This window comes from Streptomyces sp. NRRL F-5755 (genome assembly GCF_001279365.1).
Lineage (GTDB): Bacteria > Actinomycetota > Actinomycetes > Streptomycetales > Streptomycetaceae > Streptomyces > Streptomyces rimosus.
This window is the reverse complement of the sequence record NZ_LGCW01000287.1, coordinates 1-49943: the sequence shown is the minus strand read 5'-3', so window position 1 is coordinate 49943 and position 49943 is coordinate 1. Positions and strand designations below refer to the sequence as shown.

The 49943-nt window shown below is 72.4% G+C and carries 39 protein-coding genes, 1 tRNA gene and 1 pseudogene; 14 read left to right on the top strand and 27 right to left on the bottom strand.

Translation table 11 applies throughout. The features are described 5' to 3' along the window. Positions 1-221 precede the first annotated feature (221 nt). From ADK86_RS29735 to ADK86_RS29715, 5 genes are all read right to left on the bottom strand, one after another. The gene (locus ADK86_RS29735; RefSeq protein WP_003986444.1) at positions 222-608 is read right to left on the bottom strand and encodes a hypothetical protein; all 387 of its coding nucleotides are present in this window, start codon (positions 606-608) and stop codon (positions 222-224) included. Positions 609-1005: 397 nt separating this feature from the next. Then, the gene (locus ADK86_RS29730; RefSeq protein WP_053699396.1) at positions 1006-2364 is read right to left on the bottom strand and encodes an AAA domain-containing protein; all 1359 of its coding nucleotides are present in this window, start codon (positions 2362-2364) and stop codon (positions 1006-1008) included. A 26-nt stretch (positions 2365-2390) separates the two neighbouring features. Further along, positions 2391-3938 (bottom strand): hypothetical protein, encoded by a 1548-nt coding sequence (locus tag ADK86_RS29725; RefSeq protein ID WP_053699393.1) that lies wholly within the window; start codon positions 3936-3938, stop codon positions 2391-2393. Then, on the bottom strand, positions 3929-5398 hold the full coding sequence (locus ADK86_RS29720) for a hypothetical protein (RefSeq protein ID WP_053699392.1): 1470 nt from the start codon (positions 5396-5398) through the stop codon (positions 3929-3931). The genes ADK86_RS29725 and ADK86_RS29720 overlap by 10 nt, the downstream gene beginning before the upstream one ends. Beyond that, on the bottom strand, positions 5295-6350 hold the full coding sequence (locus tag ADK86_RS29715) for a phosphatase PAP2 family protein (RefSeq protein ID WP_053699391.1): 1056 nt from the start codon (positions 6348-6350) through the stop codon (positions 5295-5297). Before ADK86_RS29715 ends, ADK86_RS29720 begins: the two co-directional genes overlap by 104 nt. A 341-nt stretch (positions 6351-6691) precedes the next feature. Between ADK86_RS29715 and ADK86_RS29710 the strand changes: the two genes are divergently transcribed. Next, positions 6692-7285, top strand: coding sequence for a histidine phosphatase family protein (locus tag ADK86_RS29710; RefSeq protein ID WP_030596199.1), 594 nt, complete (start codon positions 6692-6694; stop codon positions 7283-7285). A gap of 228 nt (positions 7286-7513) precedes the next feature. On the opposite strand, the gene ADK86_RS29705 is transcribed toward ADK86_RS29710, so the two are convergent. Next, positions 7514-9061: a tetratricopeptide repeat protein gene (locus ADK86_RS29705; protein ID WP_234346085.1), complete on the bottom strand. Its 1548-nt coding sequence runs from the start codon at positions 9059-9061 to the stop codon at positions 7514-7516. 233 nt (positions 9062-9294) lie between these two features. Here ADK86_RS29705 and ADK86_RS41535 point away from each other — a divergent pair, with 233 nt between their 5' ends. Beyond that, on the top strand, positions 9295-9855 hold the full coding sequence (locus ADK86_RS41535; RefSeq protein WP_078952349.1) for a hypothetical protein: 561 nt from the start codon (positions 9295-9297) through the stop codon (positions 9853-9855). Between the two features lie 56 nt (positions 9856-9911). After that, the gene (locus ADK86_RS29695; protein WP_030646342.1) at positions 9912-10778 is read left to right on the top strand and encodes a spermidine synthase; all 867 of its coding nucleotides are present in this window, start codon (positions 9912-9914) and stop codon (positions 10776-10778) included. Positions 10779-10818: 40 nt separating this feature from the next. Here the strand turns inward: ADK86_RS29695 and ADK86_RS29690 are convergent, their stop codons facing one another. Next, entirely contained in the window at positions 10819-11400 is a 582-nt protein-coding gene (locus ADK86_RS29690) for a hypothetical protein (RefSeq protein WP_053699390.1), read from the bottom strand. A gap of 198 nt (positions 11401-11598) precedes the next feature. Here ADK86_RS29690 and ADK86_RS29685 point away from each other — a divergent pair, with 198 nt between their 5' ends. The 3 genes and pseudogenes from ADK86_RS29685 to ADK86_RS29675 all read left to right on the top strand — a co-directional run. Beyond that, positions 11599-12291, top strand: a complete 693-nt coding sequence (locus tag ADK86_RS29685; RefSeq protein ID WP_053699389.1) for a response regulator transcription factor — start codon at positions 11599-11601, stop codon at positions 12289-12291. A gap of 94 nt (positions 12292-12385) precedes the next feature. Further along, on the top strand, positions 12386-13828 hold the full coding sequence (locus ADK86_RS29680; RefSeq protein ID WP_053699388.1) for a sensor histidine kinase: 1443 nt from the start codon (positions 12386-12388) through the stop codon (positions 13826-13828). 345 nt (positions 13829-14173) lie between these two features. Then, positions 14174-15070 (top strand): annotated as a pseudogene (locus ADK86_RS29675) (chitinase); the annotation flags it as partial. Positions 15071-15182: 112 nt separating this feature from the next. Here ADK86_RS29675 and ADK86_RS29670 read toward each other — a convergent pair. The 4 genes from ADK86_RS29670 to ADK86_RS29655 all read right to left on the bottom strand — a co-directional run bounded on the left by ADK86_RS29670 (position 15183) and on the right by ADK86_RS29655 (position 20067). Beyond that, the gene (locus ADK86_RS29670; RefSeq protein ID WP_053699394.1) at positions 15183-16637 is read right to left on the bottom strand and encodes a GH1 family beta-glucosidase; all 1455 of its coding nucleotides are present in this window, start codon (positions 16635-16637) and stop codon (positions 15183-15185) included. Between the two features lie 187 nt (positions 16638-16824). After that, positions 16825-17667, bottom strand: a complete 843-nt coding sequence (locus ADK86_RS29665) for a carbohydrate ABC transporter permease (RefSeq protein WP_030596211.1) — start codon at positions 17665-17667, stop codon at positions 16825-16827. A gap of 9 nt (positions 17668-17676) precedes the next feature. Then, positions 17677-18732, bottom strand: a complete 1056-nt coding sequence (locus ADK86_RS29660) for a carbohydrate ABC transporter permease (RefSeq protein WP_053699386.1) — start codon at positions 18730-18732, stop codon at positions 17677-17679. 3 nt (positions 18733-18735) lie between these two features. Beyond that, positions 18736-20067 (bottom strand): extracellular solute-binding protein, encoded by a 1332-nt coding sequence (locus ADK86_RS29655; protein ID WP_053699385.1) that lies wholly within the window; start codon positions 20065-20067, stop codon positions 18736-18738. Positions 20068-20257: 190 nt separating this feature from the next. Here ADK86_RS29655 and ADK86_RS29650 point away from each other — a divergent pair, with 190 nt between their 5' ends. Further along, positions 20258-21364, top strand: coding sequence for a LacI family DNA-binding transcriptional regulator (locus tag ADK86_RS29650; RefSeq protein ID WP_053699384.1), 1107 nt, complete (start codon positions 20258-20260; stop codon positions 21362-21364). Positions 21365-21428: 64 nt separating this feature from the next. On the opposite strand, the gene ADK86_RS29645 is transcribed toward ADK86_RS29650, so the two are convergent. From ADK86_RS29645 to ADK86_RS29635, 3 genes are all read right to left on the bottom strand, one after another. After that, positions 21429-22841: a glycoside hydrolase family 6 protein gene (locus ADK86_RS29645; protein WP_078952348.1), complete on the bottom strand. Its 1413-nt coding sequence runs from the start codon at positions 22839-22841 to the stop codon at positions 21429-21431. 85 nt (positions 22842-22926) lie between these two features. After that, positions 22927-24081, bottom strand: a complete 1155-nt coding sequence (locus ADK86_RS29640) for a glycoside hydrolase family 5 protein (protein WP_053699383.1) — start codon at positions 24079-24081, stop codon at positions 22927-22929. A 258-nt stretch (positions 24082-24339) separates the two neighbouring features. Beyond that, positions 24340-25305: an AraC family transcriptional regulator gene (locus ADK86_RS29635; RefSeq protein WP_053699382.1), complete on the bottom strand. Its 966-nt coding sequence runs from the start codon at positions 25303-25305 to the stop codon at positions 24340-24342. A gap of 123 nt (positions 25306-25428) precedes the next feature. Here ADK86_RS29635 and ADK86_RS29630 point away from each other — a divergent pair, with 123 nt between their 5' ends. Further along, on the top strand, positions 25429-26079 hold the full coding sequence (locus tag ADK86_RS29630) for an NAD(P)-dependent oxidoreductase (RefSeq protein WP_053699381.1): 651 nt from the start codon (positions 25429-25431) through the stop codon (positions 26077-26079). A gap of 138 nt (positions 26080-26217) precedes the next feature. Here the strand turns inward: ADK86_RS29630 and ADK86_RS29625 are convergent. From ADK86_RS29625 to ADK86_RS29610, 4 genes are all read right to left on the bottom strand, one after another. After that, positions 26218-26293 (bottom strand) — tRNA-His (locus ADK86_RS29625). A gap of 108 nt (positions 26294-26401) precedes the next feature. Then, a complete protein-coding gene (orn, locus tag ADK86_RS29620; RefSeq protein ID WP_030596228.1) occupies positions 26402-27010 on the bottom strand; it encodes an oligoribonuclease in 609 nt (202 codons plus the stop codon). Positions 27011-27015: 5 nt separating this feature from the next. Next, a complete protein-coding gene (locus ADK86_RS29615; protein WP_053699380.1) occupies positions 27016-28500 on the bottom strand; it encodes a GlxA family transcriptional regulator in 1485 nt (494 codons plus the stop codon). A gap of 348 nt (positions 28501-28848) precedes the next feature. Beyond that, positions 28849-29154 carry a hypothetical protein gene (locus tag ADK86_RS29610; protein WP_003983274.1) on the bottom strand — a complete coding sequence of 102 codons (306 nt, stop codon included), beginning with the start codon at positions 29152-29154 and terminating at the stop codon, positions 28849-28851. 389 nt (positions 29155-29543) lie between these two features. Between ADK86_RS29610 and ADK86_RS29605 the strand changes: the two genes are divergently transcribed. Further along, positions 29544-30065, top strand: a complete 522-nt coding sequence (locus ADK86_RS29605; RefSeq protein ID WP_003983275.1) for a universal stress protein — start codon at positions 29544-29546, stop codon at positions 30063-30065. 613 nt (positions 30066-30678) lie between these two features. On the opposite strand, the gene glmS is transcribed toward ADK86_RS29605, so the two are convergent. Further along, complete coding sequence (glmS, locus tag ADK86_RS29600) at positions 30679-32508, bottom strand: glutamine--fructose-6-phosphate transaminase (isomerizing) (protein ID WP_053699379.1); 1830 nt, start codon at positions 32506-32508, stop codon at positions 30679-30681. A gap of 71 nt (positions 32509-32579) precedes the next feature. After that, a complete protein-coding gene (locus ADK86_RS29595; RefSeq protein ID WP_003983277.1) occupies positions 32580-32855 on the bottom strand; it encodes a hypothetical protein in 276 nt (91 codons plus the stop codon). 200 nt (positions 32856-33055) lie between these two features. Here ADK86_RS29595 and ADK86_RS29590 point away from each other — a divergent pair, with 200 nt between their 5' ends. Beyond that, positions 33056-34669 (top strand): beta-N-acetylhexosaminidase, encoded by a 1614-nt coding sequence (locus ADK86_RS29590; protein WP_053699378.1) that lies wholly within the window; start codon positions 33056-33058, stop codon positions 34667-34669. 111 nt (positions 34670-34780) lie between these two features. Here ADK86_RS29590 and ADK86_RS29585 read toward each other — a convergent pair whose 3' ends face one another. The 4 genes from ADK86_RS29585 to ADK86_RS29570 are packed head-to-tail and all read right to left on the bottom strand — an operon-like array spanning position 34781 to position 40512. Further along, positions 34781-35935, bottom strand: coding sequence for an acyl-CoA dehydrogenase family protein (locus ADK86_RS29585; protein WP_003983279.1), 1155 nt, complete (start codon positions 35933-35935; stop codon positions 34781-34783). A gap of 3 nt (positions 35936-35938) precedes the next feature. Beyond that, positions 35939-36877 carry a hydroxymethylglutaryl-CoA lyase gene (locus ADK86_RS29580; RefSeq protein ID WP_053699377.1) on the bottom strand — a complete coding sequence of 313 codons (939 nt, stop codon included), beginning with the start codon at positions 36875-36877 and terminating at the stop codon, positions 35939-35941. Further along, positions 36874-38856 (bottom strand): biotin carboxylase N-terminal domain-containing protein, encoded by a 1983-nt coding sequence (locus ADK86_RS29575; RefSeq protein WP_107088594.1) that lies wholly within the window; start codon positions 38854-38856, stop codon positions 36874-36876. Before ADK86_RS29575 ends, ADK86_RS29580 begins: the two co-directional genes overlap by 4 nt. Before the next feature lie 30 nt (positions 38857-38886). Continuing rightward, entirely contained in the window at positions 38887-40512 is a 1626-nt protein-coding gene (locus ADK86_RS29570; protein WP_030596245.1) for a carboxyl transferase domain-containing protein, read from the bottom strand. A 171-nt stretch (positions 40513-40683) separates the two neighbouring features. Between ADK86_RS29570 and ADK86_RS29565 the strand changes: the two genes are divergently transcribed. The 3 genes from ADK86_RS29565 to ADK86_RS29555 all read left to right on the top strand — a co-directional run bounded on the left by ADK86_RS29565 (position 40684) and on the right by ADK86_RS29555 (position 43581). After that, positions 40684-41376, top strand: coding sequence for a TetR/AcrR family transcriptional regulator (locus tag ADK86_RS29565; RefSeq protein ID WP_053699375.1), 693 nt, complete (start codon positions 40684-40686; stop codon positions 41374-41376). 80 nt (positions 41377-41456) lie between these two features. Continuing rightward, the gene (locus ADK86_RS29560) at positions 41457-42614 is read left to right on the top strand and encodes an acyl-CoA dehydrogenase family protein (protein WP_053699374.1); all 1158 of its coding nucleotides are present in this window, start codon (positions 41457-41459) and stop codon (positions 42612-42614) included. An 82-nt stretch (positions 42615-42696) separates the two neighbouring features. Then, the gene (locus ADK86_RS29555) at positions 42697-43581 is read left to right on the top strand and encodes an acyl-CoA thioesterase (protein ID WP_053699373.1); all 885 of its coding nucleotides are present in this window, start codon (positions 42697-42699) and stop codon (positions 43579-43581) included. A 65-nt stretch (positions 43582-43646) separates the two neighbouring features. Here the strand turns inward: ADK86_RS29555 and ADK86_RS29550 are convergent, their stop codons facing one another. Continuing rightward, positions 43647-44441, bottom strand: coding sequence for a phosphatase (locus ADK86_RS29550; protein ID WP_053699372.1), 795 nt, complete (start codon positions 44439-44441; stop codon positions 43647-43649). A 112-nt stretch (positions 44442-44553) separates the two neighbouring features. Between ADK86_RS29550 and speB the strand changes: the two genes are divergently transcribed. Beyond that, the gene (gene speB / locus ADK86_RS29545; protein ID WP_053699371.1) at positions 44554-45540 is read left to right on the top strand and encodes an agmatinase; all 987 of its coding nucleotides are present in this window, start codon (positions 44554-44556) and stop codon (positions 45538-45540) included. A 118-nt stretch (positions 45541-45658) separates the two neighbouring features. Here the strand turns inward: speB and ADK86_RS29540 are convergent, their stop codons facing one another. Next, positions 45659-48013, bottom strand: a complete 2355-nt coding sequence (locus ADK86_RS29540; RefSeq protein WP_053699370.1) for an SUKH-4 family immunity protein — start codon at positions 48011-48013, stop codon at positions 45659-45661. A 42-nt stretch (positions 48014-48055) separates the two neighbouring features. Further along, positions 48056-49943: toxin glutamine deamidase domain-containing protein (locus ADK86_RS29535; RefSeq protein WP_053699369.1), on the bottom strand; the 1888-nt coding region annotated here is incomplete at its 5' end.

Here is a 49943-nt window from a genome sequence, read left to right as displayed (position 1 = left end):
TCTTTGTGCCGGTCGAGTCCCGGTTCCAAGTCCCGCGCGAGTGCGGGTCCCGGGTCCCGGTTCCAGGCCTGTACCACTCCCCGGCCCTGGCCCCAGGTCCCGGTCGAGTGCTGGTCCCCGGCCCCGGCTCCAGGTCCTGGTCGGATACCGGTCCCCGACCCCGGCCCCAGGTCCCGGTCGGACACCGGCCCCCAGCCCCGCCGACCCGCCGCCCCCGGCCCTCAGTCCCTGGGCTCCAGGCGGTTGTCGCCGCTGCTGCGCAGCAGGCCGCGGCCGAACTCGACCATCTTCGCGGCGTAGTCCTCGGTCCAGTCGGCGCGCTCCGCGATCACGGCGAGCGGCAGCCGGTCGAAGCGCTTGGGGTCGGCGAGCTGGGCCGCCGCCATCGCCTGGAACTCCGTGGCCCGGTCCGCCGCCGCGCGGAAGGCGAGCGTCAGCTCCGTAGCGCGGGCGAGCAGCTCCTTGGGGTCCTCGATGGACTCCAGGTCGAAGAAGTGCTCGGGGTCGGACGTGGCCTCCGGAGGCTCGAAGAGCAGCGGAGCCGGTTTCAGGCGCCGGGGCGCCGGGGCCGTCCCGCGCGGGTCGGGAGCCGGTTGCGGCTCGGACATGTACGTACCTCCTGGATCGTGTGCCGCGTTCCATTGTCCCGCGCCGCGCAAGTGCGCCTGGGGGTGCGCCCGTCCGGCCGGGCAGGGCGCGTCACTCGGCGCGCGCCCGACGATGCGCCTCGCCCTGCCACCGTACGACCGTACGCCGCGCCCGAGGGCGAAAGTGCGCCGCGCCGAGGGGCGAGCGCCCCCGGGGACACGGCCGCCACGCAGAGGCTGGAGCGAAGTCAGGTGCGCCACGCCACCCGGTGCTCGTTCAGGTGCGCGAGCACCGCGTGGTTCGCCTCCCAGCCGTCCGGGGCTGTGGCCATCGGCCGTCTCCGGTGGCGTGCCGGGCTCCGTCCGGTGCGTGGGCGGGGCGACGCTGTTCGCGGGTCGGACGGGTTCAGAGGGGCGGTCAGGGTCGCCAGACCACCCGATGCTCGTTCAGGTGCGCCAGCACCGCATGGTTCGCCTCCCAGCCGTCCGGGAATTTGACCGTGACGCCCAGTTGGACCGGTTCCGCCGACGGGTGTTCGTCCAGCAGGTCCGCGACGCCCGCGCGGCAGACGACGATGCAGGCGTGCCGGTGGCGGGAGGCGAGGACGCACAGGCGGCCGGTCTCCAGGTGGAAGGCGGTCGCGTCGGGGCGGCCGGAGAGCGGGTGGAGGAAGACCGTGACGTCGAACTCCCGGCCCTGGAGGCGGTTGGCGGTGTCCACCGCCACGCCGCTGACGCCGAGTCCGGCCAGCGCGGTCCGTACCGCCGCGGCCTGGTCGCGGTGCGCCGTGCCGACCGCGATCCGGTCGGCGGTCAGCGGTGCGGGGTCGGGGGAGCGCTCGCTGGTCGCCGCGCCGCCCCGGTCCAGCAGCCGCCGTACCACCTGCGCGATGGCGTGTACCGCCTCCGGGTCGGTGCGCGGGGTGTGCCGGGCGGGCAGTTCGAGCAGGCCCCAGCCGGACTCGGCGGCCTCGTCCAGGACGCGGTCCACGCCCGAACCGTCCGAGGGCACCCCGAAGGCGAGCCGGCGGTCACCGTGGTCCGTGCCGCTGCGGAACGGCGTGTACGGGTAGAACGCGTCGGAGACCAGCCGCGCGGCGGAGGCGGGCAGCCGCCACGACACCGGCAGCCGGTGCTGCGGCAGGCCGGGGTTGTGCGCCAGCAGGGTGGTCACGGCGCTGGCCGACGGGTCGTAGGCCAGCCCGGCCCACTGGTCGGCGCCCACCACGCTGAACGGGTCCAGCTGCCCCGGGTCGCCCACGAACAGCGCCCGTTCGAACAGCCCGCCGACGGCGAGCAGCGCGTCCGAGCGCATCTGGTACGCCTCGTCCACGATGGCGTGCTGCCACGGCTCGTCGACCTTCGTGTACGCCCATTTGGCGGCCGTCGAGACGACGATGTCCAGCCCGGCCAGGTCGGCGATCTTGGCGGACGTACGGACGGCGGGCAGCTCCGCGAGCGCCGGGTCGAAGGCGCCTGGCTCGCTGCTGTGCAGCCGCCCCACCGGCAGTTCCGGGTCCTTCTCGGCGATGCGCAGGACGAGGTCGTCCACCTGCGCGTTGGTCTGCGCGACGATCATCAACGGGCGTCCGGCAGCGGCCAGTTCGCGGGCCGCCCGTACCACCAGCGTGGACTTGCCCGCGCCGGGCGGCGAGTCCACGACGACGCCGCGGTGCGTGCCGTGCAGCGTGCTGTGCACGATCGCTTCGGTGGCCTCGGCCGCCGCCGCGCCGGGATCGAAGGGCGCCGCGCCGTCCGCCCGCCGGGCGGCGGGCACCTCGGGGGAGGCGGAAGGGGCCTCGGTCACAGGAAGTCCTCCGCGGTGACGGGATCGGGCAGGTCGACGGGCAGGTCGTCGGCGGCGGGCGGGCCGCCGTGCGTCCACGGCGTGTCCTCGGGGTCGGGCAGCTCCGGACCGCCCCGCGGCTGGTGTTCGAACAAGGTCCAGCACACCCGGTCGCCGGGCTCGGGCACCGACCCGGGCTCCGGGGTCTTGCCGCGCCCCATCCCGCCGGTCAGCCGCACGACCAGACCGGACGGGCCGTCCGTGGTGTACGCGACGAACTCGGCGGGCTGGCTCTTCCCGTCCGGCAGCGGGCGGTACAGCTTGCCGCCCTCGGCCAGCTGCGGCCGGTCGTCCGTCCACAGGGTCACCAGCGGGCGCGGCATCGGCCGCTTGCCCTGCGAATACGCCATCTCGACCCCGGTCACCTCGCCCACCAGGGCCTCTCCCGCGAGCCGCCGCGCCGCCATGACCAGCGGGTCGTCCAGCGCCTCCTGCGCGTCCAGCTGCGCCTGGGCGGTCTCCCGGGAGGACAGTTTCTGCGCGGCCGTGATCGCGTCGTCCCGCTTGGGCTGCGGCGGTTCACCGGCCCGTACCCGGTCGCGGTGGGAGGTGTACGACCAGCGGTCGCGCTTCCAGCGGTCGGCCACCCGGGCGCCCTCCGGCAGGGCCCGCAGCAGGTCGATGCCCCGCCACACGGCGTCCCAGGCGGGGCGCAACTGGCTCTCCACCAGGTCGCGGATCTCGTCCTCGGCACCGGGCAGCCCGGCGTCGTAACGGGCCATCGCAGGGGCGAGGCGCTTGTTGTCGAAGGCCGGGTCCGTGGCGGGGCCGGCCGGCGGGCACAGCAGCTGGCCGGCCGCGTCCCGCGCGGTCTCGGCGCGCTCGGCGGCCGCCGCGCCGTGCTCGCCCTCCGGCGGGTCTATCCAGGCCAGCAGCGCGCCGAGGTGCTGGTCCTCCAGGTTGCTCTGGCCGGTCGCCCAGTGCCGGGCGAGCAGCCCGGTCATCGGCAGCAGCAGGCTCGCGCCCGGCACCCGGGCCCGCTCGCCGAAGTGCGTGAACCAGCGGCCGAGCAGCGGCACATGGGGCGGCGCCGGATGCGGGGTGTCCGGCTCCTGCTCGGCGGTCCGCCGGAAGCGCATGGACCGGCCCAGCAGGCGTACGTACTCCACGCCCGCCGCACTCGGCACGATCACCTGCGGCGCGTCCGCGCACAGCTCGACCTCGACCGGAACCTTCTTGCCGGTCTCCGGGTCGGTCTCCTTGCGCTCCTCCATCTCGACGGTGTCCGCGTACCCGTCCACATACGGCAGGACGGTCTCTGCCAGTTCGGCGAGGAAGGCGAACCGCAGGTCACGGTCGCGCGGCTGGGGCACGGCGAGCAGCAGCGGCTTCTCGCGGTCCGTACCGACCAGCGCGCCCAGCGGCGCGCCCGCCTCACCGGCGGTGGTCAACGGGACGAAGACCAGCGGCCGTTCGGAGAGGTGGCGGTGGCGGACCGTGGCCAGCGGCTGCGCGCGGCCCGCCGCCACGGCCTCCATCCTGGCGAGCACTTCGATCAACGACATGGGGCCTCCTCCGGCTGTGCAGACGCCTGCGCACGGCGCGCCGCGGCCAGGGCTTCGGCGCGGAGGGTGGCCGCGCGGCGCAGGGCCTCGGCGGCGGGGGCGTCGGGGGAGAGGTCCGTATCCGGGTGGCCGTCCGCGCCTGCCCGGCCGTACGGGCCCGTCGGGGCGTCCGTACGCGCCCGGCCGTCCGCGGCTGCCCCGCAGTCCGTACGCGCCCGGCCGTCCGCGGCTGCCCCGCAGTCCGTACGCGCCCGGCTGCCCGCGCCCGTAAGGCCATCACCCGTACGGCCATCGCCCGTACGGCCGTCCTCCGTACCGTCCTCCGCGCGCTCCGTACGCGCCGCCTCCAACACCTCCGCGACCGTACGCAACCCGCCCAGCTCACCGCGCACCCCGCGGCCCAGTGTCTCCACGGCGCCCGCGGCGCGGGACCGGCCACGGCAGTGGAAGGCCAGCTCGCAGGCAGACAGGCACTCCGGCGCGTACGCCGCGTCGACCGCCTCCACCGCCTCGGCCAGCTCCTCGGCGGACCGCGTCACCGTCTTGCCGTCGTCCGCGAGCCGCAGGTCGAAGGTGGTGCCGGGCGGGAGCTGCCCGGCGATCTCCTCGACCTTCGTGAGGCGCTGCAACTGGCGCCTGGTCGTCGCCAGTTGTTTGCGGACGTCGACGGCCTCGGCGGCGGGCAGGTTCGCGAAGTCCTTCGGGCAGACCAGCAGCACCCGGTCGCGCACCGGCACCGTACGGCCGGTGGCGGCGGCCACCTGGGCGGCCACCCGCTCCAGCGCGAGGACGTACACCGCGGCCTGCCGGGCGGCGGCGCCCACCTTGGCCGGGTCGGCGGCGCCGTCGATCATCGGGAAGGACTTGATCTCCACGACCGTCCAGCCGCCGTCCGGATGCACCACGACCGCGTCCGGCTCCAGATAGGCGGGCGACCCGGCCACCTCCAGGGTGAGCATCGGGTGGTCCAGGAGGGTCCAGCCACCGGCGGTGGTGGCCTCGCGCAGCGCCAGGGCCGTACGGGCGGCACGCCCCTCGGGGCCGGCGGCGGACAGGTCGGGGACAGCGACCGCGCCGGGCTCGGGCGGCGCCGCGCCGGCGTCCATCCGCTCGTGCAGCAGGCGCATCAGATCGGCGCCGTCGTCCGCCTTCACGCGGGCCTCGAACGAATTGCCCCGGGCCAGGGCGAACTGCGACTGCCCGAAGGGCGCGGGGGAACCGAGGGCGCCCGCGAGCGCCGCCTTGTCGACCCCGGCGCCGTCCAGCAGGGAGCGGCGGCGGCAGCCCGGGTTGGCGGCCAGCGCGGCGAGCGCCCGGGCGTCCAGCGGCCGCGGCCGCACGCCGGGGCCGCGCAGCTCACTGAGCCGCTGTCGCAGCCCCGTCGTCGGCTGCGGCAGCGGAGGCGGCTGCCGCGGCGGTCGGTCGGCCGCGGCGGGTCGGCTGTCGCGGAATACGTTCACCCGCGGAAGTCTCGCATCCGCCACTGACATTCGCGGGCGTGCCCGCCGCCCCGGCCGCCACGGAGCCGCCCACGGCATCCGCCGCCCCGGCAGCCACGAGGCCGGTCACGCCACCCGCACCGGAACTCATGCCAGGTCCCGTCGCGCCGGTCACCGTGACGGAACCCACGCCCGGCCGCGCCGAGCCCGTCGCCGCCCCGCGCACCCGTTCCGCGAGCCGCAGCGCCGGGCGTGTCAGCAGCAGGCCCAGTCCCATCACGGCCGTACCGGCGAGCGCGTCGAGCAGGTAGTGGTTGGCCGTACCCATCACCACCAGCACGATGACCAGCGGATACGCCACCGCGAGAGCCCGCGTCGCCCGCGACCGGCCGTGCTTCCACAGGACCACTGCGCACCACAGCGCCCATCCCACGTGGAGGCTGGGCATCGCCGCGAACTGGTTCGTCATGCCGCCGAGCCCGCGCGGCGCGCTCGCGTCGCCGCCCCACCAGCCGTACGAGGAGAACCGCGCCATGGTGTCCGCGAACCCGCTGCCCGTGTCCAGCAGGCGCGGCGGCGCGGTCGGCAGCAGCGTGAAACCGATCAGCCCGATGAGCGTGGCCAGCATGAGCCACGTCCGCAGCGTCCGGTAGTGCGTGGGACGCCGGTGCCACAGCCATATCAGGACGGCGGGCGTGACCAGGTAGTGCAGCGAGGCGTACGCGAAGTCGGCGGGTATGCCGAGGGCGGGTGTGGCGGTGAAGAGACGGTTCAGCGCGCGCTCCGGATCGATCCGCAGCAGCTCCTCCCACCGCAGAATCGTCTCTCCGTGCCCGGCGGCGGCGTGCGCGTCACCCCGGGCCACGAGCCGGCCCGCGGAGTAGGCCGCGTACACGAGGGCGAGCAGTGGCAGTTCCGTCCACCACCGCGGCCGGCTGCCGGCTGCCGCGGTGCGGCGCGCTACGGCGTCCATCCTGGTCGTTCTCCAACGTGCGTGGCCCGTGGCGGAGCGGTCACCGGGCCTGGTGCGAGGGGTGCGCGGTGCGCTGCGGCACCCGCCGGCGCGAAAGCGCCGACCCTCCACCGTACGCTGTATAGCTCGGTGCCGCGGAACGGGAGGGGCCGAGTCCGGCACCGCGGGCCGGTGCGCGATGATGGAACGGACGGACAGCGTCGGAAAACGACAGGAGCCGGGCTCAGCGCGGCAGAAGTCGGTCACAAGCGCGACGAGAGTCGGGCGACAGTCGAGCAAAACCGAGCTCCGATGGGGCTCCGAGCATGGAAGAGCCGAGCGATCGGCCAGAGGTATTCCCCATGGCACCGCGCATTCTGCTGGCCCGGCACGGGCAGACGGAGTGGTCCCTGTCCGGCAAGCACACCGGCCGTACGGACATTCCGCTCCTGGAGGAGGGCCGCCGCGGCGCCAAGCTCCTGGGCGAGCGGCTGCACCGCGCCCCGTGGAACGGCCTGCCGGACGTCGAGGTCCGCACCAGCCCCCTGGTGCGCGCCAAGGAGACCTGCGAGCTGGCCGGCTTCGGCGACCGGGCGCAGGACTGGGACGCGCTGATGGAGGTCGACTACGGCGCGTACGAGGGCCTGACGCCCGCCGAGATCAAGGCGGGCCGCCCGGACTGGTTCATCTGGCGCGACGGCGTCCCCGAGGGCGAGACGCTGGCCGAGGTCGCGGCGCGGGCCGACGAGGTCGTGGCGTGGGCGCGCTCGGCCGACCGCGACGTGCTGGTCTTCGCGCACGGCCACATCCTGCGCTCCCTGGGCGCCCGCTGGCTCGGCCTGGACGTCTCCTTCGCCGCCCGCATCCGCCTGGAGCCGACGTCCCTGTCGGTGCTGGGCTGGGCATACGGGGAACCGGCGATCGAGCGCTGGAACGACACCGGTCACCTGGGCTGACCTGGGCACCTGGGCCGGCCTGGTTGTTCGGGCCGGTCTGGTTGTCCGGGGCCTGGCCACTTGGGTCAGCTTGGCCGTCCGGGCCGGTCTGGTCGGCCGGGGCCTGGCCACTCGGGCCGATCCGCCGGGGCGGGGCCGACAGCCAGGGCAAGGCCGACGGCAGAGGTGGCGCTTGCGCCGGAGCGCGGCCGACGCCGCGGCGCGGTTGCTACGCCGTACGCCCCGCCCTCAAGCCGTGTACGCCCCGGCCGCACCATCCCCCCGCTGCTCCGGCAGCGCGCCGTCCGCCCGCCGCGCCCCCTGCCGGCCCGGCTTCCGGGAAGCCTGCGGCCGGGCGGCCGCGTGCTGGTCCAGGAAGGCCGCCACCTGGTCGGCCGCGCTTCCCGTACCGCCGCGGTACGGCCGCAGCGCCCGCGCCGTTGCGTCCAGCATCGTCCGGATACGGGCCGATCGGACGTCCTCCAGGAGCACCAGGACCCGCGTCCCGGCCGCCGCGGCCTCCTCGGGCGCCCGGCTGAGCGCCAGGTCCCCCGCCAGCTCCGCGGTGAACAAGGCGATGTTGCGCGTGAAGTGCGCGTCCTGGAGAGCCACGGCCCGGCGCGCGAGCGGCGCCGCGCGCTCCTGCTCGCCCAGCGCCGACCAGCACTGCGCCTCCAGGCCCGCCAGCTCCGCCTCCCCGTAGAACGACATCCACTCGGGATCGTCGTCGGACGGCCCCTCGGCGAAGAGCCGCTGAGCCCGCAGCAGTGCCTGCTCACAGCTGCGGCGGTCGCCCAGGCCCGCCCAGCCGCCCGCCTCGCGCAGCGCCAGGAGCGACCGCAGGCGCGGCGATCCGAGGCCCCGGGCGGCCAGTTGCCCGGCCTGCGCCGCGCGGACGGCCTCCCGGGGGCGGTGCGCGTCGCGCGCCAGGAAGGAGGTGTTGCAGAAGGCGTGCGCCTCCAGGGCCGCGTCACCGGCGACCCGGGCGGTGGCCAGCGCTTCGGCGTAGTGCGACCGGGCGTCGCCGAACCGGCCCGAGTCGTGCGCCAGCCAGCCGACGGAGATGGCCAGCTCGCCCGCGCCCGCGTGCAGACGGTCGCTCACGGACCGGCGGAACACCTCGGCGTCCAGCAGTTCGTACGCGGTGCGCAGCGGCTGCGCCGCGCGCCGGTACAGGCCCTCGCCGCCGTGCCGGTCGTCCAGCAGCCGGATGCGGCGCACCGCCTCCTCGACCGACGCGGCCTCGGCCTCACCGGCCCGCCCGGGTCCGTCCGCCGGGCGGGCGGACGATACGCGGCGGGGGACGGCGGCGGCCTCCGGGGCGAACGGGGGCAGCGCGGTGAGCCCCAGGGCGGCGGCCGGGCCGCCGGTGATGAACGTGCGACGCTGCACGTCGCTCTCCTTGCCGGTATCGGTGCACATATCAGAGGCGACGGGTCCGGGCCCGGCACCCGAAGGGCCGCCGGTCGCCGGTACGCCGCCGTCCGCGGCCGTACGGGCCCGCCGCCCGCGCACCGTCTCCCGCGGCGCGAACCCCAGGTCCGCGAGCGTGAGCCCGGGGAACATGTGGCGGAACACCCGCTCGTAGGCGTAGTTCGGGCAGCGGATCTCCCCGGCCTCGACGCGGCCCACGTAGCGGGCGTCGCACGCGACCTGTTCCCCGATCTCGCGGGCGGCGCGGCGCACCGACGCCGCGAACTCGCCCGGTGAGAGCCGTCCGCGCAACTGCCGGAAGGCGTGGTTCGGCTGTGCGGGGACGTGCGGGGACGACGCTGGTCCCGCTGGCTGCGGCGCCATGGCAGACCCTCCGTGCCATCTCCGTGGCGGGTGCCGCGGCCTGGCGGTGCGGCGGAACGAACCGTACTAGCTGTGACCTCGCCGACACGCAGAGTTTGGCTACAAACCAGATATCTCACGCACGATCCGCCATGAAGTGCCATTCATTGCGGTGTCCTGCCGCCGTAGCCGTTGACGTGTCCGGACGTTGAACAGGACGTAAAGGGAGCGGCGTGTGCGGAGGAGGGGTTGGCGTGCGGGAGACCGGCGTGGCCAAGGTCAGGACTGCCGTCGGCGGCGAGCCGGGAGCCGCCGGTGCGGCGCACGGCGGCAGCGCGCGCTCCGGCCGCGCGGCGCACCCGAACGGCCGTGCGCCGGGGCACGGTTCACCCGCCGCGGACCGGCGCTGGCCCTCCGCGGAGCTCGGTCTGCTCCCCGAGGCGCCGCGGACCTGCGATCTGGTGACCGTGCCCGCGCGCCAGGGCCTGGAGGCGGTCGACATCCTGCGGCTGCGCGCCGGCGTCGGCCCGGTCCTGCACGACGGCGCGTGCGACACCCTCGGTTTCCTGGTGCCGCCGGGCACGGCCGACGGCTGGGACCTGCCGGGCAGCGCGTGTACGCAGACGTACGGGCGCGAGGTGCCCGCGGACGGCGCGCGGACCGCCGACGGCGCCCCCGTCGAGCCGCCCGTCGCGGGCACCGACTGGCTGGTGTCCCCGGAAGGCGCGTGCGGCACGGCCACCGACCCCGTCGTCCTGCGCGAGGCCCTCGGCGAGGCGGCCCGCACCATCGAGGCCGTCGACCGCTGCTGCTGAGCCCGCCTTCTCCAGCGGGCCCGTTCTGACCTGCGGATACGCGGCATACTGGAAGCATGGCGAAGAGCAGGCGCGGCCGGTCCCGTACGGGTCCCGAGCCCGTGGTGGAAACCGTGGACGGCGGCGTTGCCGAGCTGCGCCCCGACCGCGACCGGCCGCGCGGCTGGACGCTGCTCCTCGACGGCGCCCCGCAGTCGCACGTGGACCTGGACGACCCGACGTACCTGGACTTCGCGTACCAGCGCCGGCTCGGCCACATCGTCGACCTCGCCGCGCCGCCCGGCCGCCCCCTCCAGGTCGTGCACCTGGGCGGCGGCGCGCTGACCATGGCGCGCTACGTCGCGGCCACCCGCCCCCGCTCGACCCAGCAGGCCGTCGAGATCGACGCGCCGCTGGTCCAACTCGTCCGCCGCGAGCTGCCGCTGGACAGCGCGTGGCGGATCAGGGTGCGCGGCGCGGACGCCCGCGCGGGGCTCGCGAAGATCCCGGACGGCTGGGCGGACCTCGTGATCGCTGACGTGTTCCGCGGCGCCCGCACCCCGGCGCATCTGACCAGCGCCGAGTTCGCGGCAGAGGTCGCGCGGGCGCTGCGGCCAGGCGGCTGGTACGCGGCCAACCTCGCGGACGGCCCGCCGCTGGCTTTCGTACGGGCGCAGATCGCCACCGTCCGTACGGTCTTCCCCGAGCTGTGCCTGACCGCCGACCCGGCCGTCCTGAGAGGCAAGCGTTTCGGCAACGCCGTTCTGCTCGCCGCCACCGGGGAACTCCCCGTCGCCGAGCTGACCCGGCGCGCCGCGACCGACCCGCAGCAGGGCCGCGTCGAACACGGGCGCGCGCTGCTGGACTTCACCGGGGGAGCGCAGCCGGTGACGGACGCGACCGCGGTGGACTCGCCGTCCCCGCCGCCCGCCGTCTTCAAGTAAGTAAGCCTGCTGTACGAGGGCGGCCAACCTGCGGCGCGGTTCAGGCGTGGGTGTCCGTCTGGACCAGCGGCGGGTGGCCGTTCCAGGTGCAGAAGACCGAGGTACGCCCCGTACCGCCCGTGAAGTCGACCCGGATCCACTCGTTCTGCTGCCACACCTGCATCTGCCAGCCCGAGTCCGGGGTGGCCGACACCAGCTCGGCCGAGCTGGTGCCCATGTCGAGGACCACCCGGCCGCCGGCGGTGTCGAAGCTCTTGACCGTGCCGCTCGTGGTGGCCGGGATGTTGCCGCCGGGCGGGTGCGGACCGCTTCCCGTACCTTTTCCGCCGCTTCCGGAACCGCTGCCGCCGGACTCCTTGGAGGGGGCGGTCGGTTTCCCGGACGATCCGGGGCGGGCGGAGGGCGAACCGGAGGGCTTGGGACGGTGCGTGGAGGAGGCGCGGGGTGAGACTCCGCCGTCGGTTTCGGGGTGTGCGGACGGCGCGTGGTCGGAGAGCGGGAGCGCGCGCGGCGGGTCGTACGCCGTACCGGCCAGCACGGTGTGCACGCCGAACCACGACAGCGTGACGGCGGCGCCCGTCGCCATCGTCCAGGCCGCCGTGTGAACCAGTCCTCTGTGCATCCGGCTCATATTGCACCACGCGCCGGGGCTCGTCGGAGTCAACGGCCCCCGTGCGAGCGGGACATAGCCGGTGCGGGCGGGACGATCCGGGACGGTTCGGGGACAGCGGTCGAGACCCGTCGAAAGAGGGCCGGAGCGGCCGCCTTCCGCGTCAACCTCGCGTAAGGAAATGCCCGCTCATGGCGTACGGTGCCGCCCATGGCAAGTGTGCTCGTGGTCGAGGACGACCAGTTCGTGCGCTCGGCCCTCATCCGCCATCTGACCGAGGCGTCCCACACGGTACGCAGCGTCGGTACGGCCCTTGAGGCGCTGCGCGAGGTGGCCCACGTCGGCTTCGACGTCGTCATCCTGGATCTCGGCCTGCCCGACCTGGACGGGGCCGAGGCCCTGAAGATGCTGCGCGGAATCACCGACGTACCCGTGATCATCGCGACGGCGCGGGACGACGAGGCCGAGATCGTCCGGCTCCTGAACGACGGCGCCGACGACTACCTGACCAAGCCGTTCTCGGTGGAACACCTCTCCGCCCGGATGGCCGCCGTGCTGCGCCGCTCCCGGGGTGCCGCCGTGGGCGGCGAACCGCCGTCCCGGGTACTCCAGGTGGGCGGCCTCAGCATCGACCCGCTGCGCCGGCAGGCCGAACTCGACGGGACGGCACTCGACCTGACGCGCCGCGAGTTCGACCTGCTCGCCTTCCTCGCGGGCCGCCCGGGCGTCGTCGTGCCCCGCAGGGAACTGCTCGCCGAGGTCTGGCAGCAGTCGTACGGCGACGACCAGACCATCGACGTCCACCTCTCCTGGCTGCGCCGCAAACTGGGCGAAACGGCCGCACAGCCCCGGTATCTGCACACCCTGCGCGGAGTGGGCGTGAAACTGGAGCCCCCGCTGTGACGCGCGCCCGGAGCGAGCGCGGCCGGACGGCGCACGCGCCGGAGCCGCCCGCGCGGACCGGGGACTTCCCGGAGTGTTTCCCGGAGCCCGTCGCGTGAGATGGGCCCTGGTCAAGGTGTGTCTGGCGGTCACCGTGATGGTCGTGGTGGCATTCGCCGTACCGCTCGGACTCGTCGTCAAGGAGATGGCCAAGGACCGCGCCTTCTCCAACGCCGAACGGCAGGCGGCCACCATCGGCCCCGTCCTGGCCATCACCACCGACCACACACAGCTGGAACGCGCCGTCGCCAGCGCGGAGAGCGGGCCCGGCGGGTACATCGGCGTACACGTACCGCCGGCCGAGAAGGGCGGCCGGCCTGCCGAGATCGGCTCCCGGCGGGCCCGGCCCGCGGACGTCGAGGCCGCCGTCGGCCTCGGCCGCGCCTCCATCGCGCCCGCGCCCGGCGGCTCCGTGCTGCTCCAGCCCACCGCCGTGGCCTCCGGCATCGCGGTGGTCGAGGTGTACGTGCCGGACGCCGCGCTCACCAACGGCGTCGGCACCTCCTGGGCGCTGCTCGCGGGCGTCGGCCTGGCGCTGATCGTCGGCTCGGTCGCCGTCGCCGACCGCCTGGGCACCCGTATGGTGCGGCCCGCCGAACGCCTCGCCGGTGCCGCCCACGACCTCGGCAAGGGCAAACTGGGCGTCCGCGTACGGGAGGACGGCCCCAGGGAACTGCGCTCGGCCGCCGCCGCGTTCAACGCGATGGCGGACCAGGTCGTCCAGCTCCTGGCCAACGAACGCGAGCTGGCCGCCGACCTCTCGCACCGCCTGCGGACGCCGCTGACCGTGCTGCGCCTGAACGCCGCCTCGCTCGGCGAGGGCCCGGCGGCCGAGCAGACCCGCGAGGCGGTCGCCCAGCTGGAGCGCGAGGTCGACCAGATCATCCGGACCGCGCGCCAGCAGCGGGCCCACGCCCAGCAGGCCGCCGCCGCGGCGGGCTGCGACGCGGCCGAGGTGATCCGGGAGCGCATGGACTTCTGGTCGGCGCTCGCGGAGGACGAGGGGCGCACGGTGCGGGTGGCGGGCGCGGACCGTCCGGTACGCGTCCCCGTCGCGCGCCCCGATCTGGCCGCCGCGCTGGACGCGATGCTCGGCAACGTCTTCCGCCACACCCCCGAGGGCACCGCCTTCGCGGTGGACGTGCACAACGCCGAGGACGCGGTGATCGTGCTGGTCTCGGACGCCGGGCCGGGCATCGCCGACCCGGACGCGGCCCTGCGGCGCGGCCACGGGGACGGCGGGGACGGGTCCACCGGGCTGGGCCTGGACATCGTGCGGCGGCTGGCGGAGTCGACCGGCGGGGACGTACGCCTCGGCCGGTCCGTACTGGGAGGCACGGAGGTACGGGTGTGGCTGGCGCTGGACGGCGCCCGGAGGGCGCGCGCGGGACGCCGGCGGCACACGGGGCACCGGCTGCGCCGTCGGCTGGGGCGGCGCCTGGGCCGTTCGCGGGGCCGCCGGGCGGCGGGGCGTGCGGGCGGTTCCGGCACGGAGTGAGGTGCCGGGGCCGAACTGTTCCGCGACCGATCGGCCTTCGCGCTTAACCGTTCCCTTTCGGTCCCTTAAGAGCGTCATAAGCCTTTCATCTGCCGCGCCGTAACCGGCATTTGTCCGTTTCCTGATCGCTAGCGTGCGGGACGCACCACAGCACCACAGCACCTCCGTCCCCCCCCACGAACAGGCAGGCACGACATGAGTTCCTCGGCACACCGCCGCCGCAAGAGCCGCAAGGCCAAGCTGATCGGTACGGTCGCGGCGGCCGCGCTGGCGGCGGGCGGCGGCTTCGCGGTCGCCGGTTCGGCGCTGGCCACCAAGGCCCCGGAAGCCGGCGCCGCTGCCAAGGCGGGCGCCGCCTTCTCGCCGTACATCGACACGTCCCTGTACCCGCCCTACGACATGGCCGACACCGTGAAGAAGACCGGGGTGAAGACCTTCAACCTGGCCTTCGTCACATCCGGCGGCGGCTGTACCCCGAAGTGGGGCGGTTTCGGCGGGCTGGGCGACGACGCCGTGGCGAAGCAGATCCCCGCGCTGCGCAAGGCCGGCGGCGACGTGCGGGTCTCCTTCGGCGGCGCCAACGGCTCCGAGCTGGGACTGGCCTGCAAGTCGGCGAACGAGCTGGCCGCCGCGTACGGCAAGGTCATCGACCAGTTCGCGCTGAAGAAGGTCGACTTCGACATCGAGGGCGGCGCGCTGCCGGACGCCGCCGCCAACACCCGACGGGCGCAGGCCATCGCGCAGCTCCAGAAGAAGCACCCGGGCCTGGACGTCTCCTTCACGCTGCCGGTCATGCCCGAGGGCCTGACGCAGGACGGCGTGAACCTCGTCGCCGACGCCAAGAAGAACGGCGTGAAGATCTCCGCGGTCAACATCATGGCGATGGACTACGGCGCCTCCTACGACGGCGACATGGGCAAGTACGCCATCCAGGCCGCCACCGCCACCCAGCGCCAGCTCAAGAAGACGCTCGGTCTCGGGGACGCGGCCGCCTGGAAGGCCGTCGCCGTGACCCCGATGATCGGTGTCAACGACGTGCAGAAAGAGATCTTCAAGGTCGAGGACGCCAAGGAACTGGTCACGTTCGCTCAGTCCAAGCACCTCGCCTGGCTGTCCATGTGGTCCTCGACGCGGGACAAGGCGTGCCCGGGCGGCCCGCAGAACTCCGCGCAGCCGACGTGCAGCTCCATCGCGCAGGGCCCGCTCGACTTCACCAAGGCGTTCGGCGCGTACCGGGGCTGACCGGCACACGGCTGACCGGCGCACAACCGATCCGCCTCCCCCGGGCGGGACACAGCGGCCACCCCCCACCGCTGTGTCCCGCCGCTCCTGTGGGACGGCCGGACCCGCCGCCTTACGGAGCGGCCACTCCAGGGCTCAGGGCGGGCAGTTCATTGGTGCGCGCCACGTTCGCGTACCAATGGGCACTCGCCTTGGGCGTACGGGCCTGCGTCGTGAAGTCCACGTGTACGGCGCCGAAGCGCTTGCTGTAGCCGTACGCCCACTCGAAGTTGTCCATCAACGACCACAGGAAGTACCCGCGCAGGTCGGCGCCCTCGGTCAGGGCACGGTGCGCGGCGGCGAGATGGGCATGCAGGTAGGCGATGCGCTCCGGGTCGTGCACCGCGCCCTCGGCGTCCGGCCGGTCCTCGTACGCCGCGCCGTTCTCGGTGATGTACAGGGGCAGGCCGGGGGCCTCCCGGTGCATCCGCATGAGCAGGTCGTACAGGCCGGTCGGATCGACGGACCAGCCCATCGCCGTGCGGTCGCCCGGCGGCTGGTGGAACGCCACCCGGTCGGCGCCCGGCCAGGGCGAATGCGTACTGGCACCGTGCCCGTCGTGTCGCGGCGGCGGGGCGTTGTCAGTGCCGGCTGATACCACTGTGGGTGTGTAGTAGTTGATGCCCAGCGCGTCGAGGGGGTGCTTGATGACGGTGAGGTCACCATCGCGGACGAAGCTCCAGTCGGTGAGGTGCGCGGTGTCCACGAGGAGATCGGCGGGATACGCGCCGCGCAGCAGGGGCCCGGTGAAGATACGCGTCGCCAGCGCGTCGATCCGCCGCTGAGCCTCCAGGTCCTCGGGCGCATCGGAACGGGCCCGTACGGCGGCCGGGTTGAGGCTGATCATCACCTGGCCGCGGGCGGGCAGCGCGGCGCGCAGCGCCTGGGCGGCGAGCCCGTGCGCGAGGTTGAGGTGATGCGCGGCGCGCAGCGCGGCCACCGGGTCGCTGCGGCCCGGCGCGTGCACCCCTGATCCGTAACCGAGGAACGCGCTGCACCACGGCTCGTTGAGAGTGGTCCACCACTCGACGCGGTCGCCGAGCGCCTCCGCCACGATCGCCGCGTAGTCGGCGAAGCGCTGTGCGGTGTCCCGGTGCGGCCAGCCGCCTCCCGAGGCGGAGCCGCCGTGGATGTCGGCCTCCAGCTCCTGCGGCAGGTCCCAGTGGTAGAGCGTGAGCACCGGCCGGATGCCGCGGGCGAGCAGGCCGTCGACGAGCCGGCGGTAGAAGTCGAGCCCGCGCTGTACGGCGGGCCCGCGGCCGGTCGGCTGCACCCGTGACCAGGAGACGGAGAAGCGGTAGGCACCGAGCCCGAGGGCCGCCATCAGCTCCACGTCCTCGTGGCGCCGGTGGAAGTGGTCGACGGCGACATCACCGGTGTCGCCGCCGTCGACCTTGCCGGGGGTGTGGCTGAAGGTGTCCCAGATCGACGGGGTGCGGCCGCCCTCCCGGGCGGCGCCCTCGACCTGGTAGGCGGAGGTGGCCGCACCCCAGAGGAAGCCGGGCGGGAAACGAAGGGGGCAGGACATGGCGGTACTCCCGTTCACGAAGGCGCGGTGCACGGCACGGGCCGTGCGGAGCGCGTGGCGCGAGTGGTGCGTCTGGCACAAGTGGTCCGAGCGGTTCACGGGGGCGGCCCGGCCCGTACGGCGATGCGTACGCAGATCCGTACGGCGTCCCGTACGAGCCGTAGGGCATGCGGAAGCGGCTCACCGGTCAGCCCTTGACCGCTCCCTGCATGATCCCCCCGACGATCTGCTTGCCGAACAGGACGAACGCGACGAGCAGCGGCAGCGTGCCGAGCAGCGCGCCCGCCATGATCACGGACTGGTCGGGGATGAAGCCGCGGCCCAGGCCGGTGAGCGCGACCTGCACGGTCGGGCTGCCGTTCTGGGTGAGCGCGATGATCGGCCAGAAGAAGTCGTTCCACGCCTGGACGAAGGTGAGCAGCCCGAGGACGGCCATCGCCGGGCGGGCGGCCGGGAAGACGACGTGCCACACGACCCGCCAGCTGTTCGCGCCGTCCGTGCGCGCCGCCTCGATCAGCTCGGTGGGCAGCGCCCGGAGCAGATACTGCCGCATGAAGAAGACGCCGAAGGCGCTGACCAGCGTGGGCAGGATGACGGCCTGGAGATGGTCGGTCCACTCCAGCTCGGCGATGGTCATGAACAGCGGCACGACCCCGAGCTGCGGCGGCACCATCATCGTGCCGATGACGAGCAACAGCAGCAGCCGCTTCGCCCGGAAGCGCAGCTTGGCGAACGCGAACCCGGCCACCGTCGAGAAGACCACCGTGCCCGCCGCGACCGTCGTGGCGACCACCGTGGTGTTCAGCAGCGCGGTGCCCATGTTGGCGTCGGTCCAGGCCGTACCGAGATTCTTCAGGAGGTTCCCGCCGAACCAGAACGGCGGCGGTGTCTGGGCGAGCCGGGTGTTGTTGCGGGAGGCGGCGACGGCGGTCCACAGCAGCGGGAAGAGCGAGCCCGCGGTGAAAAGGATCAGCACCGCGTAGGTCACCTTGCCGCCGTGCAACTGCCGGCCGGCGCGTCGGGCTGTCATGGCTCCTCCTCAGTCGCCCCGCCGCAGCCGGCGGGCGATCAGCGCATTGACCGCGGCGACGACCAGCAGGATCAGGAACATCGTCCAGGCGATGGCCGAGGCCCGGCCGAGATGGAGGTTCACCCACCCCTGCTCGTACAGATACAGCCCCAGCGTCTGGTACTGGTGATCCGCGCCGCCCGTGGCTCCGGCGCTGCCACTGAACAGCAGCGGTTCGCCGAACAGCTGCATGGCACCGATCGTCGAGACGACGCAGGTGAACAGGATCGTCGGCCGCAGCGACGGCACGGTCACATACCGGAACTGCTGCCACCGCGAGGCCCCGTCGAGCGCCGCGGACTCGTACAGATCGTGCGGAATCGCCTGCATGGCGGCGAGGTAGATCAGCGCGTTGTAGCCCGTCCACCGCCAGATGACGATCGTGGAGACCGCCAGCTTGGCGCTCCCGGAGCCGTTCTCCCAGTCCACGCCGTCCACGCCGACCGTGCTCAGCAGCCAGTTGACCAGCCCGTAGTCCCGCCCGAAGAGCAGCACGAACACGAGCGTCGCGGCGGCCACCGAGGTGGCGTAGGGGGTGAGCAGCGCCACGCGGAAGAACGTGGAGCCGCGCAGCCGGTAGTTGAGCAGGTGCGCGATGCCCAGCGCCATCAGCAGCTGCGGGACGGTGGAGATCACCCCGATGACGAAGGTGTTGCCCAGCGCGTTCCAGAAGAAGTCGTCGCCGAGCAGCCGGGTGAAGTTGCGCAGCCCGGCCCACTCCATGTCGGTGGGCGCGGTCAGCTCCACGCGGTGCAGCGCGGCCCACCCCGTGTAGAGCAGGGGGAAGAGCCCGAAGGCGGCGAAGAAGAGGAAGAAGGGGGCGATGAAGGCGTACGGACTCCAGCGCAGGTCCCGGCGGTAGCGGCGGCTGCGCCGCGCGCGGGCGCGGTCGGCGGCGAGGCTGTCCGTGCCGCCCGTACGCCCGGGACCGGAGGCGGCCCCGGCCCGGCCGGGCGAGCCGTTGGCCGCCGGGCCGGGGGCCGATGCCGCGGCCGAGGGCGCGGGGCGAGGGGTTCGGCCGGCCACGGCTCACTGGTCCAGCGCGTTGTCGATCGACTCGACCGCGGCCCGCCAGCCCTGCTCGGGCGTCTTGCCCTGCTGGTCGACCTGGAGCACCCCGACATCGGTGATGTTCTGGTTGACGGTGAGGTCCTTCGGGCCGAGCACCTGGTTCGGGATGCCCTCGGCCGCCGCGGCGAAGATCTTGCCGATCGGCGCGTCACCGAAGTACGGGTGCTTGGCGCCCGCCACCGCCGGCAGACTGTACGCCGCCCGCGCGCTCGGGAAGCTGGCCTGCTTGGTGAAGAGCTTCGCCTGCTGCTCGGGCGCGGTCAGCCAGGCCGCCAGCTTGACCGACTCGCTCTTGTGCCGCCCCGCTTCCGGTACGGCCAGGAAGGAGCCGCCCCAGTTCCCCGGCTTGGGCGCGGCGGCCACGTCCCAGACGTCGCGGCCCTGGTCCCCGGACTTCTCCTTGATGTAGCCGAGCATCCACGGCGGGCAGGAGACGGTCGCGAAGCGGCCGTTGGCGAACGCCTGGTCCCAGGACTTCTGGAACTGCTGGAGCCGGGCGGTCAGTTTGCCCGTCGCCGCCCGCATCGCCGCGTCCCATGCCTGCCGCACCGACGGGCTGTCCTTGTAGACCAGCTTGCCGTCGCGGTCGTAATAGCGCTCCGCGCTGCTGGAGATCACCGCGTTGTAGACGCCGGAGGCGGAGTCCACGAAGGCCGTGCCCGCCGGGGCCTTGGCCTTGTAGCGCTCGCCCACGTCCAGGTACTTCCCCCAGTCGCCCGCCCAGAGCGCGGCCACCGCGTTGCGGTCGGTGGGCAGTCCGGCCTTGGCGAAGAGGTCCTTGCGGTAGCAGACAGCCATCGGCCCGATGTCCGTCCCCAGGCCCACGGTCTTGCCGCCCTTGTCCGTGGCCTGCGCCCACTTCCAAGGAATGAAGTCGGCCTTCCGCACACCCGGCGCCTTCGAGAGATCGACGAGCTTGCCCGCCTGCGTCGCGGTGACCTCGGCGATGTTGTTGACCTCGACCGCCTGGATGTCGGCCAGCCCGCTGCCCGTGCTCAGATGGGTGAGCAGCTGCGGGTAGTAGTTCTCGTTCCGCTCGATCGAGGTCTCTTTGATCCGGATGTCCGGGTGCAGCTTCATGTACGCGTCGTAGAGCCCGGCCTGCTTGTATCCGAAGACGCCGAAGACACCGACCGTCAGGGTGGTCTTCCCGGCGTCCGCGCCCGGCGACCCGGCCGCGCCGGGCCGGTCGCTGTCCTCGGCGCAGCCGCCGAGCAGTCCGGCCCCGAGTACCGCGGCGGCCAGCAGGGCCACCGCTCGGTGCCGGGTACCGCGAATCGTCGTGCGCATGGCGTCTCCTCCTGGTGCCCTGCCGACCGTGCGTGCGGGATGTGGCGTGTCCAGTACTGTGGGAGCGCTCCCAGACGTGATGAGGTGAAGGGTCGCCGTTCCGCGGCGGGCGTGTCAAGGCATAGCGCACCAACACCGGTGGCACGCCCCGTTGTTGAATGTACGGTCAGGGCGGCAGGGGGAGGCGGTCATGACACCAGGCGGACGGCGCGGGGGCGGCCGGCCCACGCTCGAAGAGGTCGCCGCGCGCGCGGGCGTCGGCCGCGGCACGGTCTCCCGCGTGATCAACGGATCGCCGCGGGTCAGCGAACGCACCCGCACCCTGGTGCAGCAGGCCGTCGCCGACCTCGGCTACGTACCCGACCGCGCCGCCCGCGCCCTGGCGGGCCACCGCGCCGACACGGTCGCCCTGGTCATTCCGGAGGCCGAGACCCGGCTCTTCGCCGAACCGTACTTCTCCGGCATCATCCGCGGCGTCAGCGCCGGACTCGCCGACCACGACATGCAGTTGCTGCTGACCCTCATCCGTACGTCCAAGGAGCGGCGCCGCTTCGCCGGCTACCTCGCCGCGCACCGCGTGGACGGCGTGCTCCTGGTCTCGGTGCACGGCGACGATCCGCTGCCCGACCTGCTGGAACGGATGGCGATCCCGACCGTCCTCAACGGCCGTCGCACAGCCGGGGAAACGGTCCCGTTCGTGGACTCCGACAACACCGGCGGCGCCCAGAGCGCGCTGGAGCACCTCATCGGCCGCGGCAGGCGCCAGGTCGCCACCATCGCCGGACCGCCCGACATGTACGTGGCCCACTGCCGCCTCGACGGCTACCGGCAGGCCGTACGCGCCGCCGGCCACCCCGCGGACCCCGGACTCGTCGCGCACGGCGACTTCACCGAGGAGGGCGGCCGCCGCGCCATGCGCGAACTCCTCGCCCGCCGCCCCACGCTGGACGCCGTCTTCTGCGCCTCGGACGTGATGGCCGCGGGCGCCCGGCAGGAGTTGCGCGCGGCGGGCCGCCGCATTCCGGACGACGTGGCCCTGGTCGGCTTCGACGACTCGGCCATCGCCCGCCACATGGACCCCGCGCTGACCAGCGTGCGCCAGCCGATCGAGGAGATGGGGCGGGCGATGGCACGGCTGCTGATGGAGCAGATCACCGGGGGCGCGGGCACCGAGGCCATCGAAGGCACAGGCCACAGGAGCGGGAGCAGCGGCCTACCGGGCCCGCGCGCCCCGGAGCCCCCGTCCGGCGCCCACCTCGTACTCCCGACGGAGCTGGTGCGGCGGGCGTCGTCGTGACTGCGGCGCAGGGCGGGGCGCCCGCGTACGGTTCCGTACGTACCCGCCCTACGCCGCCCGGCCCCTACAGCGCCGGATGCGCGTTCTTCAGCAGCTCACGGAACTGGGCCGGGAACCAGTGCCCGGACAGCGGCGCATCGGGCAGCGCCCCCGAGCGGTGGTAGTTGTTGCGCGGATTGCCCTCATACGTCGGGTCGCACATCCGGTCGAAGCCCTTGCCCTCGTTGTTCGGGATCGCCGTGCTCGACCCGTCCGACTCGCCCGGCGGCTTCATCCACACATACGCGTCGATCCCCGCCGCGGGTGCCGCCTTCGGACGCTCGCCCAGCCCGGCGCCCGCCTGGTTGCACCAGTTGCCGACGTGCAGACGGCGGTCGTACCGGCCCCCTTCCACGTACGTGTCCACGTTCGTGCGCGGCCCGGGACCGGCGGGCCGGGCGCTGCCGCCCCAGCCGTTGCGCGAGGTGTCGATCAGCATGCCCACGTCCGGGCGGAACCCGGCCCGCACCGCCTCCTCCCGGAACGCCTGGGCGAACGACAGCTCGTCGGTGTAGCGGTTCCAGTCCACCCACTTCGACTCCCGCACCGGCCGGCCCGCCACGGAGTCCCCGATCGCGAAGTTCTCCTCCTTGAGCGCGCTGTAGTTGGCGGTGTTGGTGATGAACCCGTGCACCTTGTCGACCGTGCTGCCCTCGGCCGTCGCCGCCTGGTGCAGCAGCCGCGCGGAGGCGCCGAAGTTGTCGTCCCAGCCGATCCAGCCGTGGTGCCCGGCGTCCACGTAGTTGTAGACGTTGGGGACCGCGCCCAGTTTGTTGAGCGCGTACCCGACGCCCTTGATGTAGTTGCCGTTGGCGAGCATGGTGTCGCACTGCGGGGTGGCGGTGGGCCGGCCGCCGGTGTTGGTGACGAGGTTGGGCAGCGAGTCGATCTCGACGGTCGTCACGATCCGCAGCGACGCGTACTTCGGGTCGGCGAGGACGGCCGCGATCGGGTCGATGTAGCGGGTCTTGTACGCGTCGATCTCCGTCGGGCCCAGTTCGCCGTTGGAGGCGAGCGCCGAGCAGTCCCGGCCCGGCAGGTTGTAGATCACCAGCTGGACGACGAACGGCTTGCCCGCCGCCTGCCGCAGGGCGGCCTCCAGGTGGTCGCGCAGCCCCATCGTGCCCCCGGTCCCGTTGATCGACGCGATCCGTTCGAGCCAGACGCCGGTCGGCTGCCCGGCGACCTTGCCGCCGCCCGGCTCGGCCGCCGCCTTCGCCGACCACTCCGGGTTCACATAGACCCCGGCACCCGCGTACGGGTTGTCGACGCGGGCGGTGGGCGCCGCTTGGGCGGTGCCGGGCGAGGTGCCGGCGGCCGCGGCGGCGACCAGCGCCGCACAGGCCGCGAGCGCGGCGGCACGGCCGCGGTGGCGTGCGGTCCGGGAGCGGTCGCGCCCGTGCTGTCGTGCGGAAAGCTGTTCAGCGGTGCGTCTCATGTGCAGGTCGTCCTTTCTCGGTGGGGAGGCGTGCCTCGGTGGCGAGGCGACGTGCCTCGGTGGGGAGGTGATGTGCCGTGCCGGTTCAGGAAGCCGCGTGTCGGCTGAGCGCCCGCAAGTGATCCCGCAGCCCCACCCCGTACGCCGTCGGCGTCCCCCCGTAGTCCCGGATCAGCGCGGGCCCCGCGGCGCAGTCCCACGTGTTCCAGGTCCAGCCCAGGTACGACGCGCCGCGGCCGTCCAGCCACCGCATGACGCGGTCGGAGAAGGCGTGGGCGCAGGTGTTCTCGCCGATCTCGCCCGCGACCAGCGGTACGCGGTCGGCGACCGGCCCCAGCGTGCGCGACCAGCAGCCCTCGTCGGCGCAGGCGTTGAAGTTGTACGCGTGCCAGGCGGCGGCGAGGTTGCCCGCCGGGTCCTTCGGGGCGTACGCGGTCCACCGGCTGAGATCGTTGGCGTACGCCAGGCCGCCCGCCAGGACGGGGTTGCGGGCGCCGGTGGCCCGTACGGCGTCCACCAGGGTCTGCATGCCGGCGACCTCGTAGCCGATGCCGGGGCAGGTGCCGCCGTCCCGCCAGCAGGCCCAGGCCCGCTCGGTGTCCGGCGTCGCCCGGTCCGGGTACGGCTCGTTGAACAAGTCGAAGATCACCTCGGGCGTGTTCTTGAAGGTGGCGGCGACCGAGGACCAGAAGGCGGGGGAGTAGCGCCGGTCGGGCATGGGCTTCTGGCAGCTCGCGTGCTCGTCGGCGCAGCCGGCCGAGGGGCCGGTGTAGCGGCCGTTGCTCCAGTGCAGTTCGAGGACCGGCGTCAGGCCGTGGGCGGTCAGCCGCCGGACGTAGTCGCGGATCGCGGAGGTGTAGGCGGCGCCCCCGTACCGCGGGTCGATGTTGGGCGTGCCCAGCCAGCACTCCTCGTTCAGCGGGACGCGGACGGCGTTGGCCCGCCAGGACGCGATGGCCGCGACGGAGGCATCGTCCGCCGGGCCGTCGAAGATGCCGTGGCCCTGTACGCACGCGAACTCGGCGCCGGAACGGTTCACCCCGAGCAGGCGGTGCGCCGCGCCGTCACGGTCGACGAGGCGGTTGCCCGCGACGTGCAGCTGTGGCGCCGCCGCCACGGGAGCGGCGGCCGGGGCGGCGGCGGGCGGCGACGCGCCCGGAAGGGCGAGCACCGCGGCCACCGCCAGGGCGTAAAGGCGTAAGCGCCGGCGTGCGAAGCCCGGCTCGTACGGTCTGCGCATGAGCGACTCCTCGGATGCGTACGCGGAGACCGCCCACGCGGCCCGCGACGAATGGAATCGCTCCCACTGGTTTTTCGGAGGCTAGTGTCAACTGCCCATGATTCACAACGTAGTTGCGAAATCTCCTCCCTCAACTGCCGCGTCGGCCGCCTGGATGCCGCCTCTTGACGGCGGGCCCGTCCGCCCCAATCCTTGGGAGCGCTCCCACTGGTCCCCCTGACACGCCCCCTTTGGCCCGGCGTATCCGTTCCCCCCCGGTCACGCCGGGCCGCGTGCCTCCGTACGGAAGGAGATCGGCGTACTGCCCGTGCGGTGCTGGAAGAACTTGGCGAAGTTCGCGGCGTCGGCGAAGCCGAGGCGTACGGCGATGCGCGCGGCGGTCTGGTCGCCGTGCGCCAGCAGCCGCTTGGCCTCCAGCACCACGCGGCGGTCGATGAACTCCTTCGCGCCCACCCCAGTGGCGGCGGCCGTCGCGCGCGAGAGGGTGCGGGGCGAGTAGCCGAGCTGCCGCGCGTAGTCCTCGACGCGGCGGCTGCGGGTGAAGCCGCGCTCCACCGCGTCACGGAAGCGCAGGAACGTCTCGCTCGCCTCGCAGACGCCGTCCCCGTCCGCCGCCCGTCCGCCGCCTCCACCCCGTACGGCCCCGGCGCCGCCCCACGCCTCGTGGCCCCCGGCGGGCGCGGACAGCCGGGAGGCCCGCAGGACCAGCACGGCCAGCAGGTGCCGCAGCACCTCGATGTGCATCTCCAGAGGCAGCCCCCGCAGTGCCCCGAATTCCTCGTGGAGGTGACGCAGCGCACAGTCCACCGCGCGCGCCTGCTCGCCCTCCGGGTGGTGGACCGCCGGGCCGAACCAGTCCTCCAGGCGGGCCGCGGCCGCCGTCGCCGGATCGAGGAAACCGGATTCGAACAGCACCAGCCGGCCCTCTACCCCGGACAGGTTGCCGAAGTGATGCACCTGCCCTGGACGCACCCACATCCAGTCATTCACCGACAGCTCATACTTTCGGAAGTCCACCGTGTGCCGGAGCCGCCCCTCGTCCACCACGAGGAGGTGGTGGAAGTCCGGACGGTGCGGTACGGCGAGGGCGCAGGCGTCGGCGCGCCCGCGCAGCTCGGCGAGCGTCAGCACCTCCACGCCGGCGGGCCGCCCGGCCGGCGCCGTGAACGCGACCGCCGGGATGCTTTCCCCGGAGTCCTGTGCAGTGTGTCGTTTTTTCACCATCGGCGGTCCCGTGCCTACCCCGGTATGTCCTGTTGCTGCCCCTAGCGTAGAAGACGTCAGCGCGGCTGATGACGGAAAAAGAAAAGCCACAGCAGGCCCCGCAGGGGCACAGGGAGTACCGCTATGTCCAAGATCGCCATTTTCGGAGCCAACGGCACCATCGGCAGCCGCGTCCTCGACGAGGCGCTGCGCCGCGGCCACCAGGTCACCGCCGTCGTCCGGGACCCCGCGAAGATCACCAAGGCCGACCCGAACCTGGCCGTGACCACCGGCGACATCCTCGACCCCGGCTCCGTCGCGGCCGCGGCCCAGGGTCAGGACGTGCTGGTCAGCGCGGTGGGCGGGGGCGACGGCCCCGGCCACATCGCCACGATCAAGCCCGCCGCCGAGTCCCTGGTGGCCGGGCTGCGCACCCTCGGCGAGGCCGCGCCCCGGCTGATCGCGGTGGGCGGCGCCGGCTCGCTGCGCACGCCCGACGGCAAGCAGGTCTGGGACGCGGAGGGCCTGCCGGAGTTCCTGCTCCAGATCATGCACGCGCACGGCGACGCGCTGGACTTCTACCGCACCGTCACGGACGTGCGCTGGACCAACCTGAGCCCGGCCGGGCTGATCGAGCCCGGCGAGCGCACGGGCACGTACCGCACCGCCCTGGACGACCTGGTCACGGACGCGGACGGCACCAGCCGGATCTCCGCGGAGGACTACGCCGTCGCCCTCCTGGACGAGGTCGAGAAGCCGCAGCACATCGGGGAGCGCTTCACGGTCGGCTACTGAGCCGCCGGGGCCGCAGGGCCCTGCGGGGCGGCGCGCACCGGCACCGTGTGCCCGCCGCCCGGCCGGTAGGGCCACTGAGGACCACCGCACCAACGACTAGGGCCCCCGGACGCTTTCACGTCCGGGGGCCCTACTCGTTGGGGTGAGTAACGGGACTTGAACCCGCGACATCCTGGACCACAACCAGGTGCTCTACCAGCTGAGCTATACCCACCATGACCGGTGCTGTGTGGTGTCTTGTTCCCCACCGGCTGAGAAAAAGTGTACAGGGTCCGGAGGGGTGCTCGCTCCCGGCTTCCGGTGAGGCCGGGAGCGAGCTGCGTCACTCCGGGTCCGCGGGCAGGACGTGCCTGGCCGCGATCGCCTTCGCGGTCTCCGAGTCCGGGCCGGGCTGCGGCACGAAGACCGCCTCCCGGTAGTAGCGGAGTTCCGCGATGGATTCACGGATGTCCGCCAGCGCCCGGTGGTTCCCGTTCTTCTCCGGACTGTTGAAGTACGCCCTCGGATACCAGCGCCGGGCCAGCTCCTTCACGGACGACACATCCACGATCCGGTAGTGCAGGTGGCTCTCCAGCTCCGGCATGTCGCGGAGCAGGAAGCCCCGGTCGGTGCCGACGGAGTTGCCGCACAGGGGTGCCCGGCCGGGTTCCGGTACGTGCTGCTTGAGGTACTGGAGCACCTGTTCCTGTGCGTCCTCCAGGGTGGTGCCGCTGTCCAGCTCGGCCAGCAGCCCGGAGGAGGTGTGCATCTGGCGCACGACCTCGGGCATGGTGGTCAGGGCCTCGGCCGGGGGGCGGATCACGATGTCCACCCCGTCGCCCAGGACATTCAGCTCCGAGTCGGTGACCAGGGCGGCCACCTCGATGAGCGCGTCGTTCGCCAGCGAGAGCCCGGTCATCTCGCAGTCGATCCACACCATGCGATCGTTCATACGTCTCACCCTACGGGGCGCTCCCGCTGGCTGGGCAGCACCGGTCGGCCACCGGGCCGTCCGGCGGGCTGTTCCGGAAGCCTCGGCGAGTAGGCGTCGGATTCCGGTTTGCCCTGCTCCGTGGGCGCGAGCGCGGTGGCCTGGCTGTGCACCGGCTGGGTGTGGCCCGCCGTACTGTGCCCCGGCTGGCCGCCCGACCCGTGCCCGCCCGGACCGCCGTGCCCGCCCGGCGTGTGACCGCCTTGCGGGTGACCGCCCGGACCGTGCCCGCCCTGGGGGTGGCCCTGCGTGTGACCGCCGGGACCGAGACCCCCTTGCACGTGCGACGCCTGGCTGTGGTGCAGCTGGCCGTGGCTCCCCTGCAGATGGCCCGCCGCCGCGGCGGCGAACCGGTCCGCACCGGCACCCGGCCGCTCACCGCGCTCCGGCCGGTCCGCCCGCCCGGCCTGCTCGGGCACCCCGTTCTGCGGCCGGCGCGCGCGGTAGGCCGCGCGGTAGGCCGCGGGCGAGGCACCCAACTGCCTCCGGAAGTGGCCGCGCAAGGCGACCGGCGACCGGAAGCCGCAGCGTCCGGCGACCTCGTCCACGGAGTAGTCCGAGGTCTCCAGCAGCCGTTGCGCCTGCAGGACGCGCTGGGTGATCAGCCACTGCAGCGGCGCGCTCCCGGTCAGGGACCGGAACCGGCGGTCGAAGGTACGGCGGCTCATGTACGCGCGGGCCGCCAGCGTCTCCACGTCGAACTGCTCGTGGAGGTGCTCCAGCGCCCAGGCCACGACCTCGGCGAGCGGGTCCGCGCCGATCTCCTCCGGTAATGACCTGTCCAGGTACCTCTGGTGCCCCAGGTCCGACGCGGTGCGCCGGGGCGGGACCACCAGCCGCCGGGCGAGCGCGTTGGCCGCGTCCGCCCCGTGGTCGGTACGGACGATGTGCAGGCACAGGTCGATGCCGGCGGCGGTCCCCGCGCTGGTCAGCACGTCGCCGTCGTCGACGAAGAGCTCGCGGGGATCGACATGGACGGACGGATAACGCTTGGCGAGCGTCGGCGCGTACATCCAGTGGGTGGTCGCGGGCCTGCCGTCGAGGAGCCCTGCGGCGGCGAGCACGAAGGCCCCCGTGCAGAGCCCGACGATGCGGGCCCCTTCTTCGTGCGCCCGGCGCAGCGCGTCCAGCGCGGCCGGTGGTGGTGCCTGTGTGATGGACCGCCAGGCCGGTACGACGACCGTGCCCGCGCGGGCGATCGCCTCCAGCCCGTAGGGGGCCGACAGTTCGAGCCCCCCGGTGGTGCGCAAAGGCGCGTCTTCGCCCGCGCACACAAGTAGTCGGTACCGCGGAACACCCGCGTCCTGGCGGTCGATGCCGAAGACCGAGAGCGGAATGGAGCTCTCGAAAATCGGGCCGCCACTGAAGAGGAGCACCGCGACTATTTCGCGGCGTCGTCGGGCGGCGAGCTTGCGTGCGGCATCTGGTACGGCAGCGGAGTCCTGGCTCATGGCACTTAAGCCCCCCTCGGTCGTCTCGCCCTCTCGGTCCTGCACTGTTCCCCCGCCGTGATTGCCAAGATCGAATCTACTGCGTCCCGTGAGGATGGAGTGCCAAGTTCACCACCCGCTCGTATGTCGACATGGCAACTTGGCGCGAAGCATTCGATCACGAAGCGTTCCACTCGTCGGGCCTGCTGGGAAGTACGCCTCCCGCCTCTGCCCGTGAGCCGTAGGGCACAACCATGCCCGGCGGTCCTTTCCTCCCAGCTCAGGCCCAGGTTGCGGGTCACTTTCGCCAAGGGATGCACTTCAACCCGAAGTTGGCCGAAAACGACCCTGGGCAGGCTTGCGAGCGCGTCATTCCTCCGGCGTACGCCCGTCGGAGCGCCTCCCGCCCCGGTGGGCTCCGGTGCCGGTACGGCTGTGCCGGCCGCGGTGCGGGGCGATCTCGTCGGAGGACGGCCGGGCCGCGGTGCGCTCGGACTGGCGCAGCAGCGCCCGGCACGCGCAGGTCACCGTCGCCAGCCCCACGGCGGCACCGGCGGCGCCGGCGGCGGACGCGCCGCACAGGACGAGGACGAGCGGCACCAGGGCGCAGCTGAACGCCGCCCAGCGGACGAGATCGCTCACCGGATCGGCTGAAGTGTTCGACGGACCGGGCACGGTGTACTCCCTCCAGGCAGGCAGGTACTACAACGGCCGCGGGGCCCGTGAGTCACCGCGAGGGGTACGTACGGGGGCAGGCCGGGGCATTGCCATCCGGCCCACGCTCCGGCATGCTCCGGGGAACGTTCGAGGGGCACCCCGCCCCGTGTGGTCGCGGGGGGCCACCCCCGTCACCGGGGTCCGCCGTCCGCGTCGGGCCCTGTGCAGCGGGGAACCGGCGCCGTACTCTTGGGGTAAGGCATTGGGAAGATGATTCCCGGTCGTGTTGTTCCCCTTTGAACTATGGGGCCGACCTCTCGATCAAGCCAGCTCAGTCAACTGCCGGATCAAGTCAATCGCCGCTCCCCGTCCGCCCCTCCGCAAGGACCTCCTTCGCCGAGACAGCCATGGCCGGTCACGAAATCCCCGAACCCGCGGACCGCAAGCAGGTCGCCGATCCGATGGCGGACCTCCGAGCGGCGGAAGAGACACGCCATTCCTGCGATCCCGCCTTCCGGCACGGTGTCGTGGTCGGCTTCGACGGCTCGATGTCGAGCGAGCGGGCGTTGGCGTATGCAATCGGTATGGCGCGGCGCTCGGCGTCGGGCCTGATCATCGTCCATGTGGCCAACCGGCTGCCCACGACGGTCTGGGCGGGCTGTGAGCCCCCGGTCTTCGTGGACGTGCCGGACCACCGCACGGAAGTGCTGGGCCTGGAGCTGGCCTGCGCCGACCATCTGGCGGAGATCCCCTGGATCCTCGTGGAGCGCGGTGGCGACATCTGCCACGAGCTGGAAGAGGTCGGGCAGGAGTACGAAGCCGACGCGATCGTGGTCGGCTCGTCGCACGGCCTCGTGGGCCGCATCTTCGGCTCGGTGGCGGGCCGGCTGGCCCGGCGGGCGCAGCGGCCCGTGGTCGTCATCCCCTGATCCGGGCGCCCGGCGCGTACCCCCCCCCGCACGGCCTGCGCGGGCCGTCCCGCCGGGCCGGTGCGCTCCGTGTCCGTACGGCTTGCGCGTCGCACCCGCCCCCGTACGCGCACACCCTCATGGGGCGCGAGGTGAGGGAGCGTCACCAGCCGCGCCATCTGGGGCAGTCGGCATATCTACTGGCCCGTAGAGGTGGATTGCCGGGTTGTGGAGGGTAGAAATCCGATCAAGTGGGACGCGAACGGAGCGTGAACGGCCGGCCGGTCGCCGCGTCACCGGCCGCCCGCCGAGAACGCCCGTCAAGAACGTGCTGCCGCCCGGGAGGTGACGGTTCCCGGGAGGGCGGCCACCGCCGGCGTAAGGGCGACGCCGGCAACAGGGGAGGCGGGGCCTCGCGCGTATGGTGGCACGCGCGGGGCACCCGCCTCCCGCCCCCTCGTGGGGGCGCGTCGTCCGAACGGGCGGCCCCCCGTAGGCCGCCCGTTCCCCCGGACGAACGCCCGTGACCGCGGAGGTGGACAGGACCTCCGCGGTCCGTCGGGCGACTGCTCGCCCGAGCGAGCTCCCGCCCCGGGCGACCACCGCCCATGAGCGACCGCTCGCCGTCGATCGCCTACTCGACCGTGACCGACTTCGCCAGGTTGCGCGGCTTGTCGATGTCCCGGCCCATGGCCAGGGCCACGTGGTAGGCCAGCAGCTGGAGCGGGATGCCCATCAGGATCGGGTCCAGCTCGTTCTCGTTCTTCGGCACGACGATGGTGTGGTCGGCCTTGTCCTGCTTCTGGTGCGCGACGGCCAGGATGCGGCCGCTGCGGGCCTTGATCTCCTCCATCGCGGCGCGGTTCTTCTCCAGCAGGTCGTCGTCCGGGACGATCGCCACGGTCGGCATGGCCGGCTCGATCAGCGCCAGCGGACCGTGCTTGAGCTCGGACGCCGGGTACGCCTCGGCGTGGATGTAGGAGATCTCCTTGAGCTTGAGGGAGGCTTCGCGGGCCACCGGGTAGCCGCGCACCCGGCCGATGAACATCATCGACCTGGCGTCCGCGTACTCCGCCGCCAGCTTCTTGACCTCGTCCTCCAGCTCCAGGATCTCCTGGATCTGGCCGGGCAGCTTGCGCAGGCCCTCGATGATCCGCTTGCCGTCCGCGACGGACAGGTCGCGGATGCGGCCCAGGTGCAGCGCGAGCAGGCCGAAGGCGACCACGGTGTTGGTGAAGCACTTGGTGGAGACCACGCAGACCTCGGGGCCGGCGTGCACGTACACACCGCCGTGGGTCTCCCGGGCGATCGCCGAGCCGACCACGTTCACCACGCCCAGGACGCGCGCGCCCTTGCGCTTGAGCTCCTGCACGGCGGCCAGCACGTCGTAGGTCTCACCGGACTGGGAGACCGCGATGTAGAGGGTGTCGGGGTCCACGACCGGGTTGCGGTAGCGGAACTCGGAGGCCGGCTCGGCGTCCGAGGGGATACGGGCCAGCTCTTCGATCATCTGCGCGCCGATCTGGCCCGCGTGGTACGAGGTGCCGCAGCCCAGGATCTTCACCCGGCGGATGGCGCGCGCCTCGCGCGGGTCCAGGTTCAGGCCGCCCAGGTGCACGGTGGAGAAGCGGTCGTCGATCCGCCCGCGCAGCACGCGGTCGACGGCGTCGGCCTGCTCGCAGATCTCCTTGTGCATGTACGTGTCGTGGCCGCCCATGTCGTACGACTCGGCCTCCCACTCCACCGTGGTGGGCTGCGCGGAGGTGTGCGAGCCCTCGGTGGTGTAGGTGCGGTAGTCGTCGGCCTTGATGGTGGCCATCTCGCCGTCGTCGAGGGTGACGACCTGGCGGGTGTGCGAGACCAGCGCGGCGACGTCGGAGGAGACGAACATCTCCTTCTCGCCGATGCCGAGGACGACCGGCGAGCCGTTGCGGGCGACGACGATGCGCTCGGGGAAGTCGGCGTGCAGCACGGCGATGCCGTACGTGCCCTCGATGACCCGCAGGGCCTCGCGGACCTGCTCCTCCAGGGTCGGCGCCTGGGAGCGGCCGATCAGGTGGGCCAGCACCTCGGTGTCGGTCTCGGAGGCGAACTCCACGCCGTCCGCGGTGAGCTTGGCGCGCAGCTCGTCGGCGTTGTCGATGATGCCGTTGTGGACGACGGCGACCTTGCCCTCGGTGTCCACGTGCGGGTGGGCGTTCTCGTCGGTCGGCGCGCCGTGGGTGGCCCAGCGGGTGTGCGCGATGCCGGCGGTGCCCGCGAAGCGCTTGGGCAGGCGGGACTCCAGCTCGCGGACGCGGCCCTTGGCCTTGGCGGTCTTCAGGCCGCCGGCGGCCTTGCCGGTGCCCTTGGCGTGGATGGCGATACCGGCGGAGTCGTACCCGCGGTACTCCAGGCGCTGCAGTCCTTCCAGGAGCAGCGGAGCCACGTCCCGCTTACCGATGTAGCCGACGATCCCGCACATGTGGTGACCCCTTCGGTCAGGCAGTTGGACAGATGGCACGTGATGCGGCACGTGCCGGGTGCTCGGCCGGGTCAGCCGTAGACGAGGCGGCGCAGCTGGCGCGCCGAGAGGGTGGGCGGGCACACCGCGCGGTGCGGCAGCTCCTGCCCGATCCGTTCGAAGATCGCGTCGTTGCGCAGTCCCTGCGACTGCAGCTCCCGGTGGCGTCTGCGGACGTAGTCCTCGGTCGTCTCGTCGAAGTACGCGAGGACGTCGAGGACCACCCGGGCAGCCTCGCCGCGCTGTAGCGGCGTGCTGCGCACCAGGTGGTCGATGAGGTCCTCATGGGGCGAACGGCGATCGAGCACCCGATGAATACTGATGGGTCGCCCCGGCCAATGCAAGAAATCTGCCCGATATCGGGCAAGCGACACGCCGGATGACGCCAGACGTGGTCCGCACCTTGACCATCACCGGGGTCAGCGGTACTCAATGTTGACGTTCGGTTGCTCCATGCCACGTACGACCACGCACAGCCCTGCACGACGAGCCCACCGAAGGGAACCTCGTGAGACGACGCAGACTGTTCTGCTCGCTGCTGCTGGTCGCGGCGGCCGGCCTGTCCACGGCCGGAGCGCGGCCCGCGGACGGCCCTGACGACCAGGCCGCCCGCCACGCCAAACCCATAGCCCTCGACCAGGTCATCCCGGCGCCCGCCTCCGTCCGGCCCGGCAAGGACCCCTACACGCTCGGCGACCGGACGCAGATCCGGGTGCCCGGCGCGTCGGGCGAGGTCCGGCGGGTGGCCGGCTACCTGGCGGACGTGCTGCGGCCGTCCACCGGCTACCCCCTGCCCGTCACCGGCAAGGACGGCCGGGACGGCATCGTGCTGCGGCTCGGCGGCAAGGACACCAAGAAGCTGGGCGCCGAGGGCTACCGCCTCACCTCCACCCGGCACGCCGTGACGATCACCGCGGCCCGGCCCGCCGGGCTCTTCCACGGCGTACAGACGCTGCGCCAGCTGCTGCCGCCGTCCGTCGAGAAGCGCGGCGTGCAGCACAGCCCCTGGAAGGTCGCGGGCGGCACCATCACCGACACCCCGCGCTACGGCTACCGCGGCGGGATGATCGATGTCGGCCGGCACTTCTTCACGGTCGAGCAGCTGAAGCGTTACATCGATCAGCTCGCGCTGTACAAGTACAACAAGCTGCATCTGCACCTCACCGACGACCAGGGCTGGCGCCTGCAGATCAACTCCTGGCCGCGGCTGGCCACCTACGGCGGCAGCACCCAGGTCGGCGGCGGTCCCGGCGGCTACTACACCAAGGCCCAGTACCGCGAGATCCTGCGCTACGCCGCCAGCCGCTACATGGAGGTCATCCCCGAGATCGACACCCCGGGGCACACCCAGGCCGCACTCGCCTCGTACGCCAAGCTCAACTGCAACAACGTCGCGCCTCCGATCTACACGGGCGTCGAGGTCGGCTTCAGCTCGCTGTGCGTGCCCAAGAAGATCACGTACGAGTTCCTGGACGACGTCTTCCGCGAGACCGCGGCGCTGACCCCGGGCCCGTATCTGCACATCGGCGGCGACGAGGCGTACTCCACCAGCCACGCCGACTACGTGACCTTCATGAACAAGGTCCAGCCGCTGGTGACCAAGTACAAGAAGAAGGTCATAGGGTGGCACCAGATGACCGCCGTGACCCCGGCCAAGGGCGCCGCGGTGCAGTACTGGGGCTACGACAAGACCCCCGCCAAGGAGCGGGAGCAGGTCGCGGCGGCGGCCCGCAAGGGCACCGGGCTGATCCTGTCGCCGGCCGACCGCTCCTACCTCGACATGAAGTACACCAAGGACACCAAGCTGGGTAAGGCGTGGGCCGGGTACGTCGAGGTCCAGCGGTCCTACGACTGGGACCCCGCGACGTACCTCAAGGGCGCGCCGCAGAAGTCGATCATGGGTGTCGAGGCGCCGATCTGGACGGAGACCCTCTCCACCAACCAGCACCTGGACTACATGACCTTCCCGCGGATGCCCGGCATCGCCGAGCTGGGCTGGTCACCGCGGTCCACCCACGACTGGGACACCTACAAGTACCGGCTGGCCGCCCAGGCGCCCCGCTGGGAGGCCATGGGCTTCGACTACTACAGGTCCCCGCAGGTGCCGTGGGGAAAGAAGTGAGCTGACGGCGCCGTGACAGCAGGGCGGGTCCGGATTCCCGGGCCCGCCCTGTGCCGTAGTGAACGCCGTACGCGTACGGGGAAGCCGTACGCGACCGCCGGACGCGGACGCCTACACCCCCAGCTCCCGCGCGATCAGCAGCCGCTGCACCTCGCTCGTCCCCTCGCCGATCTCCAGGATCTTGGAGTCGCGCCACATACGGGCGACCGGGTACTCGTTCATGAAGCCGTAGCCGCCGTGGATCTGGGTGGCCTCGCGGGCGTTGTCCACCGCGATCTCGGAGGAGTAGAGCTTCGCGAGCGCCGCCTCCTTCTTGAACGGCTCGCCGTGCACCAGGCGGGAGGCTGCGTCGCGCCAGGCCAGCCGCGAGGTGTGCGCCCGCATCTCCATGTCGGCCAGCTTGAACTGGATCGCCTGGTTGTGGCCGATCGGCCGCCCGAAGGCGTGCCGCTCCTTGGCGTAGCGGACGGACTCGTCCACACAGCCCTGCGCGAGGCCGGTGGCCAGCGCCGCGATGGCGATCCGGCCCTCGTCCAGGATGCGCAGGAACTGGGCGTAGCCGCGGCCTTCCGTGCCGACCAGGTTGGCCACCGGCACCCGTACGTCGGAGAAGGACAGCTCACGGGTGTCCGAGGCGTTCCAGCCGACCTTGGAGTACGGGGCGGCGACGGTGAAGCCCGGGGTGCCGGACGGCACGATGATCGAGGAGATCAGCGGGCTGCCGTCGTCCTTGCGGCCGGTGACGGCGGTGACCGTGACCAGGCCGGTGATGTCGGTGCCGGAGTTGGTGATGAAGCACTTGCTGCCGTTGATCACCCACTCGTCGCCGTCCCGTACGGCCGTGGTGCGGGTGGCGCCCGCGTCCGAGCCGCCGTCCGGCTCGGTCAGGCCGAAGGCGCCCAGCACCTCGCCCGTACACATCCGGGGCAGCCACTCGCGCTTCTGCTCCTCGGTGCCGAAGTGGTAGATCGGCATGGCGCCGAGCGAGACGGCCGCCTCCAGGGTGATCGCCACGGACGAGTCGACCCGGGCCAGCTCCTCCAGGGCGATGCCGAGGGCGAGGTAGTCGCCGCCCATGCCGCCGTACTCCTCGGGGAACGGCAGGCCGAACAGCCCCATCCGGCCCATCTCCCGCACGATCTCGTACGGGAACTCGTGCTGCTCGTAGAACTCGCCGATCTTGGGCGCGACGACGTCGTGGGCGAACGCCTCGACCGTGCGCCGCAGCTCTTCGAGTTCGGGGGACAGGCGGTGGTCCAGGGACATCGTTCACTCCTTGTGGGAGAGGGCACGGACGGTGCGGGACGGGCTCGGTCGGCCCAGCTGTTCGGCCATCCACACGCTTGTGGCGGTGAGCCGGCCCAGGTCGACCCCGGTCTCGATGCCGAGGCCGTGCAGCATCCACACCAGGTCTTCGGTGGCGAGGTTGCCGGTGGCGCTCTTGGCGTACGGGCAGCCGCCGAGGCCGCCCGCCGACGCGTCGACGGTGGTGACGCCGTGCTGGAGCGCGGCGAGGGTGTTGGCCAGCGCCTGGCCGTAGGTGTCGTGGAAGTGCACACCGAGGCGGTCGGTGGGCACGCCCGCCTCGTTCAGCGCGGCGAGCAGCGCCTGTACGTGGCCGGGGGTGGCGACGCCGATGGTGTCGCCGAGGCTCAGCTCGTCGCAGCCCATGTCGAGCAGCGCGCGGCAGACCCGTACGACCTGCGCGACGGGCACCGGGCCCTCCCACGGGTCGCCGAAGCACATGGAGAGATAGCCGCGGACGTGCGCCTTCTCCTCCTTCGCACGGGCGACCACCGGCGTGAACATGGCGAGCGATTCCTCGACCGTGCGGTTCAGGTTGGCCTTGGCGAACGACTCGGTGGCGCTGCCGAAGACCGCGATGCGGCGGGCGCCGAGGGCCAGCGCGCGATCCAGGCCGCGGTCGTTGGGCACGAGGACCGGCAGATGCGCGTCGAGGTCCGCCAGCATCGGGTAGAGCCGTTCGGCGTCGGCGAGCTGCGGCACCCACTTGGGGTGCACGAAGCTGGTCGCCTCGATGGTGCCCAGCCCGGCGTCGGCGAGGCGGCGGACGAACTCGGCCTTGACCTCGGTGGGCACCACGGCCGACTCGTTCTGGAGGCCGTCGCGGGCGCCGACCTCATGAATACGGACGCGGGCCGGCAGGTTGGGCGCCGGAACGGTCATGGGCAGTCCGGATACGGTCATGCCGTTGCCTCCTCGGTCGGTGCGGCCGCCTGCGGGCCGGAGGCGTGCGGATCGACGACGGCGAGCACCTGGTCCATGGCGACCGTGCTGCCGGGGGACACGCCGAGCTCGCTGACCGTGCCGGCGTGCGGCGCGGAGATGACGTGTTCCATCTTCATGGCCTCGACGACCAGCAGCCCCTGCCCGGCGGCCACTTCGTCGCCGACGGCCACCTTCACGACGGTGACGGTGCCGGGCATCGGCGCGGTCAGCGCGTCCATCCCGTGCGCCCCGGCGGCGCCGCGCAGGGTGTCCGCGACCGGGTCGTGGTCGGTGACATGCCAGGCGTCGCCGTCCCGGCCGAGCCAGTCGCCGGCCCGGCGGAAGGTGTGCACGACGCCGTCCACGGTGACGCGGACCGAGTCGGCCGTGACGTGCCCGGTGCCGGTGACCCGCACCGGCTCGTGCCCCGCGACCTTGACCCAGTGCGCCGCGGGCACCGTACGGCCGCCGATCCGCCAGCCGTCCGGTACGGAGAACGGGTCCACCCAGCCGCCGTCGGCCACCGGCTCCAGCGCCGCGTTCCGTACGGCCGCGGCAGCCGCGTACACCTCGGCGGGGACCTCGGCAGGCACCAGCGCGTCCATCTCGCGCTCGACCAGCCCGGTGTCCAGCTCGCCCGCCGCGACGGCCGGGTGGGCCAGCAGCCGCCGCAGGAAGCCGGTGTTGGTCGGGACGCCGAGGACGACCGTTTCGGCGAGCGCGGCGCGCAGCTTGCGCAGCGCGGTCGCGCGGTCCGGGCCGTACGCGATCACCTTCGAGAGCATCGGGTCGTACAGGCTGCCGACCTCGGTGCCCTCGGACAGGCCGGAGTCCGTGCGCACCCCGTCACCCTGCGGCTCGGCGAGCGCCAGGACCGTACCGCCGGACGGCAGGAAGCCGCGCGCGCCCTCCCGGACCGACACCGTCTCGGCGCAGATACGGGCCTCGACGGCGTGCCCGGTCAGCCGGACGCCGTCCTGCCCGAACGCCAGCGGCTCCCCGGCCGCGATCCGCAGCTGCCACTCGACCAGGTCGAGGCCGGTGACGTACTCGGTGACCGGGTGCTCGACCTGGAGGCGGGTGTTCATCTCCATGAAGTAGTACGAGGCGGGGTCGTCGCCCGGCACGATGAACTCGACCGTGCCCGCGCCCCGGTAGCCGCACGAGCGCGCGGCCTGCACGGCGGCCTCGCCCATCGCGGCCCGCGTCGCCTCGTCCAGCAGGACGGACGGCGCCTCCTCGATGACCTTCTGGTGGCGGCGCTGGAGCGAGCACTCGCGCTCGCCGAGGTGGACGACGTTGCCGTGCGCGTCCGCGAGGACCTGGATCTCGATGTGCCGGGGGCGGTCCACCCAGCGCTCGACCAGCAGCGTGTCGTCGCCGAAGGAGCCGCGCGCCTCACGCCGCGCGGCGGCGATCTCGTCGGCGAGCAGCGCTTCGTCCCGCACCAGGCGCATGCCCTTGCCGCCGCCGCCCGCGGACGGCTTCAGCAGCACCGGCATGCCGATCTCGCGCGCCGCTTCGGCCAGTTGGGCGTCGGTCAGGCCGCTGCCGGACGAGCCCGGGACGACCGGCACCCCGGCCGCCCGGACCGTCTCCTTGGCGCGGATCTTGTCGCCCATCAGCTCGATGGCCTCGGCCGACGGCCCGATGAAGACCAGCCCGGCATCCGCGCAGGCCGCCGCGAACGCGGTGTTCTCGGCGAGGAAGCCGTAGCCCGGGTGCACGGCCTGCGCACCGCTGCGCCGCGCGGCCTCGATCAGGCGGCCGGCGTCCAGGTAGCTCTCGGCGGCGGGCGGCGGGCCGATCCGTACGGCCGTGTCGGCCTCCCGGACATGCCGGGCGTCGGCGTCCGCGTCACTGAAGACGGCGACCGAGCGGACGCCGAGCGCACGCAGCGTCCGGATGACACGGACCGCGATCTCGCCGCGGTTGGCGACCAGCACGGTGTCGAACATGGTCATCTGTTCCTTCACTTCCCGCACCCCTCACATCCGGAAGACGCCGTAGCCCGGCTCGCCCAGCGGCGCGTTGCCGCAGGCGGTCAGCGCCAGGCCCAGCACCCGGCGGGTGTCCAGCGGGTCGATGACCCCGTCGTCCCACAGGCGCGCGGTCGCGTAGTAGGCGTTGCCCTGCGTCTCGTACTGCTCGCGCACCGGCGCCTTGAAGGCGGCCTCCTCCTCGGCGCTCCACTCCTCGCCGCGCGCCTCCAGCTGGTCGCGCTTGACGGTCGCGAGGACGGATGCGGCCTGCTCGCCGCCCATCACCGAGATCTTGGCGTTCGGCCACATCCACAGGAAGCGCGGCGAATACGCCCGGCCGCACATCGAGTAGTTGCCCGCGCCGTACGAGCCGCCGATGACGACGGTCAGCTTGGGCACGCGGGTGCACGCCACCGCCGTGACCATCTTCGCGCCGTGCTTGGCGATGCCGCCGGCCTCGTAGTCGCGGCCGACCATGAAGCCCGAGATGTTCTGGAGGAACACCAGCGGGATGCCGCGCTGGTCGCACAGCTCGATGAAATGGGCGCCCTTCTGGGCGGACTCGGAGAACAGGATGCCGTTGTTGGCGACGATGCCGACCGGGTGGCCGTGGATGTGCGCGAAGCCGGTGACCAGCGTCGTGCCGTACTCGGCCTTGAACTCGGCGAAGCGGGAGCCGTCCACGACACGCGCGATGACTTCCCGTACGTCATAGGGCGTACGGGAGTCGACGGGTACCACGCCGTACAGCCCGGACGGATCGAGCTTGGGCTCCTCGGCGGGCCGCGCCGTCCAGGGCAGCGGGCCGCGGTCGCCGAGCGTGGAAACGATCGTGCGCACGATGCGCAGCGCGTGCGCGTCGTCCTCGGCGAGGTGGTCGGTGACACCGGACGTACGGGAGTGCACCTCGCCGCCGCCCAGCTCCTCGGCCGTGACCACCTCGCCGGTGGCGGCCTTCACCAGCGGCGGCCCGCCCAGGAAGATCGTGCCCTGGTTCCGTACGATCACGGCCTCGTCGCTCATCGCCGGGACGTACGCGCCGCCCGCCGTGCAGGAGCCGAGGACCGCCGCGATCTGCGGGATGCCCGCGCCGGACATCCGCGCCTGGTTGTAGAAGATCCGCCCGAAGTGCTCCCGGTCGGGGAAGACCTCGTCCTGCATCGGCAGGAAGGCGCCGCCCGAGTCGACCAGGTAGAGGCACGGCAGGCGGTTCTCCAGGGCGATCTCCTGGGCGCGCAGGTGCTTCTTGACCGTCATCGGGTAGTACGTGCCGCCCTTGACCGTGGCGTCGTTGGCGACGATCACCGTCTCGCGGCCGGAGACCCGCCCGACACCCGCGATCACGCCCGCGGCCGGCGCGGCACCGCCGTACATCCCCTCCGCGGCCAGCGGCGCCACCTCCAGGAACGGCGAGCCGGGGTCCAGCAGCGCGTCCACCCGGTCGCGGGGCAGCAGCTTTCCGCGCGCCGTGTGCCGGGCGCGGGCCTTCTCGCCGCCGCCGAGGCGGGCCGCGGCGAGCCGGGCCCGCAGGTCGTCGGCCAGCTCCTGATGGGCGGCCTCGTTGGCGCGCCAGGCGTCCGAGGCCGGGTCGGCCGTGCTGTCGAGCACCGGTGCCTGCTGCGTCGGGTCCATCAGCACCGGACCTCCGTCTCCGTCGGCTCCATCGCCACCGGCTGCATCGCTAGCGCCTTTCTCGTCCGACTGCCGCGCGTCCCGGGGATCGCCCGGCGGCGCGGTTAATGGGCGTTAACTTCATTTCTCCCAGGTTAACGACCACTAACCCGCCTGTCTACAATTAGTTGTATGAGCAGCACACACGCCCCGGCAGCCACCAGCCGACGCGAGCAGATCCTCAAGGAGGCCGCCCGGCTCTTCGCCGAGCGCGGGTTCCACGGTGTCGGCGTGGACGAGATCGGGGCCGCCGTCGGGATCTCCGGGCCCGGCCTGTACCGCCACTTCGCGGGCAAGGACGCGATGCTCGCCGAACTGCTCGTCGGCATCAGTGAACGGCTGCTGGACGGCGGCCGCATCCGGGCCGCGTCCGGCGGGGACAGCCCCGCCGCCGTACTGGACGCGCTGATCGACGGGCACATCGACTTCGCGCTCGACGACCGGCCGCTGATCACCGTCCACGACCGCGAACTGGACCGGCTGCGCGAGGCCGACCGCAAGCGGGTGCGCCGCCTCCAGCGCGAGTACGTGGAACTGTGGGTGCAGGTGGTGCGCGAGGTGTACCCGGCGTGCGCCGAGGCGGACGCCCGCGCCTCCGTGCACGCCGTCTTCGGCCTGCTCAACTCGACCCCGCACCTCAGCCGCCCCGGCGCGCTCCCGGGCCGTACGGAGATGTCGGCGCTGCTGCACCGACTGGCGCGCGGGGCGTTCGCGGCGCTGGCGGAGGACGGGGGCGCGGCGGCCGACACGGGCGCCACGAACGGTGTGCGACACGGCGCGGCGGCCCTCGCCGCCCCCTCGGACGCCTCTGGACAGCCTCGCTGACCGGCGGGTAGCTTTCGGCTGAGCAAGCGCTTAGTCGACGGGTCGGCCGAGGCCGGCCGGCGGACCTGAGGAGGCGGCGGATGCGTCGTACGGTGTTCAACGAGGATCACGAAGCATTCCGGGAGACCATCCGCGCCTTCATCGCCGCCGAGGTCGTCCCCGTCTACGACGAGTGGATGCAGGCCGGCCAGGCCCCCCGCGACTTCTACAAGAAACTCGGCGAACTGGGTGTCTTCGGCATCGAGGTCCCCGAGGAGTACGGCGGCGCCGGCGAGACCAGCTTCAAGTTCAACGCCGTCATCACCGAGGAGTGCGCGCGGGCCGGCGTCAGCTTCGGCGGCTCCGGCGTCCACACGGCGCTGTGCCTCCCGTACTTCCTCAAGTACGCGACCGAGGAGCAGAAGCGGCGCTGGCTGCCGCCCTTCGTCTCCGGCGACATGATGACCGCCATCGCCATGACCGAGCCCGGCACCGGCTCCGACCTGGCCGGCATGAAGACCACCGCCAAGCTCTCCGAGGACGGCAGCCACTACGTCCTCAACGGCGCCAAGACCTTCATCACCGGCGGCGTCCTCGCCGACCGCGTGATCGTCTGCGCCCGCACCGCTCCTCCTGCTCCCGACGACCGCCGCGGCGGCATCACCCTCCTCGTCGTCGACACCGCTTCCGAGGGCTACGCCGTCGGACGCAAGCTCGACAAGCTCGGCCTCAAGACCTCCGACACCGCCGAACTCTCCTTCACCGACGTCAAGGTGCCCGTCGAGGACCGCCTCGGCGAAGAGGGCAAGGCGTTCTCCTACCTCGGCCAGAACCTCCCGCAGGAACGTCTCGGCATCGCCGTGAGCGCCTACGCCCAGGCCGCCGCCGCGGTCCGCTTCGCCACCGCATACGTCCAGGAGCGCGAGGTCTTCGGCAAGTCCGTCGCCTCCTTCCAGAACACCAAGTTCACCCTCGCCGACTGCAAGGCCGAGGTCGACGCCATGCAGGCCGTCGTCGACCGCGCCCTCGACGCCCACGACGCGGGCGAACTCACCCCCGCCGACGCCGCCTCCGCCAAGCTCTTCACCACCGAACGGGCCGCCGTCGTCATCGACAAGTGCCTCCAGCTGCACGGCGGCTACGGCTACATGCAGGAGTACCCCATCTCCCGCCTGTACGCCGACACCCGCGTCACCCGCATCTACGGCGGCACCAGCGAGGTCATGCGGTCCATCATCGCCAAGTCCATGGGGCTGTGAAGCTCCGCGCCCCCTGCTGCGCCCCGCTGCCGCGCCGGCGCCCGGCCCCGCGCGCCGCAGCCCGAACGAAAGCCGTACGCGCGTGAACGACGCCCTTCTCGCCCTGCTCGAACAGCTCGACCTGGAGCGCATCGAGCAGGACATCTTCCGCGGCACCAGCCGCCCATCCGTCGTGCCCCGGGTCTTCGGCGGCCAGGTCGCGGCCCAGGCCCTGGTCGCCGCCGGGCGCACGGTCCCCGAGGACCGCCCGCCGCACTCCCTGCACGCGTACTTCCTGCGCCCCGGCGACCCCGGCGCACCCATCGTCTACACCGTCGACCGCATCCGCGACGGCCGCTCCTTCACCACCCGCCGCGTCGTCGCCGTCCAGCACGGCCAGCCGATCTTCCACCTCTCCGCCTCCTTCCAGGTGTACGAGGAGGGGATGGAACACCAGGAGCCGATGCCGTACGCACCGGACCCGCTCACCCTGCCCACCGCCGCCGAAATGCTGCCCCGCTACGCCGACCGCTTCCGCGAACCGGGCGTCGCCCAGCGCCTCCTGGAGGCACGTGCCGCCGTGGACCTGCGCTACGTGGACGCGCCCCCGTTCGGCAGCGTCGGCGAGCCGCGCGATCCCCGCTCCCAGGTCTGGTTCCGCACGAACGGCAAGCTGGACGGCGGCATCGACCAGCCGCTGCTGCACATCTGCCTGGTCACGTACGTCTCCGACATGACCCTGCTGGACTCCGTACTGCTCGCCCACGGGCGCGGCGGCTGGGCGGTCGGCGACGTGGTCGGCGCGAGCCTGGACCACGCCATGTGGTTCCACCGCCCCTTCCGCGCCGACGACTGGCTGCTGTACGACCAGGAGTCACCGACCGCCCAAGGCGGGCGGGGGCTGGGCAAGGGGCGCATCTTCACGGCGGACGGGCAACTGGTGGTGTCGGTGATCCAGGAAGGGGTTATCCGGGTGCCGCGGGGGTGAAGCGGGGGGCTTTGAGGACGAGGGGCGGCGGCGTGGGTGCGTCCCCAAGGCCGCCGCTTCTGCCCTCAGCCCAGCAACCCCGCCGCGTCCAGCAGGTACGCCGTCAGCGGGTCGTAGTACCGCGGGCTCAGCACATGATCGTCCAGCGGAATCGTCACCTGGAGCGTGCCCTCCGCCTCGCCGAGGAACAGCGCCGGGTCGTTGCAGTCCGCGAACCCGATCGCGTCCAGCCCGCGCTGCCCCGCGCACCCGGCCCAGCCGTGATCGGCCATGACCAGGTCCGGCAGCGCCTGGCCCGTCCGCTCCAGCCCGTCCAGTACGGCGGTCATCGGCGCGGGGGAGTGGGTGTGCCACAGCGTCGCGCCGCGCTCCAGCATCGCCACGTCCGCGAACTGGAACACCACACCTTCGTCCGCCTGCAACCCGTCCGGTACGACGACGATGTCGCAGCCCCGCGCACGCAGCGCCTCGGCGGTGGCCCGGTGCACATCCAGCAGCCCGCCCGGATGCCCGGTCGCGAACAGCACCCGCTCCCGCCCGGCGGCGGCCTTGCGCAGCCGGGCGGCCGCGCGCTCCAGGGCGTCCACCGTCAGCTCGGGGTCGATGATGTCCTGGCCCATCCGGTGGCGGGTGTCGTCGATGACGCCGCATCGTTCCGCCATCACCGCGAGCACGTCCTGCTCATCGGTCCAGCGGTCCCCGAGCTCCAGCCCGAGCCAGTAGTGGCGGTCTCCGTTGGCCAGCTTGCGGTAGTGATCGAGGTTGTTCTCGCGCGGCGTGGCGACCTCACCGGCGATCCGGGTCCGTACGAGATGGTCGACGAGTTCGGTGCGGCTGGGAGCAGGCGGCAGTATCGGCATGAGGTCATTGTCCCTTGAAGCACCCGGCGATGGACGTGATGTCCATCGACCGGCGGCACATCACCACAAATGTCCATGGGCACGCCCGGACCCCACTCCTACCCTCACCCTCATGACCACCGCATCCGCCGCTCCCGGCGCCTCCCAGGAACCCGTCGGCCCCGTCGATTCCTCCCGCGTCCCCCGCTACGCGGGCCCGGCGACCTTCGCCCGCCTGCCCCGCCTCGACCAGGTGGGCACGGCCGACGTCGCGGTGGTCGGCGTCCCCTTCGACACCGGCGTCTCCTACCGCCCCGGCGCCCGCTTCGGCGGCAACGCCATCCGCGAGGCGTCCCGCCTGCTGCGCCCGTACAACCCCGCCCAGGACGCGTCCCCCTTCGCCCTCGCCCAGGTCGCGGACGCCGGCGACATCGCCGCCAACCCCTTCAACATCAACGAGGCCGTCGAGACCATCGAGGCCGCCGCCGACGACCTCCTGGACACCGGCGCCCGCCTGATGACCCTCGGCGGCGACCACACCATCGCGCTGCCCCTGCTGCGCTCCATGGCCAAGAAGCACGGCCCGGTCGCCCTGCTCCACTTCGATGCCCACCTGGACACCTGGGACACCTACTTCGGCGCCGAGTACACCCACGGCACCCCGTTCCGCCGCGCCGTCGAGGAAGGCATCCTCGACACCTCCGCCCTCTCCCACGTCGGCACCCGCGGCCCCCTCTACGGCAAGAAGGACCTCGACGACGACGAGAAGATGGGCTTCGGCATCGTCACCTCCGCCGACGTCATGCGCCGCGGCGTCGACGAGATCGCCGACCAGCTCCGCCAGCGCATCGGCGACCGCCCCCTGTACATCTCCATCGACATCGACGTCCTCGACCCCGCCCACGCCCCCGGCACCGGCACCCCCGAAGCAGGCGGCCTCACCTCCCGAGAACTCCTCGAAATCCTCCGCGGCCTCTCCACCTGCAACCTCATCTCCGCCGACCTGGTAGAGGTGGCCCCCGCCTACGACCACGCCGAGATCACCTCGGTCGCGGCCTCCCACACGGCGTACGAACTGACGACGATCATGTCGCGGCAGATTGCGGCGGGGAGGGGCTGAACTGCTTGAGCGGTGGTTGTCCGGGGTGCCGGGCAACCACCGTTGCGCATCGCAGGGTCCCCGTGCCGCACCTGGACGACCGGCCGGGCTGCGGCAGGGAAGTACGGCGGATGACGGGTCACAGCATGTCGGAGTCGTCCCACTGGCCCGACAGCACAGCAGCCCAGTGAGGATGAGAAGCAGCGTCCGGGTCGAGCTCCTGAGCCCATGCGCGCAGGCTGCGCTTCGCGTCCAGTTCCTCCGCCCACACCGTGAAGCCGCTCTCGGCCCGCAGCCTGGACAGGGCGAGCAGTGTGCACAGTTGTTGCAGACCGCTGCTGAGGAGATCGCCCTCGGCCGCGCCTTCGCTGTGTGCCAAGTAGATTCGTCCGGACGAACCGTCCAGCAACAGCTCCGCACCTACCCACGTTCCCAAGTGGAAGAACGGCCCTGGGCCGACAGCCCGAGAGGCAAGGGGGTTGTCGGTGGCCTCGGTGAGTGAGTACGGCGAGACGAACGAGACGTACGGTAGAGCGCCGTCGAAGTCGGGCAGGCCCACCTCGGTCAGGAAACGCACGGCGTCAGGGTGCGTGATTCCCTCCGGAAGGTCGGCACGGGCGACGACACGGCACGCCCCCCGCCCGAACGCGGACTCGTACCACCGCTGCGGCGGCAGGTCGCCCGCGCGGACTTCGACCGGCATCGGCCACGTCGCCGCTCGGCTGTGGGCGTGAAGCAGCGGAAGCGAGCGCCAGCGAGGCGCTGACGTCACCCGCGCCGGGTCCAGGACGCTGAGGGCGTAAACGCCGCCGTGGCCGCCGTAGACCAGCGTCCCGTCGGCCGCCACGGCCAGACACGACGAGGAGGAAGGAGCCCGCGGAGCGGGTCTGCTGTCCAGTTCGTCCGGCACCTCGACCGGCTCGAAAACGCGGCCTGCCGCGTGCTCGACGTCACCTTCGTCGTCGTAGTACAGCGCGACCTGGACGGCCTCCTCGAGCGGTGTGCCGTCGTCGAGCCTCCACAGGCGTTCCTGGACCCACTCGTCCGCATCCGCGCCCGCGTCACCGTCGAAGTCGTCCTCGTCGAGCTCCAGCTGGCCCGCGACGACGTCCGTACCGTGTGCGACGCCCACGACGGCCTCGTCGGCCCGCGCGGCATCGTGTTCCGCTGAAGGACCGAACAGGGCGTACGGGCGCCAGTGTGACCAGCGGGTGAGCCATGGCAGGTCGCCGGCGGACTGCGCCAGCCGGGCGGCCATGTCGGTGGCCCCGCGGTTCACCAAGGCCCAGTGCAGCCACGCGACCCACTCCTCGTGGGTGTCCGGTTCGACGCCGGCTTCCTCCAGATAGTGCACATCGACCGCGGGACCCCCCTGCGGGATACCGTCGGGAAAGCCGAGGGCCAATCCGGTGAGCAGGGCGAGCCGGTCGACATTCGCGAGGAATCCGGGCTCGCGTGCCAGCTCGGGCAAAGTCCCGGCAGCCGCGCAGTGCACAGGCAGTGTGCCGGCGGCATAGCGTGCGACGGAGTCGTGCCCGCGCCAGGGGACAGCCGCTCCGGTGAGACGGAGCGAACGGTTCAGGAGAGCATCAGCGATACGGGTCAGTTCCGCCGGGCTCAACGGGCGATGGCCACGGAGAAGATGACGTATGCCGTCCGTGACGAAGGCGACGTGTGTGTCGTCGGCTGTTTCCCCGGCGGCTTCGTCCGGACCTCTGCCGGGAATTCCGCCCGTTCCTCCGGCGCGGTCGGATTGCGCTGTACCTGGCATCGCCGTGAGGAGCCCGGGGAGGGCGTTCATCGCGGCGTGCAAATCCGCAGGGTCGCCCGGCAGATCAAGCGCCGTGCACAACACGGACCAGACGGTGAGCGGTGTGCTGCGGGTTTCGGCTGCGGCCAGGGCCCGCAACTGCGGGAAGCGGCTGAGGGCGTCGAGGAGATCGTGGCCCGCGGACGGGCCGGGATCCGGCGCTTCGAGCGGCGGAAGGTCCTCGCTTTCCAGAACCGATGCCAGCGGAACGTGCTCCTGCGGATGGTCGGTCTCGACGAGTACGGCGACCGGGCAGCCGGCGCTGCGCAGCAAGGGGACGATGACGTGCCGCAGCACCCGCTCCGGTTCCGTCGATGTCGCCGTGACACCAGCCCACTGGACATTGCCGAACCCGATGACCGCCCTCTCCTGGCCGTGCGTCCGCTGCCGGAAGGCATCGCCCAGCGGGGCGTTGCGGGTCCTTATGAAACGTTCGTCGAAACCCCAGGAAGTGATCAGCTGAGTGGCCACGGCGTCCGCGGTGCGGCCCCGGCAGTCGACGTAGTGGGTGACAACCGGGAACTCGCCCTGGCCGGCCGCTGCCGTCGCGTCTGCCACACACGAGGTCTTGCCGGCACCGACCGGACCGGCGACGGGGAGCGTCAGGTGGCGCCGGTCCGGTGTCCGAAGCCACTCCGACAGCCGGGCGGTAACCGCTTCACGGGACACGGCGCTCGACTCCATTCGTTCAGTCGGTCCTTCGCGGGAACGCTACTACGCCGTCGACTATTCGTGCACCTTGATCCAGATGCGGAGAAGTTCGCCGCGGACCCGATCCATGTCGTCCTTCCAGCCCTGTTTCACCGCATCTTGGGCCTCCTTCGTTGTCTCACCGACGGCGAATGGGCCGTAGCGATAGTTGGTGCCGTATGAAACTTCGAGCTCGCTCTTCTTTTCCGGGTCGGTCAGGAGCCCCTGCTTCTTCATCTCTCCATGCGGTACGCGAGGGGCCCCCGCCGGGCGGTCGAGATTCTCGCTGAGGTAATGAGCGCAGGCCGCACCGCCCAGGTCGCCGGAGTTTCCGCAGGGCTCGAATTCGGTGAACATCGCGGTGCGCCGGAACGTCTTGGGATCCAGCTGCCGCAGCCCCTCGCCGGCGGCGGGTTCCGAGTGATCCGGATTCGATACGCCTTCCCCGGCCGGCACGGAAGAGCCGACGATGAAATGCACCCGCTCCGTATTCCCGACGGTTTCCGTCACCTCGAAAACCGCGTAGTTCCGGCCGGAGAAGTCCGGAAGAGCCGCCGGGTCGCCTTGCTTCGACTCCAGCAGATTCTTGATGCGCGTGCGTTCGGCCCTCAGGTCTTTCCGGTACTGCCTGGCACTCTTCGGCGTCATTTCGTCCGGCATGGGGACGTTCTGCTGAGCCACGTATTCGATCGCTCGCCCGCGAGCGTCGCTCAGATTCCCCTCGGCCGGCCTGTGGTCCTGATGATGCTGCAGGCCCTCCGGGTTGATGTCATGGCCGTCGATCCGAGTGTGCTGCGCATGGTAGTTGTAACTCAAGCGAGCAAGGCAGGAGACCGTCGCCAGCCTGTCGTCCCTCCCGAGTTTCGTATACCTGTCGCCCAGCAGATGCTCCAGATCGGCCTCGTCCACCCGGCCCTTTTCGCGAAGGTGGTCCATCACCGCACCCAGCGGCGAATTACCGTTCGTGTCCCGGTCCGCCCAGTGGTCCAGGTTGCCCAGAACCGTGTCCCAGTTCACCTGCCGGACCACGTGAGTTTTACGGAACCGCTGTTGCGCCTCATCGCCCAGCATGCCCTGTGCGGTGTGATCCGGTCCCTGTTCCTGCCCGTACCCCGGCGTGCCCTCCGCGGCCTGGTGGTCCAGTGGTTGCTGGAGCGCGTTGCGTGTCTCCGCTGCCGTGCGCTTCTTGGGTTTCTTGGGAGCCGGATTCTCCTGACCGCCACCCGGCTGTTCCGGCGGCGACTTCCCCGCCGGCTCGGCGGCCGGCCTCCGGGCGCCACCGGCGTCCGCCTGAAGCGGGTGGCCCTTCTCGACGACCGGCCGGCGGTCCCGGCCGAGAGGAACCGCGTGCACGCCGTGATCACCGCTGTGCAGAGGCTGATCGCTGCGCCGCCCGGTCTGGGAGTCGACGTAGGTGATCTTGCCCTGGTGGTTGACGGCGTTCCAGGCGTGGGCGCGGCCGTGGCGGTCCTGGGTGATGATGACCGCCTGCGAGCCGTGACCGGCCTGGCGAAGGGTGTTCTCCAGGCGGTTGAAGGCGTCGCGGCCGTTGCCGTAGTCGTTGAAGCGCGCGCCGAGGGTGTTCTCGATGCGGTCGCGGCCGTTGCGCTCGCCGCGGTCGGAAGGAGTGCCGTCCGAATTGAGGTCCGGGGTGCGGTGAGCGGCGGCGGTGGGGTTGCCTGAGTACGTGTCCGCTGTGGCGAGCGCGGCGTCCACGCAGTTGTTGTTGCGGCCCGGGGCGTCGGATCCGGGTTCGTTGATCCGGTTGACCCAGTCGCCGTTGTTCGGGTCCGGGTGGTGCTCCGGATTGCCGTTCTCGTCCCGGGGGATCGCGTCGGCGACCCGCTGCTGGTGCTCGTCGGAGGGGCCGTCGAGTCCGCCGGGGCGTTCGCGGTTGCGGGTTTCGGAGGTGGGGGTCGGGGGG

Coding starts and splice junctions, on each gene's coding strand:
- ADK86_RS29635 (WP_053699382.1), bottom strand. CDS start 25,305: ATGGTGAAAAAACGACACACTGCACAGGACTCCGGGGAAAGCATCCCG.
- ADK86_RS29630 (WP_053699381.1), top strand. CDS start 25,429: ATGTCCAAGATCGCCATTTTCGGAGCCAACGGCACCATCGGCAGCCGC.
- ADK86_RS29570 (WP_030596245.1), bottom strand. CDS start 40,512: ATGGACCCGACGCAGCAGGCACCGGTGCTCGACAGCACGGCCGACCCG.
- ADK86_RS29695 (WP_030646342.1), top strand. CDS start 9,912: ATGGCGAAGAGCAGGCGCGGCCGGTCCCGTACGGGTCCCGAGCCCGTG.
- glmS (WP_053699379.1), bottom strand. CDS start 32,508: ATGTGCGGGATCGTCGGCTACATCGGTAAGCGGGACGTGGCTCCGCTG.
- ADK86_RS29550 (WP_053699372.1), bottom strand. CDS start 44,441: ATGCCGATACTGCCGCCTGCTCCCAGCCGCACCGAACTCGTCGACCAT.
- orn (WP_030596228.1), bottom strand. CDS start 27,010: ATGAACGATCGCATGGTGTGGATCGACTGCGAGATGACCGGGCTCTCG.
- ADK86_RS29560 (WP_053699374.1), top strand. CDS start 41,457: ATGCGTCGTACGGTGTTCAACGAGGATCACGAAGCATTCCGGGAGACC.
- ADK86_RS29565 (WP_053699375.1), top strand. CDS start 40,684: ATGAGCAGCACACACGCCCCGGCAGCCACCAGCCGACGCGAGCAGATC.
- ADK86_RS29605 (WP_003983275.1), top strand. CDS start 29,544: ATGGCCGGTCACGAAATCCCCGAACCCGCGGACCGCAAGCAGGTCGCC.
- ADK86_RS29645 (WP_078952348.1), bottom strand. CDS start 22,841: ATGAGACGCACCGCTGAACAGCTTTCCGCACGACAGCACGGGCGCGAC.
- ADK86_RS29715 (WP_053699391.1), bottom strand. CDS start 6,350: ATGGACGCCGTAGCGCGCCGCACCGCGGCAGCCGGCAGCCGGCCGCGG.
- ADK86_RS29655 (WP_053699385.1), bottom strand. CDS start 20,067: ATGCGCACGACGATTCGCGGTACCCGGCACCGAGCGGTGGCCCTGCTG.
- ADK86_RS29705 (WP_234346085.1), bottom strand. CDS start 9,061: ATGGCGCCGCAGCCAGCGGGACCAGCGTCGTCCCCGCACGTCCCCGCA.
- ADK86_RS29685 (WP_053699389.1), top strand. CDS start 11,599: ATGGCAAGTGTGCTCGTGGTCGAGGACGACCAGTTCGTGCGCTCGGCC.
- ADK86_RS29640 (WP_053699383.1), bottom strand. CDS start 24,081: ATGCGCAGACCGTACGAGCCGGGCTTCGCACGCCGGCGCTTACGCCTT.
- ADK86_RS29650 (WP_053699384.1), top strand. CDS start 20,258: ATGACACCAGGCGGACGGCGCGGGGGCGGCCGGCCCACGCTCGAAGAG.
- ADK86_RS29580 (WP_053699377.1), bottom strand. CDS start 36,877: ATGACCGTATCCGGACTGCCCATGACCGTTCCGGCGCCCAACCTGCCG.
- ADK86_RS29670 (WP_053699394.1), bottom strand. CDS start 16,637: ATGTCCTGCCCCCTTCGTTTCCCGCCCGGCTTCCTCTGGGGTGCGGCC.
- ADK86_RS29540 (WP_053699370.1), bottom strand. CDS start 48,013: ATGGAGTCGAGCGCCGTGTCCCGTGAAGCGGTTACCGCCCGGCTGTCG.
- ADK86_RS29690 (WP_053699390.1), bottom strand. CDS start 11,400: ATGCACAGAGGACTGGTTCACACGGCGGCCTGGACGATGGCGACGGGC.
- ADK86_RS29735 (WP_003986444.1), bottom strand. CDS start 608: ATGTCCGAGCCGCAACCGGCTCCCGACCCGCGCGGGACGGCCCCGGCG.
- ADK86_RS29585 (WP_003983279.1), bottom strand. CDS start 35,935: ATGTCCCTGGACCACCGCCTGTCCCCCGAACTCGAAGAGCTGCGGCGC.
- ADK86_RS29615 (WP_053699380.1), bottom strand. CDS start 28,500: ATGAGCCAGGACTCCGCTGCCGTACCAGATGCCGCACGCAAGCTCGCC.
- speB (WP_053699371.1), top strand. CDS start 44,554: ATGACCACCGCATCCGCCGCTCCCGGCGCCTCCCAGGAACCCGTCGGC.
- ADK86_RS29575 (WP_107088594.1), bottom strand. CDS start 38,856: ATGTTCGACACCGTGCTGGTCGCCAACCGCGGCGAGATCGCGGTCCGT.
- ADK86_RS29725 (WP_053699393.1), bottom strand. CDS start 3,938: ATGTCGTTGATCGAAGTGCTCGCCAGGATGGAGGCCGTGGCGGCGGGC.
- ADK86_RS29665 (WP_030596211.1), bottom strand. CDS start 17,667: ATGACAGCCCGACGCGCCGGCCGGCAGTTGCACGGCGGCAAGGTGACC.
- ADK86_RS29710 (WP_030596199.1), top strand. CDS start 6,692: ATGGCACCGCGCATTCTGCTGGCCCGGCACGGGCAGACGGAGTGGTCC.